51 protein-coding genes and 1 riboswitch (2 of these 52 cut by a window edge) are annotated in these 57,671 nt (G+C 65.7%); of the genes, 34 read left to right on the forward strand and 17 right to left on the reverse strand.

The annotated features are described in order from the left end of the window. On the forward strand, positions 1–16 hold the 3' end of the coding sequence (locus VXJ37_RS15570) for a histidine phosphatase family protein (RefSeq protein WP_141944834.1). Its footprint begins 569 nt before the window's first position; 16 of the gene's 585 nt are visible here — the last part of the coding sequence; its start codon lies beyond the left edge, outside the window; its stop codon occupies positions 14–16. 154 nt (positions 17–170) lie between these two features. Beyond that, entirely contained in the window at positions 171–305 is a 135-nt protein-coding gene (locus VXJ37_RS15575) for a hypothetical protein (protein WP_331323934.1), read from the forward strand. A gap of 372 nt (positions 306–677) precedes the next feature. On the opposite strand, the gene VXJ37_RS15580 is transcribed toward VXJ37_RS15575, so the two are convergent. After that, positions 678–854 carry a hypothetical protein gene (locus tag VXJ37_RS15580; RefSeq protein ID WP_331323935.1) on the reverse strand — a complete coding sequence of 59 codons (177 nt, stop codon included), beginning with the start codon at positions 852–854 and terminating at the stop codon, positions 678–680. On the opposite strand from VXJ37_RS15580, the gene VXJ37_RS15585 reads away from it, so the two are divergent. The 13 genes from VXJ37_RS15585 (at position 853) to VXJ37_RS15645 (ending at position 19,224) form a co-directional block, all read left to right on the forward strand. Continuing rightward, positions 853–2,316 carry a glycosyltransferase family 87 protein gene (locus tag VXJ37_RS15585; protein WP_331323936.1) on the forward strand — a complete coding sequence of 488 codons (1,464 nt, stop codon included), beginning with the start codon at positions 853–855 and terminating at the stop codon, positions 2,314–2,316. The two genes, VXJ37_RS15580 and VXJ37_RS15585, sit on opposite strands and share 2 nt — an antisense overlap. Beyond that, positions 2,309–3,751, forward strand: a complete 1,443-nt coding sequence (locus VXJ37_RS15590; protein WP_331323937.1) for a phytoene desaturase family protein — start codon at positions 2,309–2,311, stop codon at positions 3,749–3,751. The genes VXJ37_RS15585 and VXJ37_RS15590 overlap by 8 nt, the downstream gene beginning before the upstream one ends. A gap of 66 nt (positions 3,752–3,817) precedes the next feature. Continuing rightward, on the forward strand, positions 3,818–5,806 hold the full coding sequence (locus VXJ37_RS15595; protein ID WP_331323938.1) for a penicillin-binding transpeptidase domain-containing protein: 1,989 nt from the start codon (positions 3,818–3,820) through the stop codon (positions 5,804–5,806). A 25-nt stretch (positions 5,807–5,831) separates the two neighbouring features. Beyond that, a complete protein-coding gene (locus VXJ37_RS15600; protein WP_331323939.1) occupies positions 5,832–7,514 on the forward strand; it encodes an ABC-F family ATP-binding cassette domain-containing protein in 1,683 nt (560 codons plus the stop codon). Between the two features lie 145 nt (positions 7,515–7,659). After that, the gene (locus VXJ37_RS15605) at positions 7,660–8,430 is read left to right on the forward strand and encodes a DeoR/GlpR family DNA-binding transcription regulator (RefSeq protein WP_331323940.1); all 771 of its coding nucleotides are present in this window, start codon (positions 7,660–7,662) and stop codon (positions 8,428–8,430) included. Further along, complete coding sequence (locus tag VXJ37_RS15610; protein ID WP_331323941.1) at positions 8,427–9,659, forward strand: MFS transporter; 1,233 nt, start codon at positions 8,427–8,429, stop codon at positions 9,657–9,659. Before VXJ37_RS15605 ends, VXJ37_RS15610 begins: the two co-directional genes overlap by 4 nt. A 22-nt stretch (positions 9,660–9,681) precedes the next feature. Next, a complete protein-coding gene (locus VXJ37_RS15615; protein WP_331323942.1) occupies positions 9,682–11,202 on the forward strand; it encodes a bifunctional phosphatase PAP2/diacylglycerol kinase family protein in 1,521 nt (506 codons plus the stop codon). Positions 11,203–11,325: 123 nt separating this feature from the next. Further along, a complete protein-coding gene (locus tag VXJ37_RS15620) occupies positions 11,326–12,249 on the forward strand; it encodes an ABC transporter ATP-binding protein (RefSeq protein WP_331323943.1) in 924 nt (307 codons plus the stop codon). Further along, entirely contained in the window at positions 12,249–13,142 is an 894-nt protein-coding gene (locus tag VXJ37_RS15625) for an ABC transporter permease (protein ID WP_331323944.1), read from the forward strand. The genes VXJ37_RS15620 and VXJ37_RS15625 overlap by 1 nt, the downstream gene beginning before the upstream one ends. 288 nt (positions 13,143–13,430) lie before the next feature. Beyond that, a complete protein-coding gene (locus VXJ37_RS15630; RefSeq protein ID WP_331323945.1) occupies positions 13,431–14,834 on the forward strand; it encodes an amino acid permease in 1,404 nt (467 codons plus the stop codon). Between the two features lie 22 nt (positions 14,835–14,856). Next, positions 14,857–16,158: a M18 family aminopeptidase gene (locus VXJ37_RS15635; RefSeq protein ID WP_331323947.1), complete on the forward strand. Its 1,302-nt coding sequence runs from the start codon at positions 14,857–14,859 to the stop codon at positions 16,156–16,158. 140 nt (positions 16,159–16,298) lie between these two features. Then, the gene (locus VXJ37_RS15640) at positions 16,299–18,233 is read left to right on the forward strand and encodes a hypothetical protein (protein ID WP_331323949.1); all 1,935 of its coding nucleotides are present in this window, start codon (positions 16,299–16,301) and stop codon (positions 18,231–18,233) included. Beyond that, entirely contained in the window at positions 18,220–19,224 is a 1,005-nt protein-coding gene (locus VXJ37_RS15645) for an aminoglycoside phosphotransferase family protein (protein ID WP_331323950.1), read from the forward strand. The genes VXJ37_RS15640 and VXJ37_RS15645 overlap by 14 nt, the downstream gene beginning before the upstream one ends. A gap of 69 nt (positions 19,225–19,293) precedes the next feature. Here the strand turns inward: VXJ37_RS15645 and VXJ37_RS15650 are convergent, their stop codons facing one another. The 4 genes from VXJ37_RS15650 to VXJ37_RS15665 form a co-directional block, all read right to left on the reverse strand. Beyond that, positions 19,294–20,751 (reverse strand): oligosaccharide flippase family protein, encoded by a 1,458-nt coding sequence (locus VXJ37_RS15650; protein ID WP_331323951.1) that lies wholly within the window; start codon positions 20,749–20,751, stop codon positions 19,294–19,296. Positions 20,752–20,794: 43 nt separating this feature from the next. Further along, a complete protein-coding gene (locus tag VXJ37_RS15655; RefSeq protein WP_331323952.1) occupies positions 20,795–21,454 on the reverse strand; it encodes a NeuD/PglB/VioB family sugar acetyltransferase in 660 nt (219 codons plus the stop codon). Positions 21,455–21,627: 173 nt separating this feature from the next. After that, positions 21,628–24,315 carry a LuxR C-terminal-related transcriptional regulator gene (locus VXJ37_RS15660; RefSeq protein ID WP_331323954.1) on the reverse strand — a complete coding sequence of 896 codons (2,688 nt, stop codon included), beginning with the start codon at positions 24,313–24,315 and terminating at the stop codon, positions 21,628–21,630. A 308-nt stretch (positions 24,316–24,623) separates the two neighbouring features. After that, positions 24,624–26,864 (reverse strand): PKD domain-containing protein, encoded by a 2,241-nt coding sequence (locus tag VXJ37_RS15665; RefSeq protein WP_331323956.1) that lies wholly within the window; start codon positions 26,862–26,864, stop codon positions 24,624–24,626. 517 nt (positions 26,865–27,381) lie between these two features. Between VXJ37_RS15665 and VXJ37_RS15670 the strand changes: the two genes are divergently transcribed. From VXJ37_RS15670 to VXJ37_RS15700, 7 genes are all read left to right on the forward strand, one after another. Further along, positions 27,382–28,200 carry a glycosyltransferase family 2 protein gene (locus VXJ37_RS15670; RefSeq protein ID WP_440589824.1) on the forward strand — a complete coding sequence of 273 codons (819 nt, stop codon included), beginning with the start codon at positions 27,382–27,384 and terminating at the stop codon, positions 28,198–28,200. After that, positions 28,193–29,194 (forward strand): glycosyltransferase family 2 protein, encoded by a 1,002-nt coding sequence (locus tag VXJ37_RS15675; protein ID WP_331323958.1) that lies wholly within the window; start codon positions 28,193–28,195, stop codon positions 29,192–29,194. The genes VXJ37_RS15670 and VXJ37_RS15675 overlap by 8 nt, the downstream gene beginning before the upstream one ends. Then, positions 29,191–30,489 carry a glycosyltransferase family 2 protein gene (locus VXJ37_RS15680; protein WP_331323959.1) on the forward strand — a complete coding sequence of 433 codons (1,299 nt, stop codon included), beginning with the start codon at positions 29,191–29,193 and terminating at the stop codon, positions 30,487–30,489. Before VXJ37_RS15675 ends, VXJ37_RS15680 begins: the two co-directional genes overlap by 4 nt. Positions 30,490–30,565: 76 nt before the next feature. After that, complete coding sequence (locus VXJ37_RS15685; RefSeq protein WP_331323960.1) at positions 30,566–32,779, forward strand: hypothetical protein; 2,214 nt, start codon at positions 30,566–30,568, stop codon at positions 32,777–32,779. Beyond that, positions 32,760–33,590, forward strand: coding sequence for a glycoside hydrolase family 16 protein (locus VXJ37_RS15690; protein WP_331323961.1), 831 nt, complete (start codon positions 32,760–32,762; stop codon positions 33,588–33,590). The genes VXJ37_RS15685 and VXJ37_RS15690 overlap by 20 nt, the downstream gene beginning before the upstream one ends. A gap of 50 nt (positions 33,591–33,640) precedes the next feature. After that, a complete protein-coding gene (locus VXJ37_RS15695; protein ID WP_331323962.1) occupies positions 33,641–35,578 on the forward strand; it encodes a dTMP kinase in 1,938 nt (645 codons plus the stop codon). Further along, the gene (locus tag VXJ37_RS15700) at positions 35,575–36,588 is read left to right on the forward strand and encodes an aminoglycoside phosphotransferase family protein (protein WP_331323963.1); all 1,014 of its coding nucleotides are present in this window, start codon (positions 35,575–35,577) and stop codon (positions 36,586–36,588) included. The genes VXJ37_RS15695 and VXJ37_RS15700 overlap by 4 nt, the downstream gene beginning before the upstream one ends. Before the next feature lie 29 nt (positions 36,589–36,617). On the opposite strand, the gene VXJ37_RS15705 is transcribed toward VXJ37_RS15700, so the two are convergent. From VXJ37_RS15705 to VXJ37_RS15715, 3 genes are all read right to left on the reverse strand, one after another. Beyond that, positions 36,618–38,105, reverse strand: a complete 1,488-nt coding sequence (locus VXJ37_RS15705) for an oligosaccharide flippase family protein (protein WP_331323965.1) — start codon at positions 38,103–38,105, stop codon at positions 36,618–36,620. Next, the gene (locus VXJ37_RS15710) at positions 38,102–39,292 is read right to left on the reverse strand and encodes a glycosyltransferase (RefSeq protein ID WP_331323967.1); all 1,191 of its coding nucleotides are present in this window, start codon (positions 39,290–39,292) and stop codon (positions 38,102–38,104) included. Before VXJ37_RS15710 ends, VXJ37_RS15705 begins: the two co-directional genes overlap by 4 nt. Positions 39,293–39,423: 131 nt before the next feature. Continuing rightward, entirely contained in the window at positions 39,424–40,518 is a 1,095-nt protein-coding gene (locus VXJ37_RS15715) for a glycoside hydrolase family 16 protein (RefSeq protein ID WP_331323968.1), read from the reverse strand. A gap of 5 nt (positions 40,519–40,523) precedes the next feature. Then, a riboswitch (cyclic di-AMP (ydaO/yuaA leader) is annotated at positions 40,524–40,672 on the reverse strand. Between the two features lie 376 nt (positions 40,673–41,048). On the opposite strand from VXJ37_RS15715, the gene rpsF reads away from it, so the two are divergent. The 6 genes from rpsF to VXJ37_RS15745 all read left to right on the forward strand — a co-directional run bounded on the left by rpsF (position 41,049) and on the right by VXJ37_RS15745 (position 44,514). After that, positions 41,049–41,354, forward strand: coding sequence for a 30S ribosomal protein S6 (gene rpsF / locus VXJ37_RS15720; protein WP_015939036.1), 306 nt, complete (start codon positions 41,049–41,051; stop codon positions 41,352–41,354). Positions 41,355–41,427: 73 nt separating this feature from the next. Beyond that, positions 41,428–42,003, forward strand: a complete 576-nt coding sequence (locus tag VXJ37_RS15725; protein ID WP_141158852.1) for a single-stranded DNA-binding protein — start codon at positions 41,428–41,430, stop codon at positions 42,001–42,003. A gap of 124 nt (positions 42,004–42,127) precedes the next feature. Then, complete coding sequence (gene rpsR, locus VXJ37_RS15730; RefSeq protein ID WP_003800144.1) at positions 42,128–42,367, forward strand: 30S ribosomal protein S18; 240 nt, start codon at positions 42,128–42,130, stop codon at positions 42,365–42,367. A gap of 17 nt (positions 42,368–42,384) precedes the next feature. Beyond that, complete coding sequence (gene rplI / locus VXJ37_RS15735; RefSeq protein WP_018769834.1) at positions 42,385–42,837, forward strand: 50S ribosomal protein L9; 453 nt, start codon at positions 42,385–42,387, stop codon at positions 42,835–42,837. A gap of 93 nt (positions 42,838–42,930) precedes the next feature. Further along, entirely contained in the window at positions 42,931–43,779 is an 849-nt protein-coding gene (locus VXJ37_RS15740) for a PhzF family phenazine biosynthesis protein (RefSeq protein WP_331323970.1), read from the forward strand. Positions 43,780–43,887: 108 nt separating this feature from the next. After that, on the forward strand, positions 43,888–44,514 hold the full coding sequence (locus VXJ37_RS15745; RefSeq protein ID WP_331323971.1) for an FMN reductase: 627 nt from the start codon (positions 43,888–43,890) through the stop codon (positions 44,512–44,514). Here the strand turns inward: VXJ37_RS15745 and VXJ37_RS15750 are convergent. Further along, positions 44,511–45,077: a hypothetical protein gene (locus VXJ37_RS15750; RefSeq protein ID WP_331323991.1), complete on the reverse strand. Its 567-nt coding sequence runs from the start codon at positions 45,075–45,077 to the stop codon at positions 44,511–44,513. The genes VXJ37_RS15745 and VXJ37_RS15750 overlap by 4 nt on opposite strands. A 752-nt stretch (positions 45,078–45,829) precedes the next feature. Between VXJ37_RS15750 and dnaB the strand changes: the two genes are divergently transcribed. Next, entirely contained in the window at positions 45,830–47,212 is a 1,383-nt protein-coding gene (dnaB, locus tag VXJ37_RS15755) for a replicative DNA helicase (RefSeq protein ID WP_331323972.1), read from the forward strand. On the opposite strand, the gene VXJ37_RS15760 is transcribed toward dnaB, so the two are convergent. After that, positions 47,209–48,225 (reverse strand): acyl-CoA thioesterase, encoded by a 1,017-nt coding sequence (locus VXJ37_RS15760; protein ID WP_331323973.1) that lies wholly within the window; start codon positions 48,223–48,225, stop codon positions 47,209–47,211. The genes dnaB and VXJ37_RS15760 overlap by 4 nt on opposite strands. 130 nt (positions 48,226–48,355) lie before the next feature. After that, the gene (locus VXJ37_RS15765) at positions 48,356–48,790 is read right to left on the reverse strand and encodes a DoxX family protein (protein WP_307309315.1); all 435 of its coding nucleotides are present in this window, start codon (positions 48,788–48,790) and stop codon (positions 48,356–48,358) included. Between the two features lie 108 nt (positions 48,791–48,898). On the opposite strand from VXJ37_RS15765, the gene VXJ37_RS15770 reads away from it, so the two are divergent. The 3 genes from VXJ37_RS15770 (at position 48,899) to VXJ37_RS15780 (ending at position 51,402) form a co-directional block, all read left to right on the forward strand. Then, positions 48,899–50,257 (forward strand): MATE family efflux transporter, encoded by a 1,359-nt coding sequence (locus VXJ37_RS15770; protein WP_331323974.1) that lies wholly within the window; start codon positions 48,899–48,901, stop codon positions 50,255–50,257. A 77-nt stretch (positions 50,258–50,334) separates the two neighbouring features. After that, positions 50,335–50,925: a hypothetical protein gene (locus tag VXJ37_RS15775; protein WP_331323975.1), complete on the forward strand. Its 591-nt coding sequence runs from the start codon at positions 50,335–50,337 to the stop codon at positions 50,923–50,925. Positions 50,926–51,024: 99 nt separating this feature from the next. Beyond that, positions 51,025–51,402, forward strand: coding sequence for a hypothetical protein (locus VXJ37_RS15780; protein ID WP_331323976.1), 378 nt, complete (start codon positions 51,025–51,027; stop codon positions 51,400–51,402). A 1-nt stretch (position 51,403) separates the two neighbouring features. Here VXJ37_RS15780 and VXJ37_RS15785 read toward each other — a convergent pair whose 3' ends face one another. Continuing rightward, positions 51,404–51,949 carry a CGNR zinc finger domain-containing protein gene (locus VXJ37_RS15785; RefSeq protein ID WP_331323977.1) on the reverse strand — a complete coding sequence of 182 codons (546 nt, stop codon included), beginning with the start codon at positions 51,947–51,949 and terminating at the stop codon, positions 51,404–51,406. A 71-nt stretch (positions 51,950–52,020) separates the two neighbouring features. Here VXJ37_RS15785 and VXJ37_RS15790 point away from each other — a divergent pair, with 71 nt between their 5' ends. Next, entirely contained in the window at positions 52,021–53,055 is a 1,035-nt protein-coding gene (locus VXJ37_RS15790; RefSeq protein WP_331323978.1) for an EamA family transporter, read from the forward strand. Positions 53,056–53,202: 147 nt separating this feature from the next. Here VXJ37_RS15790 and VXJ37_RS15795 read toward each other — a convergent pair whose 3' ends face one another. Beyond that, positions 53,203–53,466: a WXG100 family type VII secretion target gene (locus VXJ37_RS15795; RefSeq protein ID WP_043448478.1), complete on the reverse strand. Its 264-nt coding sequence runs from the start codon at positions 53,464–53,466 to the stop codon at positions 53,203–53,205. Positions 53,467–53,679: 213 nt separating this feature from the next. Here VXJ37_RS15795 and VXJ37_RS15800 point away from each other — a divergent pair, with 213 nt between their 5' ends. Further along, positions 53,680–53,952 (forward strand): DUF2277 domain-containing protein, encoded by a 273-nt coding sequence (locus VXJ37_RS15800; RefSeq protein ID WP_331323980.1) that lies wholly within the window; start codon positions 53,680–53,682, stop codon positions 53,950–53,952. A gap of 27 nt (positions 53,953–53,979) precedes the next feature. Here VXJ37_RS15800 and VXJ37_RS15805 read toward each other — a convergent pair whose 3' ends face one another. The 4 genes from VXJ37_RS15805 to VXJ37_RS15820 form a co-directional block, all read right to left on the reverse strand. Beyond that, positions 53,980–56,256 (reverse strand): heavy metal translocating P-type ATPase, encoded by a 2,277-nt coding sequence (locus VXJ37_RS15805; protein WP_331323982.1) that lies wholly within the window; start codon positions 56,254–56,256, stop codon positions 53,980–53,982. A gap of 27 nt (positions 56,257–56,283) precedes the next feature. After that, on the reverse strand, positions 56,284–56,523 hold the full coding sequence (locus VXJ37_RS15810; RefSeq protein WP_331323983.1) for a heavy-metal-associated domain-containing protein: 240 nt from the start codon (positions 56,521–56,523) through the stop codon (positions 56,284–56,286). A 58-nt stretch (positions 56,524–56,581) separates the two neighbouring features. Then, a complete protein-coding gene (locus VXJ37_RS15815) occupies positions 56,582–56,947 on the reverse strand; it encodes a metal-sensitive transcriptional regulator (RefSeq protein WP_331323985.1) in 366 nt (121 codons plus the stop codon). Positions 56,948–57,257: 310 nt separating this feature from the next. Further along, positions 57,258–57,671, reverse strand: the 3' portion of a protein-coding gene (locus VXJ37_RS15820) for a universal stress protein (protein WP_331323987.1). The gene runs 99 nt beyond the window's last position; 414 of the gene's 513 nt are visible here — the last part of the coding sequence; the start codon falls outside the window, past its right edge — the gene reads right to left on this strand; its stop codon occupies positions 57,258–57,260.

Below are 57,671 nucleotides of genomic sequence, written 5' to 3' on the forward strand. Positions count from 1 at the left end.
GCGGTGGGGGCTCTAAACCTTCTTTTAAGCTCCCTTATATGTTTTTCCGGGAATTGCTGGCTTTCCCTGCATTCCTGGGGTACCTTTATTCCTGACCCCAAGGTGATCTGCCTGGGTCCCGAACCGCTTGGCAACGAACGCAGCGGACAGCAGAAAAGGAGGTTGGGATAATGATGACTTTGACTGGCGAATGGAATGCCATCATCAATGCGTTCCCGGCCTTTGCTGATTCCGCACGCGCAGCCAGGACGGATTCCGTGTCCTGCCGAACGGCCGTCCAGCCGGACGTGTCCTGGCGCCGCTGACCGGACCAGCTTCCAGGCCAGGACACGCCAAGGGGTCTGGCCCCTCGGCTGCCCTCATGGCAGGAAATTGCGGTTTCATCGCCGGCTCCACGGCACAGCTGTTGGCATAGCCCCCGCCCCGTCTTCGAATAGTCCTTTCCTTAGGCGGACCCGGTGTGTGGCGTCCCTGTAATGCCGCCGATGGCTTACCGCGGCGGTCGGACATTTCGTGATTGTGCCTATGTGCAATTTCCGCGAATTCCCCCACTGAAATTCCCACGGCCATATTGTCGCGCCTTTTTGCGCCAGAAATGGGGCTTAATTTTGCGCATCCTTTTACGCGCCTGTTATTTATGAGAGGAGGTGCCTCCTTTGGTACGAAAAATCCTGGGACTACTGTCCCGTCCCCTGCAGCCTCGAGGCGCATTCAACAGCGCCCGGCTGGAGCAGCATCGGGACGATGTGTTCGTTCTCATGCACCAGCAGCTGGGTGGTCTGCGCTGACAGCCGGCCCTGCTCCTGCGGGACACCGATCCCGGGGGACGGGGCCGGCGGTAAGCTCGAACCCATGCACGAGACCCTGCCGGCGGAGGATGGACCACGGTCCCGCATCGTGGTGCCCAGCCGCAGCGACGCATTGCTCCAGAACTTCACAGAGTTAATCGGTGGGCCCCTTGGGACCAGGGCGGCCCCCGGGCTGGTCTCCCCCGGCATCTACACGGTGGAGCGGGTACTTATTGTCCTCACCACGCTGGCGGCCTTGGTGGGGCTGCTGCTGAAGGGCTACTGCCGGGTAAACGGCTGGGAGACGCCCACGCAGTTCTATGCCACCTGTTACTCGGATTTCCCGGAGCTGTTCCGGAACCGCGGAATGGCGGCGGGAGTCTTTCCCATCCTGGGCAGCGGCAGCCAGTTCGAATACCCGGTGCTGATCGCACTGATTGCCGGAGTCACTGCCTGGCTGGTCCCCGGCGGAGACGCCAATGCCCGGTCCCTGGCCTACTTCGACATCAACGCCGTGCTGCTGGCGGCGGTGTTCATGGCCCTGGTCCTGGTGATTGCGCGGATGCCCGGCCGGCGGCCATGGGACGCGGCGATGGTGGCCCTGGCTCCGGGAATTGTCCTGGCAGGAACCATCAACTGGGACCTTTGGGCTGCGTGCCTGCTGGCTGTGGGGATGTACCTTTTCGCGCGGGGGCGCCTGAAGGCTGCCGGCATTTTGATCGGCCTGGCCACTGCTGTGAAGTTGTACCCGGTGCTGGTGCTGGGACCCATACTCCTGCTTGCGCTGCGAACGGGACGGTGGCGGCCGCTGCTGGTCACAGGCGGTGCTGCTGCTGCAGCGTGGCTGGTGGTCAACGTGCCGTTCGTGGCAGTCAATCCTTCCGGCTGGGCCTACTTCTTCCAATACAGCGCGGAGCGGGGTGCTGGATACAGTTCAGCCTGGTTTGCCTACAACCTGGTGGCGGGCCGGGTGGGCTGGGCCGGGCTTTCTGCCGACGGCGTCAGCATCCTGTCGGTGGGGCTGTTTGTCCTGGCGTGTGCAGGCATTGCCGCCGTTGCCTTGATGGCGCCCCGCCGCCCCCGCCTGGCGCAGCTCGCGTTCCTGGTCGTGGCCGCGTTCATCCTCACCGGCAAGGTCTATTCGCCCCAGTATGTGGTGTGGCTGATTCCGCTGCTGGCCCTCGCCAGGCCGCGGTGGCGGGACTTCCTCGTGTGGCAGGGCATCGAAGCCCTGCATTGGGCCGCGATCTGGATGTACCTTGGGCAGGTGACCAGTGCAGGCCCCTCCCAGCACAACCTGGACATGCCCTATTACGTGCTGGCCGTCGCCGCCCACATGGTCGCGGTGGCCTATTTGATGGCACGAGTCGTCTGGGACATCTTCGACCCCGCGTACGACCCCATCCGGCGCCACCACGTGGACGATCCCCACGGAGGCCCCTTCGCGGGCGCACCTGACCGGTTCCGCCTGCGTTTACGGCGGCGCGCTGTTCCAACCCTTCCGGTGAAAGCAAGGTCCCATGCCTGATGTGGTGGTAGTAGGTGCCGGCCCCAACGGGCTCTCGGCGGCAGCGGTGATGGCGCGGGCCGGGCTGTCCGTGGAGGTGTTCGAGGCCGCAACCAAAATAGGCGGCGGAACGCGGACCACCGAGTTAATGCAGCCGGGGCACTTCCACGACGTCTGTTCCGCCGTGCATCCCATGGCCGTGGCCTCCCCTTTCTTCCGCGCCTTCGAGCTGCCGCGCAGGGTGGAACTGATCACCCCCGAGGTCTCGTTTGGCTCGCCGCTGGAGGGCGGCAGGGCAGCCCTGGCCTACAAGTCCCTGGATGCCACCGCTGAGGGACTTGGCCAGGACGGCCAGGCCTACCGGCGGCTAATGGAACCGCTGGTCCACAACATCGACGACGTCATGGACGTCACCCAGAACCAGCTCCTCCGGATGCCGCGCAATCCGTTGGTGGCCGGCATCTACGGCCTGCGGACCCTGGAACAGGGAACGGGGCTGTGGAACCTCAGGTTCCGGGAAGAGCTTGCGCCGGCCCTCCTCAGCGGGGTGGCGGCCCATGCCATCTCCCATCTGCCCTCCCTGGCCGCAGCCGGAGCCGGGCTCATGCTCGGTGCCCTGGGGCACGCCGGTGGCTGGCCCATCCCCCGCGGCGGCTCAGCGGCCATTTCGACAGCACTGGCGGATGACATCCGTGCCCACGGCGGCATCATCCACACCGAAACCCCGATAGACCGGCTCGAACAGCTCCCTGCCGCCCGGGCCACCCTGCTGGACGTCGCGCCCAAAGGGCTCCTGGACATGGCGCGGGACTCGCTTCCGGGGCACTACCGGAGGGCGCTTGAGCGCTTCCGCTACGGCAACGGATCCTGCAAGGTGGACTTCATCCTCTCCGGGCCGGTGCCTTGGCAGGCCCCTGGACTTTCCGACGCCGGGACAGTCCACGTGGGCGGCACGCGGGCCGAGCTGGCGCGATCGGAGAACGAAGTCAGTGCTGGACGCCATCCCGACCGGCCCTATGTGCTCGTGGCCCAGCCGTCCAGCTTCGACCCCAGCCGTGCCCCGGCGGGCAGGCACACCTTGTGGACGTACTGCCACGTTCCCTCCGGCTCCACGCGGGACATGACCAGCCAGGTGGTGGCCCAACTGGAGCGTTTCGCGCCCGGTTTCCGCGACCTGGTGGTTGAATCGCACGTCATCACCGCAGCGCAACTGGCCGAGTACAACCGCAACTACATCGGCGGTGACTTCAGCGCCGGCATCATGGATGTGCGGGGGCTTATCCAGAAGCCGGTGGTCTCTCCTGTCCCTTGGCGGACACCGCTGCTGGGGGTGTACCTGTGCTCGTCGTCTACGCCGCCTGGCCCAGGCGTCACCGGTATGCCGGGAATGCATGCTGCACGGCACGCCCTGCGTGATGTGTTCAAGCTGCCCGTACCTGACCTGGGTCTCTCCTAGGCCTCGAGGGCCCGGGCTTATGACCGGCTGTCCTGTCATGTCGGCTGTCCGGGGGATAATGGCGCGATGGGGAACTCAACAAAACTTTCGCTTGCCATAGCTGCGCTCATTCTTGGAACCACACTGGTGGCCTGCGATGACGGAAAATCCGGTGCCGAAGCCGCCGCACAGCAATTGGCCGGTGCGGTCTCAGCGCTGGATGTAGGATCCGTTGCTTTCGACGGCAAGGACGCCGCCGCCGCCAACGATCAGCTCCACCAGGTTTTCGCAGCGCTGGACCCGCAAAAGCCGACCGTCCGGGCAGGCGGACTCACGCTGGACGGGGACAAAGCATCCGCGCCACTGGACTACACCTGGAAGTTCGGCGACGCCGAGTGGAAGTACACCATCGCGGCGAACTTCAGGAAGTCCGGCGACAAGTGGCTCACCGCCTGGACCCCGGCCATGCTGGCGCCCGGCCTCGCGGACGGCGAGATCGTGACCAAGGGCTCCCAGTCCCCCAAACGCGCCGACATCCTGGGCGCCGGCGATGTGCCGCTGGTGACCTATCGCCCCGTGGTGAACGTCGGCATCGACAAACCGCTGCTGGGCGGGGCGGATCCGGCCGACTCAGCCGGCAAGCTTGCCGCACTGGTGGGGGTGGATCCGGCCGCGTATGTGCAGCAGGTCAAGGCAGCCGGGGAACAGGCCTTCGTTTCCGCCATCACCCTGCGGGAAGAAGGCCGCACCATCTCTGATCAGCAGATCCAGGCCATCCCGGGTGCCCGCGGCATACCCGACTCCATCCCCCTGGCCCCCAGCCGGACCTTCGCCCGCCCCGTCCTTGGCTCCGTGGGCGAAGCCTCTGCGGAGCAGATCCAGGCCTCAAACGGCGCCCTGACCCCGGGCGACGTCACCGGTACCGGCGGTCTCCAGCAGCAGTACGATGAGCAGCTCCGCGGATCAGACGCCGTGGTGATTCGCGCCCAGCGCGCCGACCTGACCCGCGAACAGATCCAGTCCGCAGGCACGGATCCCCGGCGCGTGCTCTTCCAGGTGGAGCCCAAACCCGGCACCCCCCTGAAGACCACGCTGGATCCGCGGCTGCAGACGCTGGCGGAAAGCACCCTGGAAGGGGTGGGGCCTGCGTCAGCCATCGTGGCCCTGCGTCCCTCCACCGGCGCTGTGCTCGCTGCAGCATCCGGCCCGGGCAGCAACGGCTACAACACCGCGATGCTGGGACAGTATGCACCGGGTTCCATCTTCAAGATGGTGGATTCGCTGGCCATGTTCCGCAACGGCATGACCCCGGACTCCACGGTCCAATGCACGCCCACGCTCACAGTGGACGGGCGCACCTTCAAGAACTCCGAGGGCTACCCCGCGAGCTCGTTGGGTGCTGTGACGCTGCGGGATGCCTTTGCGCACTCCTGCAACACGGCCTTCATCTCCCAGCGGGACTCAGTGTCCCAGGGCCAGCTTGAGGCTGCCGCCACGTCCATGGGCGTGGCAGTGGAGGCCCCGAAACTCGGCGCGGAAGCCTTCCTGGGATCCGTCCCGGGCGAGGCGCAGGGGACCGAACACGCCGCGTCGATGATCGGCCAGGGCAAGGTGCTGCTCTCCCCGCTGGCTGCAGCGATCATGGCCGGTTCCGTGGCCAAGGGGGCCCCGGTGTCGGCGCAGCTGGTCCTGAACCCCGACGCCGGTGCTCCCGCCGCCGGGACGACGGCCGGGTCCACCGCTCCGGCTGCCGCACCATCGGCGACCGCCACAGCGGAAGCGCCCTCCACGGCGTCGGATAAGCCCATTACGGCAGCAGAGGCGGCATCGCTGGCTGACATGATGCGTGCAGTGGTCACCTCCGGCCACGCGGGCTTCCTCGCCAGCGTTCCCGGCGCACCTGTGGGTGCCAAGACCGGAACGGCGGAGTTCGGCACGGAGGATCCCCCCAAGACCCACGCCTGGATTGTTGCCACCCATGGTGACCTGGCGGTTGCCGTGTTCGTGGAGGACGGCGGCCTGGGTGCCACCACCTCCGGTCCGCTGCTGAAGCAGTTCCTCACCGGCGCCGGCTAGGAACAGGCATGGGAGGATTGACGGCGTGGCCCATATTGACGTTTCCGGCATTGACTACTTCCTCTCCGATGGCACCCAGCTCCTGAACGGGGTCACCTTCAAGGTGCCGGACGGCACCAAGACCGCCCTGATCGGGCCTAACGGAACGGGCAAGACCACACTGTTCAGGATCATCGCGGGGGACCTGGTGCCCGACGAGGGCGTCGTTGGACGGTCCGGAAACATGGGCATCATGCGGCAGTTCGTGGGCCAGGTCCGGGATGATTCCACCGTCAGGGACCTCCTGGTGACCGCCGCTCCCCCGGCCCTCGCGGCCGCTGCCCGCGAGGTTGACGATGCGGAGCTGGCCATGATGGAGCACGACGACGAACCCACCCAGATGCGGTACGCCCAGGCGATCGCGGACTGGGGGGATGCCGGCGGCTACGACTTGGAAACCGTTTGGGACGAGGTCTGCATGGCAGCCCTGGGACTGCCGTTCGACCGCGCACAGCACCGCCCGGCGTCGAGTCTTTCCGGCGGTGAGCAGAAACGTTTGGTGCTTGAGGCACTGTTCGCCGGGCCGGACGATCTGCTGCTGCTGGACGAACCGGACAACTACCTGGACGTGCCAGGCAAGCGCTGGCTCGAGGAAAAGCTCAACGACTCAAAGAAGACCGTTTTTTTCATCAGCCACGACCGCGAGCTGCTGAATAACGCCGCGGGACGGATTGTCACGCTGGAGCCGGGGATCAATGGCGCGTCCGCATGGATCCACGGCGGCGGATTCGCTTCCTATGTCGACGCCCGGGCGGACCGGAACGCCCGCTTCGAAGAGCTCCGCAAGCGCTGGGACGAGGAGCACATCAAGCTCAAGGAACTCGTCAACATGTACAAGAACAAGGCTGCCTTCCGCTCGGACATGGCTAACCGGTACCATGCGGCCCAGACCAGGCTGGCCAAGTTCCTTGAGGCCGGTCCGCCGGAGGCGTTGCCCGTCGAGCAGAACGTCCAGATGCGGCTCAAGGGCGGGCGGACCGCTAAACGGGCCATCGTGGCGGAGCGGCTGGAGCTGACCGGGCTCATGAAACCGTTCTCCACGGAGGTGTGGTTCGGTGACCGCGTGGGCGTCCTGGGCTCCAACGGCTCCGGCAAGTCCCATTTCCTGCGCCTGCTCGCCACCGGCGGCACGGACCCTGAACGCAAGCACCTGCCGGTCTCGGATGTGGTGATTGCAGAAGTACCGCACGAAGGCACGGTGAAGCTTGGTGCGCGGATCCGTCCCGGGTTCTTTGCCCAGACCCACGTCCGGCCTGATCTCCTGGGCAAGACCCTGCTGGACATCCTGCACCGGGGCGACGAACACCGGTCCGGCCTGGGCCGTGAGGCTGCCGCCGGTGCCTTGGACGGCTACGGCCTGGCGGGGCAGTCCGAGCAGAGGTACGAGTCCCTCTCCGGCGGCCAGCAGGCCCGCTTCCAGATCCTGCTCCTGCAGCTGAGCGGGGCCACGCTGCTGCTCCTGGATGAGCCCACCGACAACCTTGACCTGCACTCGGCGGAGGCCCTGGAGCGGGCCATCGACCACTTCGAAGGAACTGTCCTCGCAGTGACCCACGACCGCTGGTTCGCGCGGACGTTCGACCGGTTCCTGGTATTCGGATCAGACGGGAAAGTATACGAATCGGCTGAGCCGGTGTGGGATGAGAAGCGGGTTGAACGCGCCCGCTGATCGGACTTGCTCGGCCTGGGCACTTCTCCGTTGCTCTATCAGATATGGCTGCTAATCAGGGGGTTTAGCCGCCATATCTGATAGAGCAACCGGTGAACATTTCTCTTTTGGTGATCAAATGATCATTGTTGGTTAGCATTTGATCATGAAGACCGATGAGCGGCACCGGACCATCACGGACATACTCCGGCGGCAACCCGAGGCAAGCGTGGAAGAGCTCATGCAGGCCTGTGCTGCTTCAGGAGCAACCATCCGCCGCGACCTGGAGGTGCTGGCAGGCCATGGCGTTCTCCGGAGGGTCCACGGCGGCGCCAGAAGCCTCATTGGACATGGGGGGAATCCCGGCTACGGGCAGCGTGACCTGGAAGACCGTGAAGCGAAGAGCCGCATAGCTGTGGGGGTTGCCCGCCTGCTGGCTGACCGCGAACACATCTGGCTGGACAGCGGAAGCACAGCCACCGCTGTGGCGCGGGCCATGGCGGGACGCGATCTGACGCTGATGCCTATGTCCCTGCAGGCGCTCAATGCGGCAGCAGAGGGCGGCGGTGCAGGGCCCGGCGCTGCACTCCTGCTGCCCGGCGGCAGTGTGGTGCCCGGGGAACTTTGTTTCCGCGGGCCGCTGGCCGAATCCAATATCAGGTCACTGCGCTTTGATGCTGCCGTGGTCACACCCTGTGCGGTGGATTTCAAGGACGGGCTGCTGGCACATGACCTGGAGGATGCGGCCATCAAGAGAGCCGGCCTTGAATCAGCGGCACGGGTGGTGGTGGCCGCCTCAGCATCGAAGTGGGAGGCCAGCGCCCGGGTGCTCGTGGCAGGCCTGGACCGGGTGGACGTCATCGTCACGGACCGGAAGTTCAGCACGCAGGACCAAGCCGAATTCGATAAGTACTCTGTGGAAGTAGTGAGCGTATGAGCACCAACACCGGTATGGAGCAGCACGCAGGATTGAAAGCCGCCGCCACAGCCACGTTCGTGGTCTTCGGTATCAACGGGCTGGTCTTTGCCAGCTGGGCGGCCAGGATCCCTGCCGTTACCCAGACGCTGCACATCACCTCCGGCCAAATGGGCACCCTCCTGCTCTGCACGGCCATGGGCTCCCTGCTTGCGCTTCCCACCGCCGGGCTGGTGGTGGGCAGGATCGGCACGGCCAACACCGTGCGCTTCGCTGGACTCCTCGCTGCAGCCGCAGGTGTGGGCATCGCATTGTCGCTTTCGGCCACGTCCGTTCCCGGGACGGCGGTGTCACTGTTCTTCTTCGGCATCGGCATCGGACTGTGGGACGTGGCGCAGAACATCGAAGGCGCGGACGTGGAGCACAAGCTCCGGCGGACCATCATGCCCCAGTTCCATGCTGCCTTCAGCGGTGGCGCCTTCGTAGGGGCCCTCGTCGGGGCGGCGCTGTCCACGCTGGGAGTCGACCTGCCGCTGCACCTCCTGGTGATCGCAGCCGTCGTGGTGCTGGTGGCCTTGACCGTGCCCCGCTACTTCCTTCCCCACGCATCGTCGGCTGCCGTCGACGGGGAGCTGAAACCAGCCAAGGGACCGTCCGCGTGGCGGGACGGCAGGACGCTGCTCATCGGAGTGGTGGTCCTGGGTGCCACCCTGACCGAAGGCGCCGGCAATGACTGGATCGCCAAGGCGTCAGTTGACGGCCTTGCCACCTCGGAATCCACCGGCGCCCTGATGTTCGCCCTGTTCGTCCTTGCCATGACGGCAATGCGATTCCTCGGCGGCCGCGTCATCGACAAGTACGGACGCGTTGCGGTACTCCGCGCCAGCATGGCGGCCGCGGCCGCTGGACTGGGCCTCTTTGTGCTGGCATCCAATATCTGGCTGGCTGGGGTTGGCGCAGCCCTCTGGGGCGTGGGTGCCGCCCTCGCCTTTCCTATGGGGATGTCCGCTGCTTCCGACGATCCGCGGCAGTCAGCCGCCCGCGTTTCCGTAGTATCCACTTTGGGGTATATATCTTTCCTGGCCGGACCGCCGCTGCTTGGCTACCTCGGTGACCTCATCGGGATCCATACCGCACTCCTGGCCATCATGGTGCCAATCCTGGTGGCACTGTTGCTCGCAGGGGCAGCGAAACCCCTTAACGCCGACGGTCAGGAGTCCACTGTCAGGGAGCCCACTCAGCTGGAGTAACAGTTGGGGTTAGGGTGATCACATGCACAGCAGCAGGCCACGGGGCCGGACCTGGATCAGCCGCATCGATAGATACCTCTTGGCGCATGTTTCGAGAATCCCCGGGGGAGACCACGATGTCTTCTTCCGGCGCCTCTCCGCCTCGGCCAACCAGGGAAAGCTGTGGATAGGAACAGCGGCAGTGCTTGCCCTGTTTCCAGGCAAGACGCGCAGGGCGGCGCTCCACGGCCTTCTTGCCCAAGGGGTGGCCTCCGCCGTAACCAACGTGGTCTTCAAGACGCTGCTTCCCCGCACCCGCCCGTTGCCCGAGCACCTGCCCGTCTTCCGCTTCGTGCATCCGCAGCCCACCAGCTCTTCGATGCCGTCCGGGCATTCAGCCTCAGCGGTTGCGTTCGCAGTCGGAGCAGGGCTTGTCCGTCCCGCGCTTGGAGTTGCGTTGGCACCTGCTGCCCTCGGCGTCGCCTACTCGAGGGTCCACACCGGCGCCCACTGGCCATCCGATGTCCTTTTCGGATCAGCCTTGGGTGCAGGCGCCGCCCTGGTGACGCGCCATTGGTGGCCGGTCCGGCCGCCCATCCCGCAAACCACGCGCTGCTGGACCAGCGCTCCGCAACTGCCGGATGGAGCGGGCCTCAGTATCGTGGTCAACACGCTGGGCGGCTCCTTCAAGGAAGAAACCGCGGCTGCGCTCCAGGAAGTATTTCCCAAAGCGCATATAAATACCGTGCAGCCGGATGAAGACCTGGTCCAGCGCATCAACGCTACGGCGGACTTCCCGGGGACCCGTGCCCTGGGTGTGTGGGGCGGGGACGGAACTGTCGGTGCTGCGGCGGCTGCCGCCGTCGAACGCTCTTTGCCCTTGCTGGTCCTGCCCGGCGGGACCCTCAACCACTTTGCCCGCGACGCGGGGACAGGCAGCCTGAAGGACGCGGTGGAGGCAGCCAGCAACGGTGAGGCCGCGCTGGCAGACATTGGCGTGGTCACCGCCGAACGCGGACTGGCCGGGAACCCCGAAGTTTCCGAGCTGGTCATGCTCAACACGTCCAGCATCGGCCTCTACCCGAACTTCGTGCGCCGCCGGGAGCACCTGCAGCCGGCGCTCGGTAAGCCATTGGCGGGCGTCGTGGCAATGTTCAGGACCTTTGCGGCCGGGACACCGACGACGCTGACCGTTGACGGCGCGCAGCACCAAGTATGGATCGCGTACCTGGGGCGTGGGCGCTACTACCCCCGTGACCACGCTCCCCTGATCCGGCCGGTGATGGATGACGGGGTTTTGGATGTCCGGATGATCACCGCGGACGAAACCTTCGCCAGGATCCGGCTGCTGTGGTCCGTCCTGACGGGGACCGTGGCAAGTTCCAGGATTACGCACCTGAGGGAGGCAACGGAGGCCAGGATCGACGCCGGCGGCGCACCGATGGCGCTGGCAGTGGACGGCGAGGCGTTGGCAGGGGTCCGCAGCGTGACCTACCGCGTCCGGCCACGGGCACTTACGTATTACTCCCCGGATCCGAATCGCTGGCCTTTGACCGGCAGATGACCCTGATTCATCCCTGATCCATCCCTGGGAAGGGGCAAAAGCAGGACAGGCGTCGGTAGCGTGGGTAATGCACACCACCCACCGTCGTCCAGCAGCCCGGTGCTGCCGTTCAAAGGACTTTTGATGATCGAGGCAAACGGACTGACCAAGATCTATGGCGCCAAGACCGCCGTAGCCGGCGTGAGCTTCACAGTCAGGGCGGGACAGGTCACGGGCTTCCTTGGACCTAACGGGGCAGGGAAGTCCACCACAATGCGGATGATCATGGGATTGGACCGGCCCACATCGGGATCCGTCACCGTGAACGGCCTGCCCTACGCACAGCACAGGGCACCCCTGCGTGAGGTGGGCGCCCTCCTTGATGCCAAAGCCGTCCACACCAGCCGCAGCGCCTACAACCACCTGCTGGCCATGGCAGCTACGCACAGCATTCCCAAAGCGAGGGTGCACGAGGTGATCGGCATGACGGGGCTGGACGCGGTGGCGCGCAAGAAGGCCGGCGGATTTTCGCTTGGCATGGGGCAGCGGCTGGGTATCGCTGCCGCCCTGTTGGGCGACCCGCAGACCCTCATTCTGGACGAGCCGGTCAACGGCCTCGATCCGGAGGGGGTGGTCTGGGTCCGGAACCTGGTGCGGTACCTGGCAGGCCAGGGGCGGACGGTATTCCTTTCCAGCCATCTGATGAGTGAGATGGCCCAGACCGCCGACCACCTCATCGTGATCGGCCGCGGCAGGGTGATAGCCGATGCCCCTATCCGTGACATCATCACCGGCAGCGGACAGTCCCGGGTAAGGGTCCGGACCGACCAGCCTGACAGGCTCCAGCGGCTGCTTGCCTCGCGCGGTGCGTCCATTGAAGTTCCCGAACGGGAGATGCTGGAAGTAACCGGACTGCAGGCCAAAACGATCGCCGCCGTGGCCTTGGAAAACCAGGTCCTGGTCTACGAACTCACACCCCTGGTTGCCAGCCTTGAGGAGGCGTACATGGAGCTGACCAAGGACGACGTCGAATACCACTCCCTGTCCGCTGCGGAGGCAGGCAACTGATGAGCTCCCAGACCACTGAATCCACTTCCCCTCACGAACCTGCGCCCTCCTTCTCCGCAGCAGGCCACCTTGGCGGGAGGCAGTCCCAGCCCGGCCCCACCTTCTTCCGGGTCCTCAATTCGGAGATCATCAAATTCCGCAGTCTCCTCTCAACGCTGATCCTTCTCGCCTCAACGGCGGTGGTCATGGTCGGGTTCGGGGCACTGTCCGCCTGGGGGACAGGCCAGTTCACGAACGCCGCCACGCGCGACCCCCAGGCCGCGGCGCGGATAGCAGCCCAGGGCGGTGATCTCGCTGTGAGCGCCCCCACCTCGGGCATCGCCTTTGCCCAGCTGATCCTGGGTTCCCTGGGGGTACTTCTGATGAGTTCGGAATTCACCACCGGCATGGCCCGCTCCACCTTCGCAGCAGTGCCCAAACGGCTTCCCGCTTTCGCGGCCAAACTGGTGGTGGTGATGGTGACCTCGTTCGCCGTTACCGCAGTATCCACCTGGGTTGCGGGAGCAGCGGCAGTGCCAATCCTGGACAACTACGGCCTGACGCTGGACCTGGGAAGTTCACAGTCGGTGAAGCTCCTCCTGGTCAACAGCGCCTACGTGGCCGCCGTCGCCGCAATCGGCATGGCCCTGGGCACGCTGCTTCGGAACTCCGCAGGCGGCATCATGAGTCTGGTGGGCCTCTTCTTCGTGGCACCCATCGCCTTTCAACTCATTCCGGGCGACTTCTTCAAGGAGGCCCGGAAGTACCTTCCCGGGAACACGGTGGACCCCCTGACAGCCGCCCAGCATGTCCCGGATACCCTCGAGGCCTGGCAGGCGGGGCTGGTCCTGGGCGCATGGGTGGTCCTCCCCGTTCTGCTTGCTGCGGTCCTGCTGAAACGGCGCGACGTCTAGGACGTTGCTCCGAGCGCCGGGGTCAGCGCCCCGGGCCAGCTAGGACGCTGGCGCGTGGTTTCGGGCACATTACAAATTTGCCTGTGGGAAAACTTTCATTGCCTCCTGTTGTTTCGGCTTGGAGGCACGTCCTGTTCGCCGCAACCAGATCTGTTGGACTGCACAAAGCAAGGCGCATAATGGCGGACCTAGGGTGAAACGACGATGTGGTGCAACACACGGTCTCCCCGTGGCCGCCACGGCACGTCGCTCAACCAATGCTATTTCCCCAACAAGGACGGCGCTTCCATGCATGCTGACCAGCAACTCTCAAAATCCCTGAAACCCAGGCACCTGTCCATGATCGCCATCGCCGGCGTCATTGGCGCAGGACTCTTCGTCGGCTCGGGGGCGGCGATCCAGCAGGCCGGACCCGGCATCCTCGTCGCCTATGCTGCCGCCGGACTGGTGGTCATCCTGGTGATGCGCATGCTGGGCGAGATGGCCGCAGCAAACCCCGAAACGGGATCCTTCTCCACCTACGCGGACAAGGCACTGGGCCGCTGGGCAGGGTTCAGCATCGGCTGGCTCTACGCCTGGTTCTGGATCATCGTCCTCGGTATCGAAGCAACAGCAGGTGCTGCCATCATGCACCGCTGGGTACCGGGCATTGACCAGTGGGTGTGGGCCCTGGCCCTCATGGTGCTGCTGACCCTCACCAACCTCGGTTCCGTAAAGTCCTACGGCGAGTTCGAGTTCTGGTTCGCCTCCATCAAGGTAGCGGCCATCGTCCTCTTCCTTATCTTTGGCGTTGCCGCCATCCTCGGCCTCATCCCCGGTGTGCCCGCACCCGGCCTGAGCAACCTCGTCAACAACGGCGGCTTCATGCCCAACGGTCCGGGAGCGGTCCTGGCCGGCATCCTGGTGGTCGTCTTCTCCTTCTTCGGCGCGGAGATCGCCACCATCGCGGCCGGTGAATCGGAAAACCCCGTCGACGCCGTCAAGAAGGCCGTCAAGTCCACCGTCTGGCGCATTTTGGTCTTCTACATCGGCTCCATTGCCATTGTGGTCACCCTGCTCCCCTGGAACTCCGCCTCCGTGGCCAAGAGCCCCTACGTGGCCGTCATCGAACTGTTCGGCATCCCCGGCGCCGGCACCATCATGGACGTCGTTGTCCTCACCTCGGTGCTCTCCTGCCTCAACTCCGGCCTCTACACGGCCAGCCGCATGCTGTTCTCCCTCTCCACCCGCGGTGACGCGCCGCGGTCCTGGACCCGCATCTCCCGCCGCGGCGTTCCCGCAGCCGCCGTCCTGGCCTCCACCGTGGTGGGCTTCGTGACGGTCGGGCTGAACTACATTGCCCCGGACACCGTGTTCCTCTTCCTGGTCAACACCTCGGGCGCCATTGCACTGTTCGTATGGCTGGTCATCTCCGCCTCCCAGTTGGTCCTCCGCCGCCGCATGGGTGCCGCAGCCCAGGACCTGCAACTGAAGATGTGGCTCTTCCCGTACCTCACCTGGGCAGCGATCATCAGCATCGTGGCCCTGCTCATCGGCATGGTGATCGTGGAATCCACGCGCGAATCGCTGCTGCTCTCCCTGGCGCTGGCCGCCGTGGTGGTGGCCGTGGGCGTGCTCCGCTACCGGGGCAAGGGCGCAGCCGCCAGAACCCCGGTGGTGGCCACTGAACCTGCGCCGGCACCCGCCGAGTAGGCGCGGCGCTAGACTCGGGAGCATGCCTTTGCCCCCCTCTGCTGCAGACCACATCCAGGACCTTGGCGCCTACGTCAGCGCGTCGCCGTCGAGCTTCCACGCTGCGCATGAGGGGGGCCGGCGGCTGGAGGAAGCCGGGTTCACCCGCCTGGACGAACTGCAGCCGTGGGAGGGGGGCCCGGGCTCGTTCTTCATCATCCGCGACGGCGCCCTGATCGCATGGGTGGTCCCCGAGGGCGCGGGCCCTGCCACCGGGTTCAACATCCTCGGCGCGCATACGGATTCGCCGTCCTTCAAGCTCAAGCCCAGGCCCACCACCGGTGCGCATGGCTGGCTCCAGGCGGGGGTGGAAATCTACGGCGGCCCCCTGCTGAACTCCTGGCTGGACCGCGAGCTGCGGCTCGCGGGCCGGCTGGTTCTGCTTGACGGCACTGAGCACCTGGCTGCCACCGGACCCCTGCTCCGCTTCCCGCAGCTGGCCATCCACCTGGACCGCGCGGTGAACGAGGGCCTCACCCTGGACAAGCAGCGCCACATGAACCCGGTCTGGGGGCTGGGGAATCCTTCCGAGTCAGACCTGCTGGGGGTGCTGGCTGCGTCTGTCGCCGGTGCATCCGTGAATCCGGGCCAAATTGGCGGGTACGACGTCGTCATCGCGGACACGCAGGCGCCCGCGGTTTTCGGGGGCAAGGGGGAGTTCTTCGCATCAGGGCGGCTGGACAACCTTTCGGCCACGCACGCCGGGCTGGCCGCGTTGATCGCCCACGCCGGGCCGGGCGCAACGGGCGGCCCGGTTGCGGTCCTGGCCGCCTTCGACCACGAGGAAATCGGCTCCAACTCCCGCTCCGGCGCGTGCGGACCAATCCTTGAAGATGTGCTGGTGCGCATCTCCGATGGGCTGGGTGCCACGGTGAGCCAGCGGCGGCAGGCCCTGGCGGCGTCGTTCTGCCTCTCTGCCGACGCCGGCCACGCCGTCCACCCGAACTACCCCGAGCGGCACGACCCCGCCAATCACCCAGTGCTGAACGGGGGTCCGCTCCTGAAAATCAACGCCAACCAGCGCTACGCCACTGACGCGCTCGGAGCGGCGTTCTGGGCCCGTCTCTGCGGCGAAGCGGGTGTTCCCTACCAGGAGTTTGTGTCCAATAACGTGGTGCCCTGCGGCTCCACCATTGGCCCGCTCACCGCCACCCGGCTGGGGATCCGGACCGTGGACGTGGGTGTGCCGCTGCTGTCCATGCACTCCGCCCGTGAGCTCTGCGGGGTGGAGGATCCCCTCCGCCTGGCGGCCGTGGCGGAGCTGTTCTTCAGGACTGCCGCGTAGGAGCGCCCAACCCCGCCAGGGTCCAGGCCCGGTGATTGCGCCCGCAAAAGCGAGTACTCACTACTGGTGCCCAGCCTGCAAGCCATACGTAGGCTCTTCGCTACGGACAGAGTCATCGCTCATGGGTTGCAGGGGGCCTCGTGGATGCAGTTGAGAACTACCCGGCGACCGCGGACGGCACCGGCGTGGACGCCGCCATCCATCCTGTCCTTGCCCCGGCCTTCACGGCGCTGGAGAGGAGCGGACTGCCTTGGCTGCTGCTCAGGGGAAGTGATGAGCTGGCATGCCCCACCGGTGACGTGGACATCCTGGTGGACCGGCGGCTTCTTCCACGCCTGGACGCGGTCATGGAATCCGCCAGGTTCCGCCGCGTCCTGGCGGCCGGGCGGGGGAGCCACCGGTTCTACTTCTGCTATTCCAGCCAGGACCGGCACTGGCTGAAACTCGATATTGTTGCCGGCATTGATTTTGGCAAGTACCAGCAATTCCACACGTCGTTGGCGGCGGGGTGCCTGCGCCGACGGGTCCGGAGGGGCCCAATCTGGGTGCCGGAGCGGCTGGACCAGGCCTGGCTGCACTTGCTGCACCTGGTCCTCGACAAGGACGGAATCCCGGTTCCCCGGAGGGAGCTTGCACGTTCGCTGGCGGACACAGCCGCCGACGGCGGAACGATCCCGCAGTACATTGACCGGCGGATGGGCCCGGGCACCTCAGCCCGGGTCATCGCTGCGGTCCGGGCCGGGGAGTGGGAGGGCATCCCCGCGTTGGGACGGGGAATGCGCGGAGGCAAGGCAGTGGCGGCGCTGCGGCAATGGGGGATGGCCGCGCTGAACAGGGGAAGGCGCCGGTTGGGGGCCCGGTTGAAGGGCCGTGCGCCCGTGCTCGGGGTCATGGCGCCGGATGGAGCCGGGAAAACCTCGCTGCTGCACGGTCTCCGTGACGATGTCCCGCTGCCCACCAAATACGTTTACATGGGACTGTGGGGGGCAGGACCGTTTGATAAGTGGGTCAAGGCCCTTCCTGGCGGCCTCTCCATCAAAATGGTGTTCCGGCTTACCAAGGGCGGACTGCTGGCGCGTTTTTACAGCACCATGGGCAAGGTGGTCCTCATGGACCGGGTTGCCTACGACGTACTGCTGCCCGGAACGGACAAAGGCCGCCTCAGCAAAGTCACCAATGCGCTGGCGATGAAAGTCATCCCGGATCCGGACATCCTGCTGGTGCTGGACGTCCCCGGCGATGTCATGTTCCTCCGCAAGGGCGAACATTCCCCGAAGGTCCTGGAAGACCTTCGGGAGGCGTACCGGCGGCTTGCGGCCAGGCTTCCACACAGCAGCATCATCGATGCCTCGCAGCCTCAGGACGACGTCCAGTATGCGGCCACCGGCGTCCTGTGGCGGAACCTGGCACCCGCTGCCCCGACACCGGGATCCAGCAGCGCGGCAGGGCCTTCCGACGTCCTGTCACTGCACCTCTGGCGGCTGCTTGACTGGCGGTTCCTGCTGCCCGGCCTGGAACCCGGCAGGGTGGGTTACGGTGGCGAGGTCAGCCCGGATACCGAAGCGGCCCTCCGCCTCCTGGACCCGTCCGCCTCCAGGCTTTCCGTCGCGGTTCCTGCAAGAGGCAGCGCTCCCCGGCGGGATGGCGGCCAACCCAGGGAAGGCCCGTTCGACGTTGTGTTCCTCTCTTCCCCAGACCAGGATCTCCTCCGCTGCGCGGCGCATTCCCTGGCACCGGGGGGGTGGATCTGTGTCCAGGCGAAACGGTCAGCCCGAAAACAATCCGGGCCCCGGACGCTGGACGGCTGGCGGCGGGCGCTGCTGCGAAGCGGTTTCGAGGACGTCAATATCTTTTGGAATGCACCATCACTGGAACGCACCGCACGGCTGGTCCCGGTTTCGTCGCAGGCCGGCATCAGGGACACCCTGGCTCTCCGCCGGGATGTGCGGTTTGGAACCCTCAAGGCAGCCGCGGCCCGGCTCGCCCTGTCGGCACACGTCTTCAGTTTTGCGGTGCCGTCCGGGACGATCACCGGCCGCAAGCCGGAAACAGGGGCAGGCCGTGACATTCATTGATTCGTTCCTCAGCGATCACTACCGGGACTTCGGGCTGGACCGCTTCGGTGTGGGCCCGGACTGGGAAAGCATCCTGCTGACGCCCAGGTTCCCCACGTCACGCCACGTCGTGGCCCTTGTCTTCGCGCCGGGCAGCCGTGAACCGAAGCTGGTGGTCAAGGTTCCCCGGCAACCCGGCGACAACGCGAGCGTCCGGAATGAAGCGTCAGTGCTGCGGGGGCTTATGTCCGCCGGTGGAGGCTCCGCCACCGGGGTTCCGGAGGTGGTGGGCAGCAAGGACGTGGGACCCTACACGGTCTTGGTGGAAACGGCACTGACAGGTACACCGCTGGATCCGCGGTTGGTGGCGGCCGATCTGCAGCGTGCCGTGGCAGCGGGGGTCGAATTCGTGCGCATGCTGCCCCTCACGGCGGCGGAGAACACCCACTGGTACGAGCGAACCGTCACTTCACCCCTGGAGGCACTCGCCGCCCTGACGGGAAAACAGACGGCGATGGCGGCTCTGATGGACCGAACGCATAAGCTCCTGGCCCCGTTGCGCAACGCACGACTGCCGGCTGTGGTGGAACACGGCGACCTGAGCCACCCCAATCTCTTCCTGAAACACAATGACGGTCTGCAGGTCGTTGACTGGGAGAGGTCACGGACGGACGGTATCCCGGGCCACGATCTGGTGTTCTACCTGCAGTACCTCAGCGAATCGAGCGAAGGAGCCTTTTCCCGGGAAGAGCAGCTGGCAGCCTTTGAGAAGGCCTTTGGCCGCGGCGGCTGGGCCCTTGAACCCCTGCTTGCCCACCTCGAGGTCCGAGGCGTGGATGCAGCCCTGGTTGAGCTGCTGGTGGCCGCCACTTGGGTGCGTTCAGCGGCCACCCTGGCCTTGCGCCTGGAGGGCGAAAACAGTATGTCGGCAGGAAGTACGGCGGTACAGGCCGCGGTTGAATCGGACCGCGATTTCTGGCTCTGGCGCCACGTGGTGGAGCGGGCAGCGTAGTCCTGCTGTTGCGGGGCGCCTAGTCGCTGCGCCCGCGCCTCTTCCGGGGATGCCCGCACGGCCGGCGGCTCAGGCCTTCCGCGCCAGCTTCAGGACCTCGTCGTGGAGCTCCCTGAAACCGAACCTCAGGACGATGTAGACCAAGCCAACTCCGGTGACCACCACCAGCATCAGAGTGGGGATGGCTCCCAGCGCGGGAAGGGCCAGTGTCCCGAGCCCCGCCACGGCTGCCGCGGCCCCGCACGCCAAGCCCGGGATTGCCGCCTTCAGCAGGCGCCGGCTCCTGATCCCGATCACCCGGGCAGCAACCGTCTGCATACCGCAGGCGAACACCACGGCAACCACCAGCTGGGCGGCGGCAACACCCACGATGCCCCATCGGGCGGAAAGCCACAGGACCGGGGCAAGGATGATGAGCCGGACCACTGATACACGGATGGAGATGCCAGGGCGACCGATGGCCTTGTAGACATCGTTGGCGCCTGCACCGAGTGAACGGGCCGCAGCGTAGAGGGCGAGGAACACCAGGGGCACCACCGAGTCAGCCCAGCGCGGTCCGAACAGCACGGGCACCAGGACGGGGGCCACCACCGCCAGTCCCACTCCGGTGGTGAGCCCGTACAGGGTCTGGATCTGGACGCTTCTGAGGTAGCCGTCACGGAGCCGCTGGTGGTCGCCTTTTACCTGGGCGTAGAGCGGGAACAGGACCGTGGACAGCACAAAGAAGACGTTCAGGATGAGGGCTTCCGGGAGGCGGAATGCCAGGGTGTACAGGCCCAGGGCCTGGGCGCCCAGGAGGAGTCCGATCACCAGGTAATCCACGTCGAAAATCAACCGGGCCAGCAGATTGCTGCCTGCTACTGGGGCGCCGTACCGGATGTTGGCCGTGAGCGAGCTCCCGTTCACGCGCCACAGCTGCCAGGGCGCCGTACGGCGGATCAGGAACCAGCAGGTGGTGGCATAGGCCATGGAGCCGGCAGCGGTGCCAACGGCCAGCGACCATGCCCCATGGCCTGAGAAAGCCAGCGTCAGGGTGACCGCGCCCATGGTGGCGGCACGGATCACGGGCGCCGCAGTAAGTTGCTTGAACTTCAGGTCACGCCGCAGCAGGGCCTCCGGGACCGCGCCGCAGGCGGTGGCGAGCACCGAAAGTCCCAACACCTGCACCAAGGGCACCACCGCAGGCAGGCCAAAAAGCGTGGCGATAGCGGGAGCCCCAAGGAAGGCAACGGAAGCCAGCAGCGCGCCGAGCGCCACGGAAATGAGCAGGGCGGACCGGGCAAGGATGCCGGTGGGCGGCAGGTAGACCAGCGCCTGGGCAACTCCGGCATCCGCGATGGTCTCCGCATATGCCATCAGGACCAAGGCAAGGGCCACCAGGCCATAGTCTTTCGGTGAAAGGAGCCGGGCCAGCACCACGGTGGTGACCAGCACCATTGCCTTCCCGGAAACGAAGGCCAGTCCCTGCCAAACCGCGCCGCGCAGACCGGCCCGTGCCAGGTTGCCCGGTGCCTGCGTCACTGCCATGGCACACCCGGCTTTGAAAGTCTTCGCATGTCGTACCTGAACGTCATCGCACGCCTCCCCATCCATATCCATCGTGGTCGATCTCGTGCGCCGGGACACCGATCCAGGTCTCTCCCTCGGGAACATTGCTTAACACCGCGGCTCCCATTCCCACGGTTGCGTAGGCTCCCACGGAGGTCCGTTCACGGACGCTCGAATTCATCCCCAGGTAGGCCGCCCGGCCGATCCGGACTCCGCCGCCCAGCGACACCCCCGCAGCGAAAGTGGCGAAGTCCGCCACGTCGTCGTCGTGCATGAATGTCACTGACGGCATCGCAACCACGTGGCATCCCAAGGTGACGGAGGCAGTGAGCGTGACGTTCCGGAACAGGATGCTGCCCCTGCCCACCGCGCAGCCCTCCGGATACTGCACGGAGGGATCCACTGCCGTGGCGTAGCGCGTCTCCCGGATGCCCAGCAGTTCAAGGCGGTCCACTACCGTTTCCCTTTGCCGCCCGGATTCCATGCACACCAGCATGAAGGCGTGGTTGTACCTGCGGGCGTCCTCTACCGTGCCCAGCACCGGAGCCCCGTCCACCGAGACGCCGGCCATTTCCCTGTCATCGTCGAGCATGCCCACAACGTCGTATTGCCCGCTGTTTCGGACCATCGCCAAGACCTCCCGCGCGAGTCCGCTGGCGCCCACCAGAATCAGTTCACTCATACACCGGCCTTGCCCGCTGGCAGCACTGTCATGGTTGCTCCTTCCCGTCCCGGGTTTCACCGGTGTGTGCCAAACTAGCCACACCGGGAGCCCTGACGGGGAGGCCTTGGGTTTTTGTGTGGCTGGCAGGCCTAAAGTGTGGAAACTGCGGGTTTTGCCTCGGCAGCCTTGGCCTACAGAACGGGCAGGACATACGGCTCGGCGGCAGTCGTCCCCTTGCCCGCGGCAAGGGCCGTCAGCTGCGCCCGGGACTCGACGCCGAGTTTCCGGTAGATGGCCGTCAGCCGAACCTCCACTGTGCGGACGGAGACGTACAACGTGGCGGCAATTTCCTTGTTGCGCATCCCCCGCGCCACCATCTTGGCCAAGGCCCGCTCATGGTCGCTAAGCAGCAGCATCGCCGGATTGCCCTGCGGGCGGACAGGCTCCATGCGTTCGTCCAAAAGCAGGGCATCCACGTGCTGGGTCCACGCATCCGCCCCGGCCTCGTCCAGCATGACCTTTGCCCTCAGCAGCGCATCCCGTGAGTCGCGCAGCCTTCCAAAAGCATGCAGCCGCTCCGCGTAGCACATCAGCGTCCTGGCACGTTCCAACCTGTGCCCGTTCCTCGTTTCGACGGCCTGGCTGAAAAGCTGGAGTGACTGCTCTCCGTCTGCCAGCATCGCGCGGCTGCGGGCCACAGCCATCATCAGCCACGCCGACCGAAGCCCCACGGAGCGGCTTTCCAGGCGCAGCAACGCCTGGGTAGCCTCGTGGTGGCGGCCCAGCCGGATCAGTGCCTCCACCAGGTCTGCCTCACAGCGCAGGAGGGTGGGGTTGCCGAACTGCATGCCGATCTCGGCAGCCCGGGACAGTTGGGCCACGGAATCTGCCAGGTCACCCCGCAGCAGTGCGAAGTGGCCCTGGCAGGCGGCAAGCTGCGCCATGAGGGCCGGGTGACTGTCTGCCGCGACCCACCGGTGCGCCTCCGTTGCTGCGACTCGGGCCTGTGCGTCATCACCCAGGGAGTGCGCGCGCCAAACCCGGAAGAGGTGAAGCCGTCCCCGATGGTAGGCAAGCTCAGGTTCGGACCGTTCGAGTTCGTCAATCAGCCTGATCGCCGCACGCACATTGCCGGCCCGGATTTCGTTGTCCACAGCCAGGAAGGCCGCCGTTTCCCGGCAGTTATGGTGTCCCGGTTCGGCCGAACTGCGCACCAGGGCAAAAGCTTCGTGGGCGCTTTCGTAGTGCTCTGCATAAGTAAGGGCCCGGCCGCGCACCAGGAGGCCGGCAACGCCCGCTGTCCTGGTCTGTTCGTACTTCCGCCCGAGGGCCCCCATGTCACCGCTGACGGCATCGATCAGCAGCCTGGCATGGTCGGCCATGGCCAGGGAGTGCGTGGAAGCCGAACCCTGGAATGTGATGCCCTGCTTCAGGAGGTCCAAGGCTTCCTGAAGTTCCCACCGTTCTGCATAGTAGAGGGCGCATGTGGCCAGGAGGCCGGCGGAATAGGAGGGGTCCTCCGGTCCGAAGTCCTTGATAAGCCGAAGCACCGTGCTGGAGCGGACCGCTGCCCCTTGGGCAAACTGGATTTTGAAGGACAACCCCATGAGCCGCAGGGTCAGTGCGGGGTCACGGGTCACCCGCTGCGCCCATTCGAGATAGCGCTGTGCGTAGACGAACTGGCCGTGGTCAAACAGCAGCTCGGCCACGCCGGTAAGGCGCGCGGCAGTTTCCGCTTCCCACGGATTGATGGCCAGGGCGCGCTCGATGTATTCCACCGCGAAGGGCACTTCGCCGTCACGGACCAGGTCTTCAGCATGGCGGAGCAACTGGAACGGGGTGTCCCGGTCCAGGGCGGTGTAGCTCAGGTGCCATCTGTACGCGGAAGGGTCGGTGCCCCTGGCTGCTTCCGCCAAGGCGCGGTGATTGGCAGTGCGGACTCCCGGCAACATGGCCGAGAATACGAATCCCCGCAGGAGTTGGTCCCTAACCATGAGATGCGGTCCGGACCGGTTCACCATGCCGGCAGCCAGCAACTCCTCGATACTCGTCCACACATCCGGGTCAATTTCCTTGATCGTGGAGATGTCGCTGCGGAATGACAGCGAGAGCAACTCCAGGACGTTGCGGGCACCGGAGGACAACGCGCCTACGGCTGCGCCGAACTCGGCGTCAAAGCTGCCCTTGGAGGGCAGTGGGACGGGCAGGGCGTACTTGCCCTCGGCGTGCCGGTCCAGCAGCAGTCCGTAAAGGTCGACGGCGGCACGCGGGTTTCCCCCGGCCGCTGCGGCAACGGCGTGCACTGCCGCCGTCGTGGTCCTCTTGGCCGGGACGCCCTCCAGCATCCGGACGGTGTCGCTGTAGTTCAGAGGGCCAAGACGCAGGGCCGGAAGGCCGCTGAACGGGCTCTCGGGGGTATCCTCACGGACGCCGGCAACCAGGACGATGTCCGTTCCGGTCAAACGCCTCGCCATGAAGCCAAGCACTGCCTGGCTGCATGCATCCAGTTGGTCGGCATCGTCTATCACAACAACGGTGCGAAAAGAGGACCGCTGGTGCAGTCCGTTGATTAGCATGCTGGAGACAGTGGGCACGCTCATGGCCCCGGTGGTGTCCTGCAGGAGCTTATCGCCAATCCGACTCAGGACCGGATCGTCCATGTCGTACAGGAGTGCCGTGATTCCTGACAACGCCCAGTCCGATTCAGCTGCAGTGGCGCCCAGGAAAACCGTCCGGTAATCGGAGAGGGAGGGAATTTCTGACAGAAGGGCCGTTTTACCGATGCCCCCGCGGCCGATCACGGCCAGTGCGGTGTCCTTCGGACCACGGATGACCGAAAGGATGCGGTCCAGTTCTTTGCTTCGGCCGATAAGTGGCATGGCGTCCCCAATTCGTCAAAGAAGGAGACCGCATTCTTGCACTGCCGGTTATGTTCCGGCTCCCGCTCCCCCAGAGCGGGGTTTGCCGTACATGCGAATATAGTCCGGCAACCAGCCGACACACCACACCCTTGCCGCTGGATTGCATCAAGATTGGACCCTGTCATCGATCAAGTCCTGCCAGGGGCACCCGGTTCCACCGGCTCTTCAGCCTTAAAGGAAGGGGTTCCGGCCTGCCATGTACTGGCTGGCCGGAGCCCCTCCCTATTCAGTTGTCTGTTCAATTGCTATTTAGTTATGCGTTCCTGCTAGGCGGCCGGTTTGAGCGCCGTCCGCCAGGCCGCCACGGCCCGGGCGGCACTAAGGGTCCAGGTGGCTGTTCCGCTGGCGCCTGCCGTCGGCTGCGGTTTGTCCGCCAACTCCGCAATTTGCCCTGCCGCAGCCTCCCAGCGCTCGGTCCAGCCGGAAGGCGGGGTCACCACCGGTGAACTGCAGTCACATGCCACTCCGCCGATCAGCATGGCACCGTTGGTTGCCGTCGTAACGCTGCCCACCGTGATGCTGGTGGCCGAGTAGCTGGTGTCGGCAGCGGTAACCACTGAACTGTCCAGTGGTGTGGTGTTGTTGACGCCGCGGTAGGCGGTGATGCCGCCGCCCCACTTGGCCGCGGAGCTGAGGGTCCAGTTGTACGTTGACGGGTCCGAGGCACCCACTACCTTGTAGTACGCGAACGACCGTGCCCCTGATGTGGACGAACTGTTGATCGACTGGCCGTTGACGATTGCCGTCCAGCCGGCCGGGGCGGTCAAGGACGGGTTGAGGTCCGTAGTGATGGCCGCAACCAGGACGTCCCCCGCAGCGGTGCCGGCGGGAACCGGCAAAGCCGCAGTTGTCACGGCGGTTCCGGAGTTTGCCGTGCTGGAGTTCACCACGGTGATTCCCCCGGTGGCCGGGGGCGGGGCCGTCCCTACCGTGATCGTGGTGCTTGCCGAGGACGAGCCGCTGCTGTTGGTCGCCGTCAGCTTGGCCGTGTAGGTGCCGGCCGCCGTGTATGAATGGGTGGCATTCTGAGCGGTGGATGTGCCGCCGTCACCGAAATCCCATGCCCAGGAGGTGGGCGCATTCGTGGAGGTGTCAGTGAAGGTGACGTTCAGTGGCGCGGCGCCCGAGGCGGGGTTGGCGGTGAAGGAAGCAACGGGTGCCTGGCCCGCGGGCGGCGCGGTGCCCAGCGGCCGGTCCGAGAACCAGTAGCGCTTGGCCACGTTGTCACTGGCCATGGCTACCAGCCCGGTGGTGTTGTTCACGCTTTGCTTGCTGGTGGTCACGTCATTGATGTTCGACGACGACGCAGCCTGCATGATCGGCGTTCCGCGTCCGGACCCAAAGACAGGGTTGTCCATGGACGCGGTCTTCTCGTAGATGCTGCCCGCTACGCCGGAATAGGCACAGCCCGAAACCGACGTGGGCGGCGCGGTGTGAAACTCCCGCACCAGGTTGTTCTGCGTGTCCAGCACGATCTGCGGACGGGATACGCAGTCGCCGGTCGCGGCAATGGTGGACTGCGTGAACGCACCCGTGCCGGGCTTGAAGACCAGGAGGATCAACTGCGGCAGGGTCTTGTCGCTGGAGATGTCATTCAGGCTCGTCTTGACCGCCGCAAAGACCCGGCCGCTGGTGTCGGCCTGCAGGGTCTTCAGGTTCAGGTGGTCATCGGACTGGCCGTTCCCGCGCAGGGCCGGCTGCACTTTCCAGGAGGACGCCGCGGCATCCGAATCCTTGTGCGTTGCCCACCAGACCGTATTCGCCAGATGGTCGCTCCACATCACGCCCACCTGGCCGTTGCCGAAGGCCACCACAGCCGAGATGTCGTCGGGAGCAGGGTGCGGGTTGCTGACGGGAAGGACAAACGGAGTTCCCCACGAGGTTCCGCTGTTGGTGGCGGCGTTCATGTATACCGTGTTGGTAAATCCCGACGTTGAGTTCCCCGCGACTTGTGTCCAGGTGGCCCAGACCCTGCCGGTGGTGTCCTTGTCAATGGTCATGGACTCACTGGAATTGTTGGTGATGGTGGTGGGGAAGCCGCTGTCCAGGGTGTATTTGCCGGCCGCATAGCTGTACCGGTAGAGCTTCGCCGGTGAGCCGGAGAGGGATGGCTTGGGAGTCCCGTCACCGGTGATGGTCACGACGTGCGAAGCAATGTAGAGGTGGGATCCGTCCCACAGTGTGTCCGCCAGGGTGGTGCCCCTGGTGTCGTTGACCACTCCGGTGTCCACCCAGGTCTTGGTTGCCCGGTCCAGCCGGAAAATACTCCAGCCTGTTCCGGACTTCCACATATCCGCCCACCAGGAGCCGTCATTGAACCACAGCTTGCTCTGTGGCTTGTCCGAGGTTGGCGGATTGGACACCCCTGAGTAGGCGATGCTCTGGGTGCCGTAAACGGTGTCGGCCACTGCCGCATTGGGCACCCCGAGGACCGAGGCTGCAAGGACCAGGGCAACGCCGAGGGCCTGGCCCGTCCGGCTGAGAAAATGGCTGCGTCTGAGCTTCATAAGTGAACTCCTGGGGCATAGGAAACAAAATGGGGGAACGTCCGCCCGTTGGCCCAGTCCACAACAGCCCTTCAGCCCCCAAGTACCGAGAAGCGTATGCCTGGACTCCTGAGGGGGCAATGCAGGTGGCTTACCTAAAAAGCGGTTTTCCGCATCCCCTACCCAACGCTTTTTCAGTCTTACGCAATCCCCTATACCTAATGAATTCCACCATCCCCGAGCCCTTTACTTGCCCAATAGGGGTGAACCCTAGGTAAAAAGCGAGTACCTACTACTCGTGATACCCGGATTAGGTAGGGGGTAGTCTTCCGGAACGGCCAGAGGATTGGCGATGGGTTGCTGGGGGACAGCGACCAGACCCATGACCGGATTAAGCGTTGATGCCGCGGCTAAATGGCCGGCAGGCATTGTCAAGAATCCGAACTGTCATGAAGTGGTGAGGCAATTGTCGATTTCGCCCCAACTTCCAGCTCTGTTCTCGGAGCCGGGACTTTTATCTCCACAAGCCTCAATCAGCGTGGTGATCCCCACCTTGAACGAGGAAAAGAACCTTCCCTGGGTTCTTCGCCGGATGCCCTCCTATGTCGATGAGGTGATCATCGTGGATGGGCGTTCGCAGGACAACACCGTAGAAGTGGCCAAAGCACTGCGTGCCGACGTGGTGGTGGTTAACGAGACCCGGAAAGGCAAAGGTGTGGCACTCCGTGCCGGCTTTGCGGCCGCGACCGGGGACATCATCGTGATGCTGGACGCGGACGGAAGCATGGACCCGCAGGAGATTGGCTGGTTTGTTGCCCCGCTCCAGCACGATTTCGATTTCGTCAAGGGTTCCCGGCACGTAACCGGTGGCGGGTCCGAGGACCTGACACGGTTGCGGAAGGCCGGCAACAGGGCGTTGACCGGGCTTGCAAACGCTGTTCTGCACAGCAACTACTCCGACCTCTGCTACGGGTACATCGCGTTCCGGCGTGAATGCCTGGAGGTCCTTGAATTGCAGTCCGACGGCTTTGAGATCGAAACCGAGCTCATTGTCCGCGCCGCAAGGGGGGGCCTCCGGATCGCGGAGGTACCAAGCCTTGAGCTGGACCGGATCTCCGGGGCATCCAACCTCCAGACGTTCCGCGACGGGTGGCGGGTGCTGCATACGCTGGCCCGGGAATGCACGCTCTGGGAGGCGCCCACGGCGGGTGCCCGGCCCGAAGCGCTTCGCCGCGTGAAGTACACCTACTCCAACGTCCGGTTCCCAAGGCTCCCCGTGGATCCGCACAGTGTCCTCGCGCCGGCAGTGAAACCGCAGGAAACCCGGATGGCATCGGCGGTGACGCAGCATGCTTGACCGTGCCAAGCCGCTGTCCGTGACAGTGGTGATCTGTGCCTACACCTCCGAGCGGTGGGGCATGCTGCTGGACGTCATCGAATCCGTCCGCAACCAGACGTTGTCTCCGGACCAGGTCCTGGTTGTCATCGACCACAACGAAGATTTGTACGAGCGGCTCGTCGAGATCGTCGACGACGTTGCCGTAGTCGAGAGCACAGGCCTTCCGGGCTTGTCCGGGGCCCGGAACACCGGCGTCGGACTCGCTGAATCGGACATCGTCGCCTTCCTTGATGACGACGCCGAGGCCGCGCCGGACTGGCTGGAACGGCTGGTTGCGCTGTACGACGACCCCGACGTCCTGGCCGTGGGCGGGAAAGTTGTCCCCCTTTGGGAATCCGGCCGTCCAGGCTACTTCGCCGAGGAACTGGACTGGATCGTCGGCTGCAGCCACCGCGGCCTGCCCCGGGTGGCATCGGAGGTCCGCAACGTCATCGGCGCCAACATGTCCTTCCGGCTTGAGGTGCTGCTGCAGGTGGGTGGCTTCAACCAGTCCCTTGGCCGCAAAGGCACCTTGCCGCTGGGATGCGAGGAGACCGAAATCTGCATCCGCTCGCGGATGGGAATGCCGGGATCCCGGATTGTCTATGAACCCGCGGCACTGGTCCACCACCACGTGCCAGCCTCCCGCGGAACGTGGCGCTACATGCTGTCCAGGTCGTGGTCGGAGGGCCTGTCCAAAGCGCAGGTCAGCCAGCTGGTAGGCCACAAACGGGCACTGGGACCGGAACGCCGCTATGTCCGCAGCGTGCTTCCCCGTGCGGTGTTCACCGGCCTCAAATCCTGGGGGCGCGAGGGCAGCGCCGATGGGCTGGGCCGGGCTGGTGCGGTAATCGCGGTCCTGGCCTGCACGGCCGCCGGATACTTCCAGGGACGCCGCCTCCAGCATTGGACCGGCCCCGAAGAAGAGGGCCAGGTCCTGGTCCCGGCCGGCCAGTGGAGGGAAGTCCAATGAGCGAAGGCGCCAGCCAGGTGCTCGAGGAGCTCCGGGGCGAGGCACTGATCCTGGTGCCCGCCATGGAGTCCCGGTTGCCGCCGGTCTGGCCGGGGGCAAGGTGGATCGGGTCGGTGGACCTGGAGGACCTTGCGGACTGCTCCCGCTTTGAACTGGAGAATCATGCTGGATACGAACGGGCACGGCTGCTGGTGCGCGCGTCGGGGGCTGTGCGGGGATTTGTCGATGTGCCGTCGCCGGCGGGAATCGTGGACCGGGCTGTCTTCGAGGACGCCCTGGCGGCCTTGCCTCCAGTTCCGTCGTTCCCCCCGGCGGTAGCCGCTCCGCACATCACGGTGGTGGTGTGCACGAGGGATCGCACCGAGCAGCTGCGCGGTGCGCTGATGACCATCCTCGCCTTGGACTACCCGCATTTTGATGTCGTCGTGGTGGACAACGCGCCGGCAACGCACGCCACCGAAGAACTGGTGTGCCAGGAGTTCCGGGACCTGCGGGTACGGCTGGTGACGGAACCCGTTCCGGGCCTCTCCCACGCCAGGAATACCGGCCTCCGCCACGCACGGGGAGATCTCGTGGCCTTTACGGACGATGACGTGGTGGTGGACAGGTCCTGGTTGCGGGAAATCGCGGCGGCTTTCGATGCTGTCCCGGGCGCGGCATGCGTGACGGGGCTGGTTCCGGCGGGGGAACTTCGGACACCTGCGCAGGGCTACTTCGACTCCAAGGTCAGCTGGTCACGGAGCCTGGTTCCGCAGGTCTACTCGCTGGCAGACCCACCCGCCGGACTTCCGAAATTTCCCTTCAGCCCCGGAGCCTTCGGGACGGGGGCCAACTTCGCGCTGAGGCGCCAGGCAGCCCTCCGCCTTGGTGGTTTCGATCCCGCACTGGGGGTCGGAACCCCAACCGGAGGAGGCGAGGACATTGACATGTTCACCAGGGTGATCCTCGAAGGACACGCCCTGGTGGTCCAGCCGGCGGCCATCGTCTGGCACCGCCACAGGGACGGGCTTGAAGACCTCCGGGTGCAGGCCCGCGGCTACGGAAACGGGCTGGGGGCATGGATGACCAAGGTCATGATGGATCCCCGGACGGCAAGGCTGGCGCTGGCCAGGAGCTGGGGGGTGGGCCTTGAGTTCCTTAACCACCGCGCGCATGCCATCCAGCCGGCGCTCCAGGGCCCCCCGGTCCATGGGTCCCTTGAGGCGCAGGCCGCCAGGCTCGTCTGGCTGCAGCTGCTGGCTGTGGCGTTCGGACCCTACAAATATCTGCAGTCGCGCAGGGCCGCGGGCAGCTAAGGCAACAGTCAGCAGGTGTGCTGGTCGCGGAGGCCCGCTCCGCCGGCGGCAAGAACTATCCAGGAGTTGAAACAGTATGGCGCTTCTCATCAGGGGTGACGTGTCCGGCCCGATGAACTCCCGCACTTCACGGCGGCACGGGCCAGGCTATGCCGAATACGTCCTGGCCCTGCTCGCTGCCGTGACGGCGGTCCTGATCCTGTTCGACGTCGGCGGTGAGTCCATCGCGGGTGCCAAAATCCTGGTGTGCCTCGCCATCCCGGGCTGGGCCCTGGTGCGCTGGGTCCGCCACGTGGATCCTGTTGCACGCCTGGTCTTCACGATCGTTGCCGGCGCAACTGCCTTCGCCCTGACCGCTGCCGTCATGGGGTGGCTCCAGCTCTGGAACCCCCGCCCCGCCGCCGTCGGCATCCTGCTCGCAGCTGTGGCCGCCATGCTGGTACCGGGCCCACGCACCCCATTGCCCTCCGTTGCCCGGCTGCAACGTCCGCAGCCGGGCACCTACGTGCCGTGGCTGGTTTTCGTGGGTGCCATGGTCATGTGGGCGGCCACGCTGGGATTGACGAACCCGCACTTGGGGGACCTGGGGCTCCTCGCCGCGTTCCCGGTCACCTGGTACGTTTCGCTGGCGCTGGTTGTCGCGTTATGCATCTGGAGCACCGCCCGTCCCGGCCAGCATTCCGGATGGCTTCCGGGAGCCTCGCTCACCGGGCTGGTGGTCATCCTCTATTCATCTGCCGGCCTGCTCACCAGCGTCCCGCGGCTGCCCTGGACGTACAAGCACATCGCCGTGACAGACCTGATCCAGAGCACCGGCCAGTTTGACCCGAATATTGACATTTACAACCGCTGGCCCGGGTTCTTCCTGTTCAGTGCGTTCCTTGGCGAATCGGGCGGCTACAAGGATGCCCTGTCCTACGCGGGATGGGCGGAGCCGGTGTTTGCGCTGATGAACGTGGCACTGGTCCTCGCAATTGCCAGGACTCTGACGAAGAACCGCCGTATCTACTGGACCAGTGCGCTGGTCTTTGCACTTTCAAACTGGCTGAACCAGAACTACTTTTCGCCGCAGGCCTTTGCCTACACGCTGCACCTGACCATGTGCCTGGTGATTCTCACCTTCCTTCGCGGAAGCCCGGCCGCCTGGGTGGTGTCGCTCGAGCAGAGGCTGGCAAACCGGTTCTCCAAATCCGCGCCCGAACCTGAGGAGATCAGGTCCTTCAGCGGCCGCCAGCAGGCACTGGCAGTGGTTGCCGTCCTGGTCCTGCAGGCGATGATCGTCATGAGCCACCAGTTGACGCCCTACCTGGCCATCCTGGGGTTGTTCCCGCTCTTCATGGCCCGCTACTTTAAGCCCGCGTGGCTCGCCCCGGCGCTCCTTTTGATGGCCTTGCTCTACCTTCTTCCCAATGCGGAGTTCGTGAAGGAAAAGTACGGCCTGCTGAGCGGCTTCGATTTCCTGGCGAATGCCGGTTACAAGAGCGTGGCCGGCGCGCCCGGCCCGTCCCTCCTGTCCGGCCGGTGGCTGGCCAGGGAGGCGCTGGCCCTGTCCCTGTTTACCGCCCTGCTTGCCGGGTTGGGCTTCCTTCGCAACTTCCTTCGCGGCCACGTCCGCACCACCCTGCTGGTGGGGACGCTCGCGGCAACACCCATCATTGGGCTGTTCGGAACGTCCTACGGCGGGGAGGGCCGGCTGCGGGTGTTCATGTTTGCCCTTCCGTGGCTCTCCATCGGCGCAGCCTGGTTCTTCTGGTCCGGCAAGCGCCCCGGCAGGAAGGCGGTGATGGGGGCAGCATCCGCGATCTCGGTAATGGCGGCGCTTTTTACCACCGTGTACTTCCAGAATGAGGCCAACGTACGGGTACCGGTGGCAGACGTGGCTGCCAGCCAGTGGCTGGATTCGAACGTCCAGCGCGGTGACGCCGTGGTGGAGACCAACTACCACCTGCCGCTGCTCATCGGCTCGCACTACTCCTTCTTCCTCCGCAGCGGCCAAATGATTTCCGTTGCACCGAAGCTGCACAGCGCCCTCGCGCCGTTTACGGGTGACGACATGCTGGCCTACGTCGACAAGACCCGGGCGGCGGCCAAGCTGCGGCCCTCGGACCGCGTCTTCGTGGTGGTCTCCGACCTGGAGCAGCGCACGTCCACCGGCGTTACCCGGAAGTTCCCCAAGGATGTCCTGGTCCCGCTTGAGCATGACCTGAACGTCGCACGTGGCACCGAGCTGGTTTTTGAGAACAAGTCCGTGAGGATTTACGAGGTTACCCGTGCTGACTGGGGAAAATAGGGGACGGGTGTACCAGCTGTCGCTGATCACCGTGACGTCGCTGTCCATCGTCGGGGCTGCCCTGCTGGCGCTCCAAGGAGACTTTTCCAGCGTCACAGAAGCACCCAGGGGGAACCTGCCCTCGTGGCGCCAGACGATGGTCCAGGACTTCGACGTACCTGCTCCTTTGGGAGCCGTCGGCCAGGTGTACGGCCCCGACATGAGGGGTTATGCGGGCTTTTCCGATTCCTCGGGCTATGGCACGTACAGCCCCGATGATGTCCTTTCGGTACACGACGGCTACCTGGACTTCTACCTCCACTATTCGAACAACAGCCCCCGGGTGGCCAGCGCCATACCGTTCGGTTACACCGGCCAGACCTATGGAAGATACTCCGTGCGGTTCCGGTATGACTCCATCCCCGGCTACAAGATCGCGTTCCTCCTCTGGCCTGCCAGCGACCACTGGAACGAGGGGGAAATCGATTGGCCGGAAGGGGGCCTGGATGGTTCCCTTTACGGGAACTCCGCGATCAGGGGGACCCGGACGTCCAACGGCATGCAGTTTGATCCCGGGGACCGGAAATACTCTTCGTCCAGCCCCGGCCAGTGGCATGTAGCCACCATCGAATGGAAGCCCGGCCTGGTGCAGTGGTTCCTGGATGACCAACTGGTGGACCAGACGACCAAACCCGAAGGCGTACCCCGCACGCCAATGCGCTGGACTCTCCAGGTGGAGACGGCCGACGACGCCACCAGTACTTTTCCCGCGAAGGACGTTGCCGGGCACATACAGGTTGATTGGGTGGTGCAGTATGCCTACGCACCGTAAACAAGGCCGTGGCCGCCGCTGCGGCCGGAACCGATTTGGGGGACTGCACCGTGGACACCGTAAGTAACCTGCCCGTTCCCCGGGAGCCGGGGGACGCCTCACGCACAGTTGGGGATGCGGCGCCCGGAAACGACGAGATCCATCCCCTGGTGGCTAAAGCGTTCCGGGTCCTCGACGCGGCAGGGCTGCCATGGCTCCTGGTCCGGGGCGGGGACGATCTGGCCCTGCCCGGGGGAGACGTGGACATCCTCGTGGACAGCAGGCTCCTTCCGCGGCTGGATGCCCTGATGGCGGACGCGGGGTTCTGCCGCGTCGTGGCCTGGGGCCATGGCAGCCACAGATTCTATTTCTGCTACTCCGCGGACGCAGGCGCGTGGATCAAGCTCGACATTGTCTCGGTCCTGGCGTTCGGCCCCCACCAGCAGTGGCGTACGTCCTGGGCACCCCGGTGCCTTCGGCGCAGGGTCCGCCATGGCTCCTACTGGGTGCCGGACCCGTCAGACCAGGCATGGCTGCTGCTGCTGCACCTCTTCATGGACAAGGGCGGTGTTGCGCAGGAGCGCCAGGAAGGTGCCCGGGCGGCTGCCAAGGTGGCGGCCGACGGCGGCAGGATGGCGGAGTCGGTCAGGCGCAGGGTTGGTGCGGGGCTGGCAACCGACATGTTGAACCTGGTCCTGGCAGGACGGTTCGAGGAAGCACCGGCCATTGCGGCCCGGATGAGGGCTTCCTGGAGTGGCAGTTTCAGCTCCAGGTTCATATCAGCAGTGAACGGAACGTTGAGGCACGCCGGTGCCCGCGTTCAGGGGCACACTCCCTTGCTGGGCGTCATGGCTCCGGACGGGGCCGGCAAAACCACACTGTTGAACGGCCTGCATGCCGACCTGCCGCTGCCCACCAAATACGTTTACATGGGCCTGTGGGGGGCCGGGCCGTGGGATGCCGTGCTCAACCGGATACCAGGCGGACGAACTGCCAAGAAGGTCTACCGGCTGGTGCGGGGCGGCCTCCTGGCCAGGTTCTACCGGGCCATGGGCAAGGTGGTGCTGATGGACCGCGTGGCCTATGACGCCTTGCTCGGCGGCTCCTCCCGCGGCCCGCTTGCGGCGATCAGCAATGTGCTCGCCCTTGTCGTGATTCCTGCCCCTGATGTCCTCCTGGTGCTCGATGTCCCCGGCGAGGTCATGTTTGAGCGGAAGGGCGAACACAGCCCGGAGGTCCTGGAATCGTGGCGGAACGACTACCTCGAGTTGGCTGGCCGGCTCCCCGGCAGCAGGGTGGTCGATGCAGCCCAGCCGGCGGACGTGGTGCAGCGCGTCGCAACCGGCATCGTGTGGGACATCTTCGCAAGCGGCGCCCAAAAGGCAATAGCTGCCATCCCTCGGCCGCCGGCCCCGGAAGCCGTCGCAGGGGAGGCCCTGGACCTGCATCTTTGGCGGTTCCTGGACTGGCGGTTCCTCCTTCCCGTCCTGCAGCCGCGCGCCCTTGGTTTCGGCGGGAGCTTGAGCCCCGAGACGCAGGCGGCCCTGCGGCTGCTGGACCCGGAAGCCGTGCGCCTGGCGGATCCGGAAACCGTGACCGGCGGCAGGACGTGCGACGTGGTGCTGCTTGCCTCGCCCGGGCGTGGACAGCTTGACAGTGCAGAACTGGTGCTGGAGCCCGGAGGCTGGATTTGCGTGGAGGCCAGCCGGTCCCTTCTCCAGCGCTCGGGTCCGCGCACGCTGAGGGGCTGGAAGAGGGCCTTGGAACGCCGGGGGTACAGGGACATTGCCCTTTACTGGAATGCTCCCAACCGCCAGCGCACTGCACGGCTGGTTTCGGTGCGGTCCCGCCTGTCCATCCGCGACACCCTCGGGTTGCGGAAGGATGTGCGTTTCGGGGCGCTGAAAGCTGCCGCGGTCCATGCTGCACTGGCCCTGCGCGTCTTCGACCTCCTGGTGCCTGAGGGCACCATCACCGGGCGCCGGCCGGAAGGGAAGGATCAGCCGTGAATTTCGTGGACCAGTTCCTGCACGACCACTATGAAGAGTTCGCCCTTGACCGGTACGGCCTGGGGAAGCGCTGGGAGACGCTGCTCCTGACGCCGCGCTTTGCGACTTCCCGGCATGTGGTGGCCCTGATCTTCCCTGCCCGGCACACCGAGCCGGCCCTGGTGGTGAAGGTGCCCCGCCAGCCCGGCGACAACACCGGAGTCCGCCGTGAGGCTGCCATGCTGGCCCAACTCTCTGCCGTCGTCGACAGCCCGGACGCCGGTGTTCCCCGGCTGGTGGGGATCCGGGACATGGGTGCCTATACCGTCCTCGTCGAAACCGCACTGACCGGGACCCCCCTCGACCCCAGGACAGTGGCGGCGGACCTTTCCTCCGCCGTAGCCACCGGAACCGAGTTCGTCGGGGCACTTCCCTGCACCCGTCCCGCCGCGGACAACGTGGACTGGTATCAGCGTGCGGTCAGGGATCCGCTGGCGGCGCTTGAGGCCTTGTCCGGACAGGATGCGCAGACCTGTGAATTGGTTGAGCGCACGCACGCCGTCCTCGCGCCCCTCCAGCGCGCGCAACTGCCCGCCGTGATCGAACACGGCGACCTGAGCCACCCCAACCTGCTTGTTAAGCCGGGCGCTCCCCTGCAGGTCATGGATTGGGAACGTTCCCTTACCGGCGGTGTTCCCGGGCACGACCTGGTGTTCTACCTGCAGTACCTAAGCGAGTCCAGCGAACAGGCGTTCGTGAGGGAGGCCCAGCTTGCCGCCTTCGACAAGGCGTTCGGCCGTGGCGGTTGGGCACATGGGCCGCTGTCACTCCACCTTGGAATGAGGGGAGTGGACGAATCACTGTTCCCCTTGCTGGTCATCGCAACCTGGGCCCGGTCCACGGCAACGCTTGCTGACCGCCTGGCGCAGGAAGCCGCGCCTGGGCTTTCACAGGGCAACGGGAAAGTGCGCGCCACCCTCATGGCTGACAGGGACTTCTGGCTGTGGCGGCACGCCCTGGACGCCGCCTAGGGCAAAACTGCAGGACTTCGGGGGAAGCCTCAGGATGACCGGCCCTCAGCGTTACCCGGCGTTTTCGGGTGGTTCCTGAAAAGGCCGAGTATCTCATCGTGCAGGTCCCGGTAGCCGAAGCACAGCACAGCGTACGCCACCGCGATGCCGGCAAGCACCATGGCAATCAGGGTGGGGACAGGGCCCAGCGCATGCCGGGCCAGGTTCAGAAGGCCCACCAGGGCGACTCCGGCGCCGCACAGCAGGCCGGGGGCGGCGGCCCGCATCAAGCGCCGCACCCTGGTTCCCATCACCTTGGCCGCCACAGCCTGCATGCCGAACGCAAAGACCGCGGCGACCACCATCTGGGCGCAAGCGACCCCCACTATGCCCCAGCGCGTGGCGAAGACCAGCGCCGGGAGGAGGACGGCAAGCCGGACCACGGAGATCCAGATGGAGAGCCCGGGCCTGCCAAGGGCTTTGTAGACATCATTGGCACCCGCGCCCAGGGACCGGGCGGCTGCGTACAGTGCGAGGAAGACCAGAGGGGTGACCGAGTCATCCCACCGCTGCCCGAACAGGACCGGCACCAGGACGGGTGCCACCACGGCGAGTCCCACTCCTGCCGTAATGCCGTACAGCGCCTGGACAGTGACGCTCTTCAGGTACCCGTCGCGCAGCCGCTGCCGGTCGCCGCGGACCTGCGTATACAGGGGAAACAGGACGGTGGAGAGAACGAAGAACACGTTCAGGATCAGGGCTTCGGGCAGGCGGAAGGCGAGGGTGTAAAGGCCAAGCGCGTTGGCGCCAAGTACGATGCCGATGACCAGGTAGTCGACGTCGAAGATCGCCCTGGCCAGCATGGTGCTGCCTGCGACGGGAGCGCCGAAGCGGACATTCTCGGCAATGGCGCTCCTGCTCACGCGCCAGATCTGCCAGGGGGCCTCGTGGCGGACCAGGAACCAGCAGGTGGCGGCGTAGGCCACTGATCCTGCGGCTGTTCCCACCGCGAGTGACCAGGCCCCGTGGCCGGTGAAAGCCAGGTAAAGGGTCACCGTTCCCATGGTGGCGGCGCGCAGCACCGGAGCTGCCGTCAGCTGCCGGAACTTGAGGTCGCGGCGCATGATCGCCTCGGGGACGGCTCCGCAAGCGGTGGCCAGTACGGAAACTCCAAGAACCTGCACCAGGGGAGCCACGCCGTCCAGCCCGACGAGATCCTCCACGGTGTCCGCCGCAAGCGCGGCCGCCAGGGCCAGGACCGCGCCCAGGGCGACGGACAGCAGGAGGGCTGAGCGCGCTATGACCGGCGTCCTGGGCAGGTAGACCAGGGCCTGGCCCACACCGGCGTCCGCAATGGTCTCCGCGTAGGCCATCAGTACCAGCGCGAGGGCCACGAGGCCATATTCCGCGGGCGACAGCAGCCGGGCGAGCACCACCGTGGTCACCAGGACGATGACCCTGCCCGAGGCGAAGGCCAGCCCCTGCCACAGGGCTCCACGGACCCCTTTGCGTTCCAGTTCCCCCGGCGCGTACGTCACGCTTGCCCGTTCGTCGCTGAAAGCCGCCCGGCCGGGGATGGGGCGGCTGCCGCCTCCCGTACTTCCGCGAGGTATTCGCCGGCCACGGTGTCCCATGACCGGACCTCGGCCGGACCTCCTGCCGGAACCGCCGCGGGAGGTCCCTGCAGCGGTTTCGGCGCGGTGAGAAGGTCCACTATCTTGCGGACAAGCCGGTCCCGGCTGTCTTCCACGGTCATCAGGGGGTGCGCGGGCAGTTCCCTGGCAGCCACCGGGGTAGCCACCACGGGCAGCCCCGCCGCGAGGGCTTCCAGTACGGAATTGCGGATGCCCACGCCATGCTCGTCGGGGAAAACTGCCACGTCAGATCCGTGGAAGACGTCCAAGAGGGAGGGAACGTTTGCCAGGACGTCCACCCGCGGCCCCGCCAGTGCCTGGACCGCCGGTGTGGGGCGGCGCCCTGCGATGACAAACCGGGTGTTCGGAACTTCCTGCCATACCCGCGGCGCGATCGCCTTTATCAGAACGGTGGCGCTGTCCACGTTGGGGGCGTAATTCAGGCTGCCGGCAAAGCACACGACGGGTATGCCGCGCTCACGGCGGGTGCCGCTGCCCACCGCAGTTCCGTTGGGGATGCTCCTCACCGGCCGGCCCAGTTGTGCCGACCACGCGGCGGCGTCCTGTGCCCCGACGGTCAGGAGGCGTGCCCGCGCCGGCAGTTGCCGTTCAGCACGTGCCGCCAGTTGTTCACGCACCCGGTAGGCGGGCCGGAGTGTGTGCGCAATGTCGGTGTCCATACCGGCGCGGATGGACCAGGGGTCCACTGTTTGCAGCACCACGGGTCCGGACACCTGGTGGGACAGGAAAAGGGCGTGGGGGCCGTGGATGAGGGTGGCGTCCTTGCCTTGCGACAAACGTGCGGCTGCCGCGCGGGCGGAAGGGGTGTCACGGCGGTGCTTGCCCAGCCCCGCCAGGCCCCCGAGTGAGCGGACAAACGCTGAAAGTTCTTCCCGCGGTGCCACTTCGTAGACGGAGTCACAGCGGTCCCTGATTTCTGCAGGTACGGGGACCGGGCCGGAAAAAGTCAGCAGGGTGACGGCAACGTCTGCCGGAAGGTGCAGGATGACCTCGTACGGAATCATCGAGCTTCCGTCCCCAAGTTCCGGATCCCGGTTGGGCACGCTTTCCGTCACGTACAGGAGCCTCATTGCACGAGTGTAATGGATCACACTTCCGCGGGAGCGGTTGCTTTAGGCAACCTTGAGGAAGACAACGGGCAAGGGGGAAGGGCGACGGCGGGAGGTCCCGCCGTCGCCCCCACACGGTGGTGCGGGGCCGGCTACTGCCAGGCGCGCACGTAATCCACCAGGACCTGGGACTGGGGTCCGTAGGCGGGGTTGGTGGATGAGGCGCCCACATTCAGGACGATGTACTGAGGGGCATTGCCGTCATTGGTGGGATAGGACTTAACTTTGACGCCGTCAAAGTACACGTCCGAGGAGTTGGCCATTCGGTGCAGCCCGAAGGTGTGGTATTCGTTGGCCCAGTTGCCGCCGACGCCACCCTGGTTCTGGGAGCCGGAAGACGAGTGGTAGTTAACGGTCATCTTGGCCTGGAGTACCTCGGCGATGTCATTCTCGCCGGTGGCTGGCCAGGACTGTCCCGTGGTCCAGAAGGCCGGCCAGTTATAGAGCCCGTTGCCATTGCCTGGGAATTTGATCCGTGCCTCGACATAGCCGGTGGTGAACTGGAAACCGCTGCCCGCACCCCCCTTGGGGTTGGTGGACACCAAGGCGCCGGAAGTGGAAGAGCTGAGCCCCAGGACAAGATTCCCGTTGGCCACGGAAACGTTTGAGGGGCTGGTGGAGACTTTGTTCATGGCTCCGCAGCCGGGCGAGAACCAGCAGCTGGCCCACTTGGCACTGTCCAGGCCGTTTCCGTTGAATTCGTCGGCGAAAGTCATGGTCCAGTTGCCGGGAACTCCCGTCGGCATCGGAGCGCCGCTATTTGCCAGCTGCGCCGCGGCGGGCGCCACGGCGATGGGGGAGTCGACCGCGGGAGCCGGCACGGCGGGCGCCGGTGGTGCCGGCGCCGGAGCGGCGGGCTGGGCCAGGGAGGGCGCCGGGGCCGGAGGGGCCTCGACTGCGGGGGCCTGAGCCGGTGCGGGGGAGGAGGGAGCGGTTGCAGTTTGCGGGGTTGCTTCACTACCGGCGCTGGCCACGCGGGCTACGTCCGCCGTGTCATTGCCTTGGGCAAGGCCGAGGCCAAGGGACGCGGTGCCGAGGAGTGCGGCGGCAAGTCCGGCCGCGAGGGGCAGGGGCAGTCGGCCTACTTTTCGCTTGGCCGCCGGCATTGGCGGGGTGCCGGGGACCGGTTCAGTCTCATTTTGATAACGGTGCGCCGGGTTCGCGCTGCTTTTAAGGAATGCGGGCATGGGGATTTACCTCTCAACGCCTGCGGAGTTAGCTGTCGGGTTCGAATGAGGCCATCCGGCCGCCTGAATGCGGCTTCACCCCAAGGGCAGGCATAAGCCAGCCCGCGACACTCGGGTCCCCCGCCTCTGCCTGGAAACTTGGTGGATCACGGAAGCGGCAGAGCTGGGCGTCCTCCGGGATTGGGGCCGGCTGGGGGCGGCCCCCCCTGACCGTACACGACACGCGGGCGAAAATCACAATTAGGTAACGGGCCTCACGTCCTGGCCCACGGTTTGTCACCCGCGGCTTCCCCGCCCGTAGGGCGGAGCGGGTTATCCACATAGACGAGGCAGGGGCGCCGCGCCATGCGTCACGGGACTAGCCTTGAGTCAAGCGCGAATCGCCTATCGGGTCCAAATGCACTAGGATACTGAAGTCTGTGCTGCGTCCTGCCCCCGTTCCGGTGGCAAGGGCATTGCATGGAATCGCAAATGAACCTCCTGTTACGGAAATGCCGTAACCGCTTAGCCCAAAGGAGGTGGGTTCACATATGCGTCCTTACGAATTGATGGTAATCATCGACCCCGAGGTCGAAGAGCGTACCGTTGAGCCGTCGCTTCAGAAGTTCCTGAACGTCATCACCAACGATGGTGGAACCATCGAGAAGGTTGACATCTGGGGCCGTCGCCGTCTGGCTTACGACATCAAGAAGAAGTCCGAAGGTATCTACGCCGTGGTGAACTTCACCGCCAAGCCGGAGACCGCCAAGGAACTTGACCGCCAGCTGTCTCTTAACGAGACCATCATGCGCACCAAGATCACCCGCCCCGAAGAGCAGAAGGTTGTTGCTGAGTAATTCAGCGCCGGTCTTCATTCTTTACTCCGCAGGAAACGCACTCTTCACCCAGGATCGAACAAGGAGGCAGTAGATGGCAGGCGAGACCACCATTACAGTCATCGGTAATCTCACCAATGACCCGGAATTGCGGTTCACACCGTCCGGTTCGGCAGTAGCGAACTTCACCATCGCTTCCACCCCCCGCACCTTTGATCGCCAGTCCAACGAGTGGAAGGACGGGGAGACCCTGTTCCTCCGCGCCGCTGTGTGGCGTGAAGCAGCCGAGAACGTTGCCGAATCCCTGACCAAGGGGATGCGCGTTATCGTGACCGGCCGCCTGAAGAGCCGTTCCTACGAAACAAAAGAAGGCGAAAAGCGCACCGTTATCGAGCTTGAGGTCGACGAAATCGGCCCCAGCCTGCGCTACGCCAATGCCAAGGTCAACCGTACCCAGCGCTCCGGCGGTCAGGGTGGCGGCGGCTTCGGCGGCGGCAACAGTGGCGGTGGCTTCGGAGGCGGCAACTCTGGTGGAAACCAGGGCGGCAACTCCGGTGGAGGCTGGGGCGGCGGCAACCAGCAGGCTGCACAGGACGATCCCTGGGCCACGCCCGGTGTGTCCAACGCAGGCGGCTGGGGCAACGGCCCCGATTCCGAACCTCCCTTCTAAACCCAAACAACGGCCCGGCGCCGGGACTGCAAGGGTGCGCAACGCACTCAAGCTGCTGCCGCCGTCGGACCACCACCATCCCGTGGATCAATATCCACGGGCTCCCTAGAATAGGAGCTCCACGATGGCTAAGGCTGAACTCCGTAAGCCCAAACCAAAGTCCAACCCCTTGAAGGCCGCTGACATCACTGTCATCGACTACAAGGACGTAGCATTGCTGCGCAAGTTCATCTCCGACCGCGGCAAGATCCGCGCCCGTCGCGTCACTGGCGTAACGGTGCAGGAACAGCGCAAGATCGCCCAGGCAATCAAGAACGCCCGCGAAGTTGCTCTGCTGCCTTACTCCGGCGCTGGCCGCGGCTAAGGAAGGGATTAACTAACATGGCAAAGCTCATTCTGACCCACGAAGTTACCGGTCTCGGTGCTGCTGGCGATGTTGTCGAGGTCAAGGACGGTTACGCACGTAACTACCTGCTGCCCCGCAACTTCGCCCTGACCTGGTCCAAGGGTGGCGAGAAGCAGGTTGAGTCCATCAAGGCTGCCCGCGCCGCCCGCGAGCACGCTTCCCTGGAAGATGCTCAGAAGCAGGCCGCTGCACTGTCCGCCAAGCCGGTCAAGCTGGTCGTCAAGGCCGGCGAGTCCGGCCGCCTGTTCGGCACCGTCAAGCAGGGCGACGTCGCCGACGCTGTTGAGGCCGCTGGCCTTGGCAAGATCGACAAGCGCAAGGTTGAACTGCCCGCACACATCAAGTCGGTTGGTTCCTACCAGGCCAACGTCCGCCTCCACGCTGACGTTGCTGCTGTGATCGAACTCGACGTAGTGGCAGGCAAGTAGCCCTACGGCCCGGTAGTCACGACTGCATAAAGACCCCCATCGCCGGATTCCGGCGGTGGGGGTCTTCGCATGTGCCGGTGGTAACCTGCTCCGGTGAATCCGACCGCGCGCAGCCGCCCCTTCCAGCAGGTAGACGTGTTCTCCAGCCAGCCCTACCGGGGCAACCCGCTTGCCGTTGTCCTTGATGCCGAGGGCCTGGACTCCGCAACGATGCAGCAGTTTGCGAACTGGACCAACCTTTCTGAAAGCACCTTCCTCCTGCCGCCAAAGGACCCGCGCGCCGATTACCGGGTGCGGATTTTCACCGGCATGGAAGAGTTCCCCTTCGCGGGGCACCCCACGCTGGGCTCGGCGCATGCGTGGCTCGAAGCCGGCGGAGTACCCAAATCCGGCGCCGACGTGGTGCAGGAATGCGCTGCCGGGCTGGTCCGGGTAAAGCGCGACGGCGGCAGGCTGGCTTTCGTAGCGCCGCCCCTGACGCGGTTCGGCACAGTGGAAGCATCGGCCCGGCAGCAACTGGCCGCGGCGCTAAGGGTGCGCCCGGAAGACATCCTCGACGCGTCCTGGCTGGTGAATGGCCCTGAATGGATCGGGGTCCTGCTCGAGTCTGCTGAGAAGGTCCTGGCCCTCGCGCCAGACTACGCGGCCATGGGCAACCTGAAGATCGGCGCTATTGGTCCTTGCCCTGCCGGCGACGGGCCCGACTTCGAAGTCCGCACGTTCCTGCCCGGTGACGCGATGGCGGAGGATCCTGTCACGGGCAGCTTCAATGCCGGAGCAGCGCAGTGGCTGATGGAGACCGGCAGGGCCCCGGAGCGGTACGTGGCATCGCAGGGGACGGTCCTGGGCCGGGCGGGCCGCATCCACGTCAGTGCCGAAGATGGCGATATCTGGGTGGGGGGCTACTCCACCACCGGCATTCGGGGAAGCGTGATGCTCTAACAGGGGCAGGCCTGTTAGTCGGGCGGGAATACTTTCCTGGTGCAAGCAGTTCGAACATGTAGATGCAAACGCATATATGATGGATAGAACAAGCACCAGGAGAATGCCATGGAAACCCGCCGCATCACCGTCCTTTCTGCAGGGCTCGGCGTACCCTCCTCCAGCCGCCTGCTGGCGGACCAGTTGGCAGCAGCTGCCCGGCGCCAGCTTATGGCCGGCGGATACCAGGTGGACGTGGATGTCGTGGAGCTCCGTGACCTGGCCGTGGACATTGCCAACAACTTCGTCACCGGCTATGCAGCCCCCCGCCTGGCGGAGGTGATCGCAGCGGTGGAGGCATCGGACGGAATCATCGCGGTAACCCCTGTATTCAGCGCGTCCTACAGTGGCCTCTTCAAGTCCTTCATAGATGTTCTGGACCCCAAGTCACTGGACGGAAAGGCGGTCTTGCTGGGAGCCACCGGCGGCACTGACCGGCACCAGATGGTCCTTGACTATGCCATGCGGCCGTTGTTCAGCTACCTCCGCGCCCGCATGGCTGCCACTGGTGTCTTTGCGGGTCCCCAGGATTGGGGGAGCGCTGAAGAGGGCGGAGGGTCGCTCGGAGACCGGATTGAACGCGCCGCCGGCGAGTTCACTCGGCTGCTTGAAGGGCCGCAGCCAGGCAGGAAGCCCGCTCCGCTGGAGTCCCTCCCGTTCGAGCAGTTGCTTGCCGGCATTGCAGGGCCGCGCTAATCCTCCAGCAGGGCAATGAACTCCCGTGCCTGCGTGATTGAAATATCAGAGTGCCGCGTCAAGGCGTTTGCCGCGGCCTCCGTGTCACCGTTGCGGGCCAGTGTCCGGATTCTGCCGTAGATCTCGTCATTAAGCATGTTGCTGCTCACTTCCCTGGTGACATCGCCCTTGCTGGCAATGGCGCGGTAGCGGTACGGAAACCGTTTGGGCTCGTCGTCGTCTTGTTCGGGGGTCTGCTGCGGAGCCTGGCTCCGATAAGGCTGGGGGTGGGCCGCGAGAGCGCCAACGGCCGCACGTGATGCCCGCAGGCCGTCTCCGGTGACCTCGTGGTAGAGCTTGATGGCGGGCACCGCCTGATCCTGGGCGATCAGGGCGTAAAGCCGCCGGTGTTGGTCTTCCGACAGCCTGTCGACCGCTGCGCGGGCAAGCTCCTTGGCGGAGACGGAAGGCTGGGGCCGGGCGGCATCAGAGGCTGTTCTGCGTTTCCGGGCGGCGCGGTAGGCCAACGCGACCCCCGCTACCACCGCGAGCAGGATAAGGACCGGGACCGCAAGGGATTCCATTTTCACGAGCCATTCTGTGTAACTTCCTGGCCGCTGCCAGGTGCGGTTGCCGAGCCGGCCATTCGGCCAGCCTTATCTTCCTGCGGCCGGTCGTGCTTCTACATCCACCGGCGTACCTAGATATTAAGCCTGATCCTGGTTATCCACAGCAATATGGACCGGGCGGCATGCAGGTCCGGAGGGCATTGGCCAAAATCCCGAAGCGGAATATGAGGAGCGCCACGTTTCCGCTCCTGGCTCTTTCCGAGGCGACGGGTGCCTCTCCGCGTAGCCAGGAAGCCGGCACTCCCCTGTGGATGAAATTCCCTGGAAGAAATATTCAGTCCACACGCCACCTGCAGTGTTTCCGCAGGTCAGGGCGCAGATGCTACTCAAATATTTATTTTGTCCACAGACTTCACCACAGGCTGTGCACAAGCTATGCCACATACTGCACAGGTTATCCACAGAGGTTGCGGCAAGCTGGCTTTGCTGCGGGCGCAACCGGGGCTACCGTAGCGGGGTACCTGTTCTTCGCGGCCAGAATACCGGCGTTCCAGCTGCAGCCTGGACGCGGCCCTACACCCCTTTTCCACACCCTCTGTGGAAAAACTGTGGAATCTGGGGATAAGTCACGTCCGGAGGTGCGGCCCACCCCGCGTCTGATTGTCGGGGCTTGGTTGTAAACCTGGACAGGTGGCGGCGCTTGTGTTGGCGGCTGCGAACAGGATGGATCGCCGGGGCACACCCGGCACAAATGGAGGACGGCAGCTTTGTCAATCGCGCATCTGGACCCCGTCGAGGCAACCCGTGGATCGGATGCGAGCCGCAAACCTCCCCAGGACATCGCGGCCGAACAGTCGGTCCTGGGCGGCATGATGCTGTCCAAAGATGCCATTGCGGATGTGGTGGAGATCCTCCGCGGGCAGGATTTCTACCGCCCGGCACACGAGACCATCTATGAGGCCATCATCGACCTCTACGGCCGCGGCGAGCCCGCGGACGCCGTCACTGTGTCCGACGAACTGACCAAACGCGCCGAGATCAACAGGATTGGCGGCCCGGCCTACCTCCACGAGCTCATCCAGACCGTTCCCACTGCGGCCAACGCCGGGTACTACGCGGAGATCGTGGCCGAGCGGGCGGTGCTTCGCCGGTTGGTGAACGCCGGAACCAAGATCGTGCAGCTGGGCTACGGCTCCGATGGCGAAGTGGAAGACCTGGTCAACCAGGCGCAGGCAGAGGTTTATGCCGTAGCGGAACGCCGCACCGCCGAAGACTATGTGGTGCTGAAGGACGTCATGGAGTCAACGGTGGACGAGATCGAGGCGTCCGGCCACCGCGGGGAGGGCATGACCGGTGTGCCCACCGGCTTCTACGAACTTGATGAACTGACCCACGGACTACACCCGGGCCAGATGATCGTCATCGCCGCCCGCCCGGCCGTCGGTAAATCCACCTTTGCCTTGGATTTCGCCCGCTCCGCAGCCATCAAGAACAACCTCTCCACAGTGATGTTCTCCCTGGAAATGGGCCGCAACGAGATCGCCATGCGCCTGCTGTCCGCCGAGGCCACCATCGGGCTCCAGGACCTCCGTAAGGGAACCATCAAGGACGAACAGTGGTCCAAGATCGCCACCACTATGGGCCGGATGAACGATGCTCCGTTGTTCATTGACGACAGCCCCAATATGTCCCTGATGGAAATCCGGGCCAAGTGCCGCCGGCTAAAGCAGCAGCATGATCTCAAGCTGGTCATCCTCGACTACCTGCAGCTCATGAGCTCCGGCAAGAAGGTGGAGTCCCGCCAGCAGGAAGTCTCCGAGTTCTCCCGTGCACTGAAGCTCCTTGCCAAGGAACTCCAGGTCCCCGTGATCGCCCTGTCCCAGCTGAACCGTGGCTCGGAACAGCGCCAGGACAAGCGGCCCATGGTCTCGGACCTTCGTGAGTCCGGTTCCATTGAGCAGGACGCGGACATGGTCATCCTGCTGCACCGTGAAGACGTCTATGACAAGGAATCACCCCGCGCAGGGGAAGCGGACATCCTGGTGGCCAAGCACCGTAACGGTCCCACCAAGGACATCGTGGTGGCGTTCCAGGGCCACTATTCCCGCTTTGCCAACATGGCCGGCGATGCCGGTGGCGGCGGCTTCTAGGAAGCCTGGTTGCCCAAGGTGCCCGTACCGCTGCCTGCCGTTCCGGCTGCGGCCAGCAGATGGTTGGGCAGCCGGTTGCCCGGAGCTGTTCCCCGGATTTCCAGGAGCTCGCGGGCATGTGCGTGGAGCCGCTTGTCCTCCTCGCTGACCGGCACCCAGGCGGGGACGGGCACCGAGTTGCCGTCGTCGTCGCGGGCCACCATCACCGTGAGGCAGTACGTGGTGAGGTGCAGCTCCCGGCCCTTTGGGTCGCCGGACCGGACGTGGACAGCGATATGCATGCCCTTGGTGCCGGTGTAGACCAGCCGGGCTTCGACCTCCACCACGTGGCCGATCAGCAAGGGCCGGTAGAAGCGCACGCCGCCGGAGAAGACGGCAACGGTGTCCCGTCCGCAATAGCGTGAGGCACACACATACGCGGCCTCGTCGATCCATTTCATGACGATGCCGCCGTGGACCTTGCCGCCCCAGTTAACGTCGGTGGGGGCGGCCATGAAGCGCAAGGTCACCCGCTCCGCCGTTCCGGCATCGGTGTATTCCTGTCCGTTCATAGCTTCGACGATCCGCTCACGGACCTTGATCCTGGCCAGTGCGTGGTCGCGCTGCTCGATCTCGGCAGGCGTCGCAGGCTCGAACTGCTGCACTGGGATGGGTTTGCCGTCCTCGCCGACGGCCACAAAGATCACCATGCACTGGCTGCGCATCGTGGCCGGGCCACCCTTCGGATCCCCGGACGAGACCACGGTGTGGATGTGCATGGAGGACCGGCCCGTGTAGACGATCGTGGCCTCCACCTCCACCATGTCGCCGCTGTTGACTGGATCGGCAAAGTGGATGTTTCCCACGTAGGCGGTCACGCAGTAGGACTTGGCCCATCCCACCGCTGCGGCATACGCGGCCTTGTCCACCCACTCGAGCACGGTGCCGGCGTCCACCGAGCCGCTGTGGCCCACGTCGGTGGGAGCGGCCAGGAATCGGAGGGTTACGGAGTTGGGGCGGCCGGTCTCAGTCATGCTGCGATCTTACTGATGGCGCCGGTTACTGGCCGGTTCGGTCCTGCGGGGGGACTGGCGGCGGTTAAAATGCGACGGCGGCCGCGCACCCGGGTGCACAACCGCCGTCGCCGGGCTCTGGAAGAGTCCGCTAGGCCAGGACTGACAACCTCGAATTGCTGCGGCTGAAGAGGAGGCGGTCGAGGGACAGGCGGCCGGCGCCGGTGAGCGCCAGTGCGAAGGCTGCTGTGGCCAGGAGCAGGACAAGCTCATATCCTCCGTTTGCGGCGAAGATTCCTGCCGGGGCATGCACCAGGAAGAGGGCGCCGAGCATGTCCAGGACAAGGAGTGCGGCAACCACGCGGGTGAGGACCCCAAGGATCAGGGCAATACCGCCTGCCAGCTCAAGGACCGCAACGGCGGGCGCCATGACGTCGGCGGCCGGTACGCCCATCTTGGCGAAGGACGCCTGGGTGCCGGCTATGGTCCACTCAGTGAACTTCTGCCACCCGTGGGCCGCGAAGAGGAAGCCGAGGATGATTCGAAGGGCGGTAAGGGCTGTGGTGGTCAGTCGTGAATGGTTCATGGATCCCACTCTCTCCAAGAGATAGTTGAACTGTCAACTATTCCTTTGGATTTGTGGGCTTTCTCATGACGGCTCCTTTCCATGGGTTGCCCCGGTTAGGCTGGCACCGTGCCCCACCAACCTGCTCCCACGTCCACGTCCGCGGCCGGAAGCCGGGGGCCGGCCAGGGAGATCCTCCGCCTCGCCGTCCCCGCCTTCGGTGCACTGGTGGCGGAGCCCCTCTTCCTGTTGGCGGATTCCGCCATCGTGGGACACCTCGGCGTCGCCCAGCTCGCGGGAGTGGGGCTGGCCTCCGCCGTGCTGCAGACCATTGTGGGGCTCATGGTCTTCCTGGCTTACTCCACGACGCCCGCTGTAGCCCGCGCCCTGGGCGAGGGGCAGTTGGGCAAGGCCCTCGCAGCGGGGCGCGACGGCGTCTGGCTGGCATTGCTCCTCGGCGTGCTCCTCGCAGCTGCGGGCTTCGCGGCTGCTGACCCGCTCATCGGCCTGCTCGGCGCCGAAGGCAGCGTTCGGGCTTATGCCATCGAATACTTCCGGTGGTCCATGCCGGGCCTGGTGGCGATGCTGTTGATCTTTGCCGGCACCGGCGTGCTCCGAGGGCTGCAGGACACCCGGACACCCCTGGTGGTGGCTACTGCCGGCTTCGGTGCGAACATCGTGCTGAACCTTTGGCTTGTCTATGGGTTGGGCCTGTCGGTGGTGGGTTCGGCCCTGGGCACCAGCGTTGCGCAATGGGCCATGGCGGCGGTGTATGTAGTGATGGTCCGCCGGAGCGCCGTGCGCCACGGCGTGTCCCTGCTGCCCAGTTGGCAGGGTATCCGCAGCATGACGCGCGTGGGCTCATGGCTCATGCTGCGTACTCTCAGCCTGCGCACCGCCATCCTGGCCACGGTGCTGGTGGCCACCGCGCAGGGTGAAGTCAACCTCGCAGCCCACCAACTGGCCATGACCATTTTTTCGTTCCTTGCGTTCGCCCTGGACGCCCTGGCAATCGCCGCGCAGGCGCTCATTGGGAAAGAACTTGGCGCGTCCAATGCGGCGCGGGCAAGGTTGTTGACCGGCACCATGATCCGCTGGGGTGCGGGTTTCGGGGTGGTGACGGGCCTGCTCCTGGCTGCGGTGGCTCCCTGGGCCGGTGCGCTGTTCACGCCTGACCCGCAGGTGCAGCAGGTGCTGGCCTTTGCCCTCTGGGTGCTGGCCGCCGGCCAGCCCATTGCGGGCTACGTCTTTGTCCTGGATGGTGTGCTGATCGGCGCCGGCGACGCGCAGTATCTCGCCCTGGCCGGCCTGGTGAACCTTGGTGTCTACGCGCCGCTGCTGGTGTGGGTTGCCCTGTCCGGTGCCGCGGGGGCCTCCGGGCTTGGCTGGCTTTGGGCGGTTTTCGCACTGGGGTACATGTCGGCCCGCGCGGCAACCCTGGGCCTGCGTGCCCGGTCAGACCGGTGGATGGTGCTCGGCGCGGGCTGAAACCTTATTGCGCCTGCCGAAAGCCCCGGGCGGCCCGTCCGGTTAGACCTCCCAGCCGCCCCCACTAGACTGGACCGGTGACGCAACCATCCACCCCCGCCGGCGCTGCTCCCGCAACCACCCCCCGCATCGACCTCTGGAGGCCGGTCCTGCTCCGCGCCGCCGCTGCCCTGGTGTTTGGCGCAGTGACGGTCTTCTGGACGTCTCCCTCCGTGGAAGTCATGGGCTGGGCCGGCGGCCTTTACCTCCTGGCGGCCGGCGTAGTGTCCCTGCGGACCGTCCCGGCAGCGGGGCTGGCGCAGAACTCGGCGTCGGGCAAGATGCTGTCCGCCGCCGGAGCGGTCCTGGCCGGTGCCGGCTTCGCCGTGCTCCTCCTGCACAGTGACCTGTTGTTCGGAGTGATAGCAGCCCTGGGCCTCGGAGTGGCGGGCGTCCTCGAACTCGCCTGCGGCCTGCGGCACAAGGGCCGCCATGTGCTTGCGCGGGACTGGATCGCGTCCGGGGTCATCGGGATTGGAACAGCGGCGCTGCTGCCGTTCTTCGTCAACCTCGGTGCCCATGCCTTGCTGGGCGTCGCCGGCGGAGGAGCTATTATTGCGGGCGTCCTGTGGGTACTTTCGGGCTTGACGCTGAGGCATGATGCCAGCGGCGGTGCAGGAAAGCCGTAAACTAGGGGGAGTGCCCTTCTACTTTCTGTAGAAAAATCGGCGCGATACCGCAATTCGTACACCAGGCCGGCCCGGCGCCGCCTGCAGGGAGGAACCACCGTGGCTGACCAGCATCAGGGAAAACCGCGCAAGCTGCGGACCTCGGTGAAGGGGCCGCTGATGTTTTCCGCATTCTGGGCCGTTGTCGCCTTCGTCGCCGTATTGATCTTTGCCTCCGGCGGAAGCGCCCGTACCCCCCGGTTCGACCTTGCCTTCACCGCGGCGGGTATCGCGTTCATCGTCACCCTGGTGATCGCGGCAATGCTGTCCATGAGCTACAAGGAGAACGCCGAACACCTGGGCAAGGGGTCCGGCGTAAACCTGAGCTCGGCGCCCAAACCATCCCCGCAGGCCGGCCCCGGCCATGGGTTCCGCGCGCCCGGCAGCCAGGACCCGACGACTTCCGGCGATGGCACGGACGGAACAGGCCAGGCCTAAGCTAACCCGCCGCGGCCTGCCTGGCGCGGTAAGCGGCAACGTGGGCCCGGTTGGCGCAGTTTCCGGTATCGCAGTAGCGCTTGGATCTGTTCCGGCTCAGGTCCAGCACGGCCGCGTCGCAGTCCTCTGAACCGCACATGCGCAGCCGGTCCATCTCCTTGCTGCGGATCACGTCAGCCAGGGCCATGGCAGCCTCGGTGCCCATCCGGTCCGCCAGCGGTGCCTCGCGTGCGGTGGCATGCAGGTGCCAGTCCCACCCGTCGTGCTTCATCAGCTGGGGCAGTGCGTTAGCGTCCCGCAGCAGCCGGTTGACCGCCTCCACGGCCGCGTCCTCGTCCGCCGTCCACACCGCGGCAAGTTCACTGCGCAGCTCCCGCACGCTCTCGAGTTCGGCGGCATCCCGGCTCCGCGCCCCGGAGAATCCTTCAGCGGCCAGGAAGGTGTCCAGCTCGGTGACGGAGGCCAGCTCCTCCCTGCCGTTCGCGGCCGTGTTGATGAGGTTCACCACCGTCCGCAGCGCCACTTCAGTGTCAGGGGCGAAAACCACGTTGACTCCTTACAGCGCAAAAGCGTAATGTCATGAGCATTACCCCACTTTACTCCTGACAGGAGGCAACGGTGCCTGCCGCCAAAAACCCCATCTCCGCCCCGGAACTGACCGGCGCAAGGAGCGGCTTCCTGGCATCCGGGCTCGGCATCGCGCTGTTCTCCTCTGCCGTCTTCGGCCTGTCCGGCTCGTTCGCCAAGTCCCTCCTGGAGACCGGCTGGTCACCCGGGGCAGCCGTCACCGCCCGCCTCACGGGGGCCGCCCTGATCCTTGCGTTCCCCGCTGTTTCCGCGCTGAAGGGGCGCTGGCACCAGCTGCGGGACAACTGGCTCACCATTGTGCTGTTCGGGCTCGTCGGCGTGGCAGCCTGCCAGTTGTTCTACTTCAATGCCGTGGCACGTCTGTCCGTAGGCGTCGCGCTGCTCCTGGAGTACCTGGCTCCGGTGATCATCGTCCTGTGGCTCTGGGCCGCCAGCCGCCGCCGCCCACGGGTGCTGACTGCCGGCGGGACGCTGCTGTCCCTGGCGGGGCTGGTCCTGGTCCTGGACCTCACGGGGGCCGTGAAGGTGGACGCGGTGGGGGTCCTATGGGGCATGGCTGCAGCGGTATGCCTGGCCATCTACTTTTTCATCACGGCCAAGGAAAATGACACACTTCCACCCATTGTGCTGGCTTCGGGCGGACTCATGGTGGGCGCCGCGGCCATGTGGCTCGCTGCCGCCACCGGGCTGCTGCCTATGGCCTTCAACACTGCAGACACCAAACTGGGGCCGTGGACCACGCCTTGGTGGGTCGCCCTCGCGGGGCTGGTGGTGCTGGCCACCGTCCTGGCCTACGTCTCCGGCATCATGGCGGCGAGGGCCCTGGGCTCCAAGGTGGCATCCTTTGTATCGCTGACCGAGGTTTTGTTTGCCGTGCTGTGGGCGTGGTTGCTGCTCGGGGAGCTGCCGGGCGCCATCCAGCTCCTGGGCGGCGTCCTTATTGTCGGCGGGGTCATTCTGGTCCGGCTCGACGAGCTGCGCGCCACGGCATCCCCTGCCGGGAAGGGCCCGCAGGTGCCGGCCTCACCGCTGGAACACGCGAACGACGTCGAGCCCGTCCCCTAGCTGGGGCCGTCCCCTTGAGGGCGGCCCCAGCGAAGTCGGCCCGGCCATAGGCGCTGGGGCCCCTTGGCTGGGTGCCGACGTCGAACGCCAACAAAGAGGGCAGGGACACCGCTGGTGTCCCTGCCCTGCCGGATACCGGCGGTAAACCTAGTGGGAGGCCTGGCTCTGCTCTTCGGCGTTGCGCTTGGCCTGCGCGCCGGCTTCCTTCAGAGCCTCGGCAACCTTGGTGAGCATGGCCGTGTGGGTACCGGACCACTCGTTGCGGAACTTGGTAGCGTCCGGGCCTTCCCAGTTGGTGCTGCTCAGAACCTTGGTGAGAGTGGACTTCTGCGTCTCGATCTCGGACGCGCCTGCCTGAAGCTTGCTGCCGAGCTGGCGAAGCTGCTCAACGTCTGCACCCCAAATAGCCATCAGTTTCTCCTTGTTAGGTCGTGGATCCGAACCAGATCGGCATCCCCAGCGGCCCCCCGGCTCATCCGGAAGATCCATTGCCTAAAACCTATCCCGGCCCCCAAACAGTGTCGATGGGCAGCGCTGCCCATGCCGGGCTCCCCATGGACGCCGGGTAGAGACCATGAAAAAAAGGGGTCGATCCCAGGCGTTCGAAGAGCCTAGCATGGCGTTATGTGCCGGAATATCCGAACCCTCCACAACTTCGAGCCGCACGCCACGTCCGAGGAGGTGCATGCCGCAGCGCTCCAGTATGTGCGCAAGATCAGCGGCAGTACCAAGCCTTCCAAGGCCAACCAGGAAGCGTTTGACGAGGCCGTGCACCAGATCGCGCACATCACCGGGCATCTGCTGGATTCCCTGGTGACGCAGGCGCCGCCCAAGGACCGGGAGGCCGAGGCAGCCAAGGCCAAGGCCCGGGCGACGGTCCGCTACGGTGCGGCCTGACCAGGCCCTGGAGCGAACCCCTTCGGCCTAGGCCTGGCTTTGGTGCCGTCCAAAGCCGCGCAGCCGCAGCGAGTTGGTGACCACCAGGACTGAGCTGGCAGCCATGGCGGCGCCCGCGATCATCGGGTTGAGCAGCCCCAGGGCAGCCACCGGGATTCCCACCGCGTTGTAGAAGAACGCCCAGAACAGGTTGGTCTTGATGGTGGAAAGGGTCTTCCTGGACAGTTCGATGGCCTGCGCCACCTGGGCAAGGTCGCTGCCCATCACCGTCAGGTCCGCAGCTTCGATGGCCACGTCCGTCCCCGAACCCATGGCAATGCCCAGGTCGGCCTGCGCCAGTGCGGGGGCATCGTTGACGCCGTCGCCGGCCATGGCCACCGTTGCCCCGGCAGCCTGGAGCGTCCGCACTGCTTCGACTTTCCCTTCCGGCAGGACGCCGGCGTAGACATCGGCGGGAGCGATGCCGACGGCGGCAGCAACCCGGGAAGCGACCGCGGCGTTGTCCCCGGTCAGCAGGATGGGCCGCAGGCCCAGTCCTTTCAGGCGCGCGACGGCGTCGGCGGAACCTTCCTTGACAGTGTCCCGCAGGCTGATAATTCCGGCCGGGGTGCCGTCAACTGCCACGCAGATGGCGGTGGCACCCCCTTCCTCGGCAGCCGCGAGCTGCGCCTGTTGGGCGGCATCCAGGGCGATTCCATTCCCCACGAGCCAACCGCTCCGACCGGCCATTACATGCCTGCCCTCAACGGTTCCGGACACTCCGCCGCCGGGGGCGGAACGGAACTGTTCCACCAAAGGCACGCGTCCGTCGTCGTCCGCGTCCCTGGCAGCCGCGGCAATGGCGTGCGCGACGGGATGCTCCGAGGCGGCCTCCACCGCGCCGGCCATCCGAAGGACCAGGGCTGCGTCGAAGCCGCCGAACGCTGTGGTGGCATCCGCGGCCAGGACACCCGTGGTAACGGTCCCGGTCTTGTCCAGCAGGATGGTGTCAACCGTGCGGGTGTCCTCCAGGACCTGCGGGCCCTTGATCAGGATGCCCAGCTGTGCACCCCGGCCAGTGCCGGTGAGCAGGCCCACCGGGGTGGCCAGGCCCAGGGCGCAGGGGCAGGCAATCACCAGGACGGCGACGGCGGCCGTGAAGGCCTGCCGCAGATGGCCGCCATCGGCGTCGGGTCCGGCAAGCAGGAGCCAGAGAACGAACGTCAGGGCGGCGATGCCCAGGACCACCGGGACGAAGACGGCGCTGATGCGGTCCGCGAGCCGTGCGATGGGGGCCTTGCCGGTCTGGGCCCGTGATACCAGCCGGGCCATCTGGGCAAGGGTGGTCTCGGAGCCAACCCGGGTGGCCCGCACCAGCAGGCGGCCGGACGTGTTGATGGTGGCACCCGTGACGCGGCTGTCCGGACCGACCTCCACGGGAACCGATTCGCCGGTGACCAGGGAGGCGTCCACGGCGGAAGCGCCGTCCACCACCACCCCGTCCGTGGCGATCTTCTCACCAGGGCGGACCACCATGACGTCGCCCACCTGCAGGCGCTCGGCGGGAATCTTCTCTTCGGTTCCGTTGCGGAGGACTGTGGCGTCTTTGGCCCCCAGGTTCAGCAGGGCCTGCAGGGCATCGCCGGCCTTCTGTTTAGCGTTGGCCTCCAGGTACCGGCCCAGGAGCAGGAACGTGGTGACAACGGATGCCACCTCAAAGTACAGCCCGCCGGCCATGCCCTTCATGCCCGGATGTTCGGTCATGCGCGGATCCGCCAGCAGCTGCCAGGACGAGAACAGGTAGGCCGCCGCCACTCCGAGGGAAACGAGCGTGTCCATGGTGGAGGCGAGGTGCCGGGCGTTGAGGGCAGCCGCGTGGTGGAAGGGCCAGGCCGCCCACGTGACCACCGGCAGCGCCAGCACCGCGGCAACCCAGCCCCAGTTGGGGAACTGGAACGCCGGGACCATGCTTATCAGGAACACCGGGACGGTCAGTACCGCGGCACCGATCAGGCGGGGGCGGAGCTGTGACGCCGGAACGGCTGCGGACTGGTCCGCCGGCTCAGCTTCAGGAGCCGACGGGTGCTGCGGCCGGACCCGTGCCTTGTAACCAGCCGCTTCCACCGTTGCGGTGAGCTGGTCGTCCGTGATGCCCTCCGGGACGGTGACGTATGCAGACTCCAGGGGCAGGTTGACCGTGGCTGCCACCCCCTCGAGCTTGCCGAGCTTCTTCTCCACGCGCATGACGCAGGAGGCGCAGGTCATCCCCTCGATATCCAGTTCGACAACGCGGGTGCCCGGTGGATGCAGCAGTTCCTGGCTCATGTCACCTTTCTGTGTTTGGGACGGGTCCTAGGCCTCGTTGGCCACCACCAGGTAGCCGGCCTCGGCGACGGCTTCCCCGATGTCGGCGGGTGAAAGTTCCTTGGTGGAGGTGATGGTGACTGTGGAAACGCCGCCGGCATTCAGGTCGACGTCCACTGCCTCAACGCCGTCGATGGCTTCAAGTTCTTCACTGACGGCCGACACGCAGTGCCCGCAGGTCATGCCTGAAACGCTGATCATGGTGGTGCTGGTTGACGTGGTGCTCATGGCTTGCTCCTTCAGTGGGTCCCGACGGTGGCCGGGGGGGTGGGTTGGGGACTGTGGGTCAGCGCAGCAGCCGGCCGATGGCGTCCGCCGCTTCCTTGACTTTGGCGTCAATGGCATCAGCGCGGGCTTCCGGGTCCGGTTCAGAGGCCGCACCCACCACGCAGTGCCCGATGTGTTCTTCGACCAGGCCAAGGCTGACTGCGTGCAGGGCCTTGGTGACGGCGGCTACCTGGGTCAGGATGTCGATGCAGTACTTGTCCTCATCCACCATCCGGGCAATACCCCGTACCTGGCCCTCGATGCGCTTCAGCCGGCGCAGGTATGCGTCCTTGTTCCCGGTGTATCCGTGCTGTGGCGCCGCGCCGTCCTCCGGTGCCGGGGGTTCAACTGCCGCGGCCACGACCGTTTCTCCGATAGCGTTCATGTCCTCACGATATACCCCCAGGGGGTAAGCGTGCAAGTACCCCCAGGGGGTATTGCGGACCGTGGGTTGCCCGGGGTAGCGTTCGGCGGAAGCGCCGCGCTGCCAAGGCACAAAAAAGCTCCGGAGTGCGTTATTGGGGGATACGCACTCCGGAGCAGCTTTTGGGCAATCCCGGCTTCCACCTGGGTGAATCGGCCTTGCTTGATTCAGCTTACTGGCTGGTAGGGCACTGCGCCAGCACCCGGAATAACTACTTTCGCTTTACTTTAAGCAGGCCCCCAACGCCGTGATTTTTGCCGGAAAGCACGCGCTAAGGCCGGTCTTCATGCGCCGGCATCCGGTAGGGCACCACCAGGACCGGGCGGCTTTGGTGATGGCTCAGCCACGCCCCCACCGATCCGTTGAGGGCCTCCGAGAGCCAGTGCGAGAATCCCCGTTCGGAAGTGCCGACAATGATGATCGGGGAATCCAATTCGGCTGCCACCTGGCCCAGGGCCCTGGCCGGATCCCCGGTTAGTGTACGGAAGGACCAGTCCAGCGTCCCGCGGTCCGCCGGCAGGTGGTCCGCCACGGCCTGGACCTGTGTCTTCAGCTCTGTTGTCAGGGCCAGCATGTCGTCATCGGCGTCGGGGTGGAGGGACAGCCGGTGGGCGGAGCGGGCCGGATCCCATTCCACCAGGTAGCTGGCTTCATCCACGTAGGCGCAGACCAAAGACACCCCCAG

Origin of the sequence: Pseudarthrobacter phenanthrenivorans (assembly GCF_036455295.1) — a bacterium.
Classification (GTDB): domain Bacteria; phylum Actinomycetota; class Actinomycetes; order Actinomycetales; family Micrococcaceae; genus Arthrobacter; species Arthrobacter phenanthrenivorans_C.

Coding starts and splice junctions, on each gene's coding strand:
- VXJ37_RS15680 (WP_331323959.1), top strand. CDS start 29,191: ATGAGCGAAGGCGCCAGCCAGGTGCTCGAGGAGCTCCGGGGCGAGGCA.
- VXJ37_RS15675 (WP_331323958.1), top strand. CDS start 28,193: ATGCTTGACCGTGCCAAGCCGCTGTCCGTGACAGTGGTGATCTGTGCC.
- VXJ37_RS15660 (WP_331323954.1), bottom strand. CDS start 24,315: ATGCCACTTATCGGCCGAAGCAAAGAACTGGACCGCATCCTTTCGGTC.
- VXJ37_RS15765 (WP_307309315.1), bottom strand. CDS start 48,790: ATGAACCATTCACGACTGACCACCACAGCCCTTACCGCCCTTCGAATC.
- VXJ37_RS15580 (WP_331323935.1), bottom strand. CDS start 854: ATGGGTTCGAGCTTACCGCCGGCCCCGTCCCCCGGGATCGGTGTCCCG.
- rpsR (WP_003800144.1), top strand. CDS start 42,128: ATGGCTAAGGCTGAACTCCGTAAGCCCAAACCAAAGTCCAACCCCTTG.
- VXJ37_RS15615 (WP_331323942.1), top strand. CDS start 9,682: ATGCACAGCAGCAGGCCACGGGGCCGGACCTGGATCAGCCGCATCGAT.
- VXJ37_RS15725 (WP_141158852.1), top strand. CDS start 41,428: ATGGCAGGCGAGACCACCATTACAGTCATCGGTAATCTCACCAATGAC.
- VXJ37_RS15620 (WP_331323943.1), top strand. CDS start 11,326: ATGATCGAGGCAAACGGACTGACCAAGATCTATGGCGCCAAGACCGCC.
- VXJ37_RS15585 (WP_331323936.1), top strand. CDS start 853: ATGCACGAGACCCTGCCGGCGGAGGATGGACCACGGTCCCGCATCGTG.
- VXJ37_RS15795 (WP_043448478.1), bottom strand. CDS start 53,466: ATGGCTATTTGGGGTGCAGACGTTGAGCAGCTTCGCCAGCTCGGCAGC.
- VXJ37_RS15800 (WP_331323980.1), top strand. CDS start 53,680: ATGTGCCGGAATATCCGAACCCTCCACAACTTCGAGCCGCACGCCACG.
- VXJ37_RS15810 (WP_331323983.1), bottom strand. CDS start 56,523: ATGAGCACCACGTCAACCAGCACCACCATGATCAGCGTTTCAGGCATG.
- VXJ37_RS15715 (WP_331323968.1), bottom strand. CDS start 40,518: ATGCCCGCATTCCTTAAAAGCAGCGCGAACCCGGCGCACCGTTATCAA.
- VXJ37_RS15625 (WP_331323944.1), top strand. CDS start 12,249: ATGAGCTCCCAGACCACTGAATCCACTTCCCCTCACGAACCTGCGCCC.
- VXJ37_RS15685 (WP_331323960.1), top strand. CDS start 30,566: ATGGCGCTTCTCATCAGGGGTGACGTGTCCGGCCCGATGAACTCCCGC.
- VXJ37_RS15815 (WP_331323985.1), bottom strand. CDS start 56,947: ATGAACGCTATCGGAGAAACGGTCGTGGCCGCGGCAGTTGAACCCCCG.
- VXJ37_RS15605 (WP_331323940.1), top strand. CDS start 7,660: ATGAAGACCGATGAGCGGCACCGGACCATCACGGACATACTCCGGCGG.
- VXJ37_RS15610 (WP_331323941.1), top strand. CDS start 8,427: ATGAGCACCAACACCGGTATGGAGCAGCACGCAGGATTGAAAGCCGCC.
- VXJ37_RS15805 (WP_331323982.1), bottom strand. CDS start 56,256: ATGAGCCAGGAACTGCTGCATCCACCGGGCACCCGCGTTGTCGAACTG.
- VXJ37_RS15595 (WP_331323938.1), top strand. CDS start 3,818: ATGGGGAACTCAACAAAACTTTCGCTTGCCATAGCTGCGCTCATTCTT.
- VXJ37_RS15710 (WP_331323967.1), bottom strand. CDS start 39,292: ATGAGGCTCCTGTACGTGACGGAAAGCGTGCCCAACCGGGATCCGGAA.
- VXJ37_RS15760 (WP_331323973.1), bottom strand. CDS start 48,225: ATGACTGAGACCGGCCGCCCCAACTCCGTAACCCTCCGATTCCTGGCC.
- VXJ37_RS15745 (WP_331323971.1), top strand. CDS start 43,888: ATGGAAACCCGCCGCATCACCGTCCTTTCTGCAGGGCTCGGCGTACCC.
- VXJ37_RS15655 (WP_331323952.1), bottom strand. CDS start 21,454: ATGAGTGAACTGATTCTGGTGGGCGCCAGCGGACTCGCGCGGGAGGTC.
- rplI (WP_018769834.1), top strand. CDS start 42,385: ATGGCAAAGCTCATTCTGACCCACGAAGTTACCGGTCTCGGTGCTGCT.
- VXJ37_RS15575 (WP_331323934.1), top strand. CDS start 171: ATGATGACTTTGACTGGCGAATGGAATGCCATCATCAATGCGTTCCCG.
- rpsF (WP_015939036.1), top strand. CDS start 41,049: ATGCGTCCTTACGAATTGATGGTAATCATCGACCCCGAGGTCGAAGAG.
- VXJ37_RS15665 (WP_331323956.1), bottom strand. CDS start 26,864: ATGAAGCTCAGACGCAGCCATTTTCTCAGCCGGACGGGCCAGGCCCTC.
- VXJ37_RS15650 (WP_331323951.1), bottom strand. CDS start 20,751: ATGGCAGTGACGCAGGCACCGGGCAACCTGGCACGGGCCGGTCTGCGC.
- VXJ37_RS15635 (WP_331323947.1), top strand. CDS start 14,857: ATGCCTTTGCCCCCCTCTGCTGCAGACCACATCCAGGACCTTGGCGCC.
- VXJ37_RS15590 (WP_331323937.1), top strand. CDS start 2,309: ATGCCTGATGTGGTGGTAGTAGGTGCCGGCCCCAACGGGCTCTCGGCG.
- VXJ37_RS15750 (WP_331323991.1), bottom strand. CDS start 45,077: ATGGAATCCCTTGCGGTCCCGGTCCTTATCCTGCTCGCGGTGGTAGCG.
- VXJ37_RS15630 (WP_331323945.1), top strand. CDS start 13,431: ATGCATGCTGACCAGCAACTCTCAAAATCCCTGAAACCCAGGCACCTG.